Raw genomic sequence first — 57,671 nt, 5'->3', positions numbered from 1 at the left:
GCTGCCACTGACCAGGGCGGCTCCCGGGCCGCTTGCAAAAATCGCCACGTCCTCGCCGCCATGGGTCTCTGATGAGAGGGGGACCAGGGACTGTTGGTGATAGTTCTTGTCTGTTGTATCGTGTTCGCTAAGGTCCTGGCGGTCTTGGGATTGGTGTCCAGGCCCGTTGGCGTACCCCAGCGTGGTATAGGGCTTGCCATCATTGGCTTGGGCAGCATCGCTTTCTCCCACACCCACTACCTTGCCGAGAATCGGATTCCCCCGTTTGGGGTAGCCTGCCATAGTGAAAACGTGGCTGTGATCGGCGGTCACCAGAATAAGCGTGTCATCCGTATTGGTCAGTGATGTCGCGACGGCAACGGCATCGGAAAGCGCAACGGTTTCACTCAGCGCCCGGTAAGCGTTGCCAGCGTGATGAGCGTGGTCAATTCGCCCGGCTTCGACCATGAGAAAAAAACCGTTCTCATGTTGGCGTAAGCGCCGAATGGCGATGTCGGTCATCTCACTGAGAGAGGGCTCGCCGAGGCTGCCGGCAACCCGATCCACTTCAAAGCTCATGTGCGAAGGGTTGAATAGCCCCAGTAGCGGGGCGCCGTCCGGTTTGGATAGCGTCAGTAGCGCGTCCCGGTCGGTAACATAGTGCCCCTGGGGATGTTGTTGCTGCCAGCGCGCTGTCAGGTTGTGGCCATCCTGACGCAAACCTTCGATACCGGTATGGCTGCGGTCGCTATTGAACTCGGCCTGGGCGGGAAGAAAATTGGCGCGTCCACCACCCAGTACAACTTCAATGCCGTTACTTTGGTGCCCGGCAAACCGCTGCGCGAAGCGAGTTTCAAAGTGAACAAGCTGCTGGGCGATATCTTCGCACCCGGCTGCCTGGGCTTCAGCGGAAAGGGCAGCATCATTTTCCCAGTCTCGCTCAACCGATTTGGCATAGGTCGCGGCGGGGGTGGCATGGGTGATTCGGGCGGTACTGACAATGCCGGTGGCTTTGCCGGCAAGCTCTGCGATCTCCAAAATACTGGGTAGGGCTGCGCCGTTTTGGGTGTGGCAATCACCCCGGTTGGCGGAGGCGTCAACGGCAAGCACACCCGCGCGTGTTTTGGCGCCGGTGACTATTGCGCTCATGGTGCCGGCGGAATCTGGCACCTGGGCATCGACATTGTAGGTTTTGATCAATCCAGCGAAGGGGAACTGCTCAAAGCTCAGGCTGTTTTCTTCACCGGAGAGACCTTGTTGCTGGCCCTGAAAAATTCGTGCGGCGGTTAATGTGGAAATACCCATGCCGTCGCCGACAAATAGAATAATGTTCTTTGCTCGGCCTTGCTGCCCTGGCGCCCTCGCGGCATCTTTGGTCACCGCCTTGCTGGCATCCTGAAACCAGGTATTGTTGAGGCTGCGCTCGATGAATTCCAGCTGCTTGACCGGCGCTGGTGTCACGGAGGTTGACGGACTATCACAGGCAGCCAGGCAAAGGGACGTTACGGCAAAAAGGAAAAATCGCATTAGCACTCCGAAGCTGAGCAGACGGTAACGCCGACAATGATGTCAGCCAGACACACCTCGCGGCCGGCTGATTATAGTGGCTGTTTATGACAAGTGCTTGTCAGGCGCTGAGCTTCAGGCCCGCGGCGCCGATAATAATTAGACTGATGCAGGCCATCCTGACTAAAGTGAGTGCCTCACCAAACCAGATAACACCGCAAATGGTGACCCCAACGGCACCAAGTCCGGTCCAAATGGCATAAGCGGTCCCCATGGGGATTCCGCGCAGGGCAAAACTCAACAAGCTGATGATGGCAAAGGCCAGCAGCAGCACCACCAGGCCCGGCATGAGACCAGGTTGTTTACTGAACCATTTCATCGACATGGCCCAGGCAATTTCAAAGACCACGGCCAACAATAGATATAGCCAATAACTCATACCCATTCCATAAGCTCGTTAGAAAACTGATTAGGGCCTAGTTCAAATAGAAATCCGTGCCGTTCGCTGCAAGCCGCAACGACCTCAACTGTGCATTTATCCCGTAAGGGGGGCGTTTTGCAATCTCTGCGTAATACCGATTGGTAGTGGGGCAAACCTAAGGTTGCCTGGTCAATGTTGTCAACATGTGTCGTTGCGAAGGCAAAAACGGCCGAATGAGAATTGAGTAGGGGTTATTACGTATGCCGGTAGGTGATCTCAGTAGGCAGAATGCGCTCGTTCAAAATATTGAAATGCAGATCAATACGAGTGGCGGCCTGTGTCAGCGATTTCTATTTTGGCGAAGCTGCACACGACACCCTGATAACTGGCCGATAAAGAACAGTTTTAGATTTATAACAACGGGAGGTTTAGGTGAATGAGAAAGATTCTTGCGCTTGAGGTGGTTGCAGTTCTGTTTCCGGTTGCGCTTAATGCGGCTCAGCTTGAAGAGGTTGTGGTAACTGCCCAGAAGCGGTCACAGTCGATCAATGATGTAGGTCTCTCCGTTTCGGCGGCGACATCGGAGCAGATTGCCGATGCGGGTATTTCCGATACAGGCGATTTGATCAAGGTATCGCCCGGGCTGGTTTTCACCGCCAGTCAAAATGGTACCCCGCTGTTTTCCCTACGTGGTGTCGGCTTCAATGATTACACTCTGGGAGCGAGCCCCGCAGTTAGCGTATATGTGGATGAAGTGCCTCTGGCCTATGGTGCGTTCACCAAAGGCGCCACCCTGGATCTGGAGCGGGTTGAAGTGCTCAAAGGGCCTCAGGGTTTGTTGTTTGGCCAAAACTCTACCGGCGGCGCAATTAACTATATCGCGGCAAAACCTACTCGCGAATTTGAGGCTGGTGGTCGTCTGAGTGTTGGGCGCTTCAACCGTGTTGAGGCCGACGCCTATGCCAGTGGCCCGCTGGGTGACGTGGTCGCCGGACGAGTGGCATTGGCCACAACCCAAGCCGATGAATGGCAGGAGAGTATTTCTTCTAATCGTGAACTTGGCGCAGAAGACACCTTTAAAGGACGGGCGCAGCTGCAAATTGATGCGACTGACAGGACCTCGGTATTAGTGGGTATTAACGGTTGGACCGACCAATCCGACACACAAGCCGCGCAACTGCAGGGTTTGCAGTTGCAATATGCCTCGCCGGCCGATGCCCCCGTTGCCGATGTGGCGGCTACCCAGCAGCGCATTGACGCCTTTTTTACCCAACCCAACGCCGGCAATAATGCGCGCAGCGCGGAGTGGGATGAGGGGCGTGACCTCTCCCGAGATGACAGCTTTACCCAGGTCACTCTACGGATCGATCACGAGCTGGGCGATAACCTGATGTTCACCTCGATTACCGCTGCGTCGGAGTATGAGGAAGACTATGCGATGGATCGCGATGGCACGACCCTGCAAAATATGGGGATCGATTCCGTGGGCAGCGTGGATAGCTTTACCCAAGAGTTGCGCATTTCTGGTAGCTCAGACAGCAACCAGTGGCTGGTGGGGGTGAACTACGCGACCAATGACGTGGAGAGCGATGAGACGGTGTTGGTCGCAGACTCGACAAACGTTGCACTCCAGCCCGGCGGTCCCTTCATTCAGAACGCCACCACCAGCATTACTCAGGACATTGAGGATATTGGTGTCTTTGCTAACCTTGAGCAAGACCTGAGCGAACAGCTCACCCTGTTGGTGGGGGCGCGCTATACCGAAAGCACCAATGATTTTACGGCTTGTAGTCGCAGCACCGACCCAGGGCTGAACTCCACTTTCGCGTTTTTCTCTGATGTATTGCGGGGGCAGTTGCCGGGTACAACCGTGTTAGCACCAGGGGATTGTGTCAGTCTTGATCCACTCACGGCAGAAAACAGCCGCACACCTTATGAGGATTCATTGGAAGAGGACAACGTCTCCTGGCGCGTGGGTTTGAACTACCGGGTGAATGAGGATTTGCTGCTCTATACGTTGGCCTCTAAAGGCTATAAAACCGGCAGCTATCCGATTCTGCCGGCTTCAACCACGGCCCAGTTTGAACCGGTTACCCAAGAGTCTGTGCAGGCCCTGGAGGCGGGCTTCAAATGGAGTCTGGCCGACCGTCGTGCCCAGTTGAACTCTGCGGTGTTCTACTACGAGTATGACGACAAGCAGGTCCGTGGCAGCGTTAAAGATCCGGTCTATAACCAGTTGGATCGCTTGGTGAATATTCCCGAGTCCACCATTCAGGGTTTTGAACTGGAGTTGACCTTCACTCCCATTGAAGGGCTGATGCTGCGGGCCTCCGGAACCTATGTCGAGACCGAGGTAAAAGAGTGGTACACCTTCGTCAATCCGGCCACCGGCATGGAAGAGGATGGCCTGAACGGTGTGCGTGAGCAGGGCGATTTCTCTGGATCTGATCTGCCTTTTACGCCTGAACTGCATTTTGTGGCGGATGTGGACTACCGCTGGCCGCTGAATGACACCCTGGGAGCCTTCATCGGTGCCAACCTGCTGTACAACAGTGAGGCCAACTCCACCTTTGGTGACCCCAAAGCGACCCGTATCGATGGTTTTACCACGCTGGATATTCGCCTGGGGCTTGAGTCCCTCGACGGCACTTGGACCGCGACCCTGTGGGGCCGCAATGTGACCGACGAGTACTATTGGAGCAACCAGTTTGTCACCCAGGACGTGGTGGTGCGCTATGCGGCCAAGCCGGTAACCTACGGTTTGACCTTCGCCTACCATTTTATGTAATCCCCGAATAGCCAATGATCAGCAGAGCCCGCGTTGTCGCGGGCTTTTCTATTTTGTGGCAGCGGGTCTTGTGGTTGCTTGTGGTGCGCCGCGCCACTTTTTAGGGCCAAAAGGCGGGCTGATTGGCTGCGAACCTAACTTATTCGTCCAGCTACGCTGCACAGGAGACCGGATGACGGGGGGTGGCAGTGTTGGCACAAAATCTGTATAACTTAATGCGTCCGCACTCATGGTGAATCAGGACGTACACGACAATTTGGCAATGGAAAGCTAGGGTTCCGATTGCAATAGCGCGCAAGCGCGCCGCAATGACTGGTCCGAGAGCTTTCGACCTTCGCTCACTTAGGGGTTACGCCCCGACAAAAAGTGGCAGGCTTCGGCCCTCAGCAAGGTTACACGGCGGGATAAAAGCCCGGGAGACGATCGGCGATTTCGCCAGGAGTGCTCTGTTAACCGCGTAACAAACCGCTGGAGGTTCGCGATGAAGCGTTTAGCCGCTTTACTACTCACACTGACTTTCTCTTCCTTTTCCATGGCGGCAGACAGCTTCAAGGTTTGCTGGTCGATCTATGTTGGTTGGATGCCCTGGGGTTATGGCGACGAGCAAAAAATTGTCGACAAGTGGGCCAAGAAGTACGGCATTGAAATCGATGTCGTGCAAATCAACGATTACGTTGAGTCCATCAATCAATACACCGCCGGCGCCTTCGACGCGTGCACTATGACCAATATGGATGCACTGACTATCCCTGCAGCGGGTGGTGTGGACAGCACCGCATTGATCGTGGGTGACTTCTCTAACGGTAATGATGGTGTGGTGTTGAAAGGCACCGACAAGCTCGCTGATATCAAAGGCCAGCAGGTTAATCTGGTCGAACTCAGCGTGTCTCATTACCTGCTGGCCCGGGGGCTTGAAAGTGTGGGCATGAGCGAAGCGGACGTGACGGTGGTCAACACCTCAGATGCTGACATGGTTGCGGTATTTCCGACCGCCGGGGTGACCTCTGTGGTGACCTGGAACCCCCTATTGAGCGAAATCCTGGACATGCCTGGCGCCAACAAGGTATTCGACTCCTCGCAAATTCCTGGTGAAATCATCGACCTGTTGGTGATCAATACCGAAACCCTCAAGGCCAATCCCAAACTGGGTAAAGCCCTCACCGGCGCCTGGTATGAAATCATGGCAACCATGAGTGGCGAGAGTAAAGCGGCAATGGCAGCTCGCACGGCAATGGGTGTGGCCTCGGGCACTGATCTGGCGGGCTTTGACGCTCAATTGGCCAGCACCGAGATGTTTTACGAGCCAGCGGCCGCGGTTAAATTCACCGAGAGTGCCGCGCTGATGGAGACCATGAAAAACGTTGCCGAATTCTCCTTTGACCACGGCTTGTTGGGTGAGGGTGCACCGGATGCGGGCTTCATTGGCATCGAGACACCTGCGGGGGTTTACGGTAATAAATCCAACGTTAAATTCCGCTTTGATCCCAGCTACATGCAGATGGCGGCTGACGGTAAGTTGTAAGGGCGCGGGAGACGCTGGACGGGAGAAGGGGGACGCTAAGATTTGCAGATTTGCTGCTGTCGTAGCCTCACACGGCAAAGCCGCGCTTGCTGTTGCGTCTTCCGCTTTCCGTATTGCATCTCCCATCCAAAAAGCACGCCCCAACCACGGGAACGAGAATGAAACGACTCATCAATCAAAACCCCAGCCGGGTTTGGCGAATCGGCCTTGCGCTACTGCCTTTTGCAATTATCTTGTTGCTGTACATTTCAGCCTCAGAGGCACGGCTGGCGGAGAATGCCCAGGACAAGTTGTTACCCAGCTTCGGGCAGATGGCCGATGCGGTGCAGCGTCTTGCCTTTGAGCCCAGCAAGCGCACCGGTGAGTATTTGTTTTGGGAGGATACCGGCAGCAGCCTGCGGCGGCTGGGTCTGGGCATGCTGATTGCGGCATCGCTGGGCATGTTTTTTGGTTTGATGACCGGTGCCATTCCCCTGGTGAATGCCTCGCTGGCACCACTGATCACCATTATCTCGCTGGTGCCGCCAATGGCGCTGTTGCCGATTCTGTTTATCGTGTTTGGTTTGGGCGAGCTGTCCAAGGTGGCGCTGATCGCTATTGGTGTTACCCCCTTTATTGCCCGGGATATTCAAAAGCGCGCGCTGGAGATTCCCCGGGAGCAATTGGTAAAGGCACAGACCCTCGGTGCCAATACCGGACAAATTATGCTGCGGGTGCTCATTCCCCAGTTAATGCCTCGGCTGATTGATGCCGTGCGACTGTCGCTCGGCAGTGCCTGGTTGTTTCTCATTGCGGCAGAAGCCATTGCCTCCACCGATGGACTGGGCTATCGGGTTTTCCTGGTACGCCGCTATTTGTCGATGGATGTGATACTGCCCTATGTCGCCTGGATCACCTTTCTGGCCTTCATCATTGACTACCTGCTGGTCAGGGCCAGCCGTTTTGCCTTTCCCTGGCATGCGCAGCAGGAGGGCAAGTAATGATAGAGGTCAAAAATATCTGGAAGCGTTACGGCAGTAACGTGATTCTCGAAAATATTTCGGCGTCGGTTGCCGAGGGGGAATTTATTACCCTGGTCGGGGCATCGGGCTGCGGTAAATCGACCTTTCTCAAAATGCTGCTGGGCACCGAAACACCGAGCCAGGGCAGCATCCTGCTCGACGGCCAACCCATCGCGACCGAGCCCGACGCCGAGCGGGGGGTGGTGTTTCAGCAGTATTCCGTTTTCCCCCACATGACGGTTTTGCAGAACGTCGCGATCGGCCGGGCCTTTGAACAAACCCGCCTGGGTTATTTGTTTGGCGCCCGCAAAAAAGCGGCGTTGGCAGAAGCGGCGGACCTGCTGAACATTGTGGGCTTGTCCCATATGCAAGACCGGTATCCCGATGAATTGTCTGGTGGTATGCGCCAGCGGCTGGCCATCGCCCAGGCGCTGATCCTCAAGCCGCGTATTTTGTTGCTCGATGAGCCCTTTGGTGCACTGGACCCCGGGATTCGCGCCGACATGCACGAGCTTGTGCTGAATTTATGGCGTAAGCACAAGCTCACCATTTTTATGGTGACCCACGATTTGAAGGAGGGCTTCCATCTTGGCACCCGCCTGTGGGTCTTTGACAAACTCCGGGTAGATCCCCAAAGCCCGAATGCCTACGGCGCCGGTATTACCTATGACCTGCCGGTAGGGGTATGTGGCGACGATCTGCTGGAAGAAATTGACGAAAGCCTGTCGAGCAATATCGCAGGCGAATTGGAAGTGGAATGATGCAAGGCTACAACACTGAAATTTCCCCCGGCGGCCACTGGTCACTGGAGTTGCGCCGGGGTACCCAGCTCACGCTGACCGATATTGCCGGTGGCGGCAATTGCGGCATGCTGTTTTACAACCCCCGTAATTTACTCGAGCGCTACAACGCCCCGGATACGCTGAAATGTCAGCACACCTTTAAGCTGACCGCCGGCCACTGCCTGTATTCGGATATGGGGCGCATCTTTGCGTCGGTCACCGCGGATACCTTCGGTTGGCACGACACCGTATGTGGCAATGCAAACGCCCAACACGTGGCCAGTAAATGGGGGGCGCGTGACTACCAACACCATCGCAATGACTGGCATCAGAATGGCTATGACGCCTTTCTGGTCGAGTTGGCCAAGTACGGTCTGGGTGCGGCGGATATGGCGGCCAACATCAATTGGTTCAGTAAAGTCGCGACCGATGCCGAGGGCAATCTGTGCCTGACATCACCGAGTCCGGCGGGCAGCAGTGTGACCCTGCGCGTTGAGATGGACACCCTGGTCTTGCTGCATGCTTGTCCCCACCCCTTGAGTGATGCCACGACCTATCCGCGCAAGGCCATTGGATTGGGCCTGGCCACGGCGGCGCCAGTCGGCGAGGATGACCTTTGTCTCAATCACTGTGATGAAAATCGCCGGGGCTTTGCCAACAACGCCCTCTACCATTTGGGGGCATAAGAGAAGCGTCATGATTAAAGAGAGCCAACGACACGTTGACGACGCCGTATTCAAACAGGTGGTGGATGCCGGCGATTACTACCTGGGCAAAGTCAACGCGGGACAGACCTTCCGGATTCTGGATTTGGAGGGCAACCAGGCCGCCGATACCTTGTTTTTCAGTGCTGCGAATCCGGCAGAGCGCTACAGCGCCACCGACACCATCCGCGAGCAGGGCAATGTTTACCTGACCGCAGGCAGTGTGCTGCGCAGCAATGAAAATCATCCGATGTTGGAGATTGTCGCCGACACCTGTGGTCGCCACGACACCCTCGGTGGTGCCTGCGCGAGCGAGAGCAACACCGTGCGCTACGACCTAGAGAAGCGCTGCATGCATGCCTGCCGTGACAGCTGGATGCTGGCCATTGCCGAAAGGCCCGAGTTTGGGCTGAGCAAACGGGACATCACCCACAACATCAATTTTTTCATGAACGTACCGATCACCGAGGAGGGTGGGCTGACCTTTGCCGATGGGATTTCCGGGGCGGGGAAATATGTTGAGCTGACGGCGCTGATGGATGTGCTGGTGCTGATTTCCAACTGCCCGCAGTTGAATAATCCTTGTAATGCATACAATCCAACACCGATTGAGTTTTTGGTTTGGGATGCCCCAAACGGGGTTTGATGGAGTGCTGTTTTACGGCGCATTATCGAGTGGATAGACGATTCGTGGGGTCGACGGAATTTGGGTTCTCGCTGTATTGGCACGCTATCGGGTTTTGTTTCTGGCGGAAGGCAGCTGTTTCGCCCCGCAGGGCGACTTACTTCTTTTTATGTGAAAAAGAAGTAAGCAAGAAAAGCACACCCCGGCTGCGCTGCCGATGGCGAAAAGATGCCATCGGTTCCCTGCGCTCCTCATCCATCGCGGCGCAAAACAAACTCGCTACGCTCAAACAGTGTTTTGCTTATTTCCGCGATGGACTCCGGTGCTCGGCAGCTCCACAAGGGGGAGGTCGCAGCATCGATTATGGGAGGATGTAAATCGGCAAGCACTTGCCGAAAGCGCTAAACTTTAAGGTCTTAAGAAACCTGATGATCTTGAATCGAAGTACGGCGTAATTACCCCCTTTGAGCTCGGTGAGCATCGCAGAAATTCAATGGGAGTCTTTTAGCGAGGACTGTTTGAGCCGCAGGCGAGTTCCGCAGCGTTCCCATTGGATTTTGAGAAGCGCAACGCACCCGAAGGGCGAGCGATTGGGGCGCCCTTTTTCTTGCTTACTTCTTTTTTGGCGCAAAAAAGAAGTAAGTCGCCCAGCGGGGCGAAATAGGGCTAGCAAAGCCCCTTACAAACTCGACAGGGTGCTCGAAGGGTGAATATTAAAAGACTTAAGTGAAACAACTGCTATCTGCAGGGAAAAGCAACCCGACAGCATTCCTGTCGACAATGAACAACTGAAAACCGCTGCATCAGCAGCAAAAAACGCAGAACCACCCCAGTGGACGACCACTGGCAAAGAACCACCCTGTGGGACGACTCACAGACAGGAGCTCATGTTTACCAAAATACTGATCGCCAACCGCGGTGCCATCGCAACCCGCATCCAGCGAACACTGAAAGAACTCGGCGTCACCTCAGTGGCCGTTTACGCCGAGGCCGATGCCCGCAGCTTACATGTACGCAATGCAGATGAGGCGTACTCCCTGGGCGAAGGTGGTGCGGCGGAGACCTATCTCGATGCCGCAAAAATCCTGAAAATTGCGAAGGACTCCGGCGCCGAGGCAATCCACCCCGGCTATGGCTTTCTCAGCGAAAACAGCAAATTTGTTGAGGCGTGTGAGGCGGCGGGTATCGCCTTTATCGGCCCCACCCCGGAGCAGATGCTGGCCTTTGGCTTAAAACACCGGGCCAGAGAAGTGGCCGAGTCGGTGGGTGTGCCGCTGCCGCCGGGCACGGGGCTGTTGATTGACAAGGCGGCGGCGCTGGCTGACGCAGAGAAAATTGGGTATCCCGTCATGCTGAAAAGCACCGCCGGGGGCGGTGGTATTGGCATGCAGGTGTGTCACGGCAGTGATGAGCTGGCCAGCGGCTTCGATAAAGTGAAGAAATTGGGCCAAAGCAACTTTGCCGATGACGGTGTATTTCTGGAAAAGTTTATTGCCCGGGCCCGGCATATTGAAGTTCAGGTATTTGGTGATGGTGCCGGCCAGGTCATTGCCCTCGGTGAGCGGGACTGCTCCGCCCAGCGCCGAAACCAGAAAGTGGTCGAAGAATCGCCAGCACCCAATCTACCAGATGAGGTCAGGGGTAAATTGCACCAGTGCGCGGAAGCGTTATTGGCGGCAGTAAATTACCGCAACGCGGGCACGGTTGAGTTTATTTATGACCAGGATAGCCAGCAGTTTTACTTCCTCGAGGTGAATACCCGCCTGCAGGTGGAGCATGGTGTCACTGAAATGGTCTGGGGCGTTGACCTGGTCAAGTGGATGTTGCAATTGGCTGCCGGCGATTTGGGCGATCTGTCTCAGTTAAAGGCGGGCCTTGTTGCTACTGGGCATGCGGTGCAGGTGCGGGTCTATGCAGAAGATCCTTTTCGTCAGTTCCAGCCCTGCGCCGGGCTGCTCAGTAAGGTTGCTTTTCCTGCGGCTGTGGAGCAGGGCACCTTGCGGGTGGACCATTGGCTGGACAGCGGCATCGAAGTCTCGCCCTTCTTTGATCCGATGCTCGCCAAGGTCATTGTCCATGCTGACTCCCGGGAGACGGCGCTGGCGGGGGTGGCTCAGGCCCTGCGCCAAAGTGAGCTGTACGGCATTGTCACCAATGTGAATTACCTCGGTGCCTTGCTGCAAGATCCGCTGCTCCAGCAAGGCCTGGTCACCACTCGGTACCTGAATGATTTTGCCTGGCAGCCGCGGCGGATTGATGTGCTGCAGGCAGGTACCCAAACCACGGTACAAGACTACCCGGCGAGGACGGGTTACTGGGATGTTGGCGTACCGCCGTCGGGTCCCTTTGATAACTACAGTTTCCGTCTGGCCAACAGATTATTGGGTAATGACCCTTCGGCGGCAGGCCTGGAGATTACCCTGCAAGGTCCCGTGCTGCAGTTTAGCTGCGACACCATGATCGCGCTGGCGGGTGCCGATATTCCCGCGACCCTGGATGACATGGCAGTGCCGCTGTGGCAAGCCGTGCCGGTCAAGGCTGGTCAGAGCTTGAGCCTCGGGCGGATCAGCAGCGGTGCCCGCGCTTATCTGGCCGTACTGGGCGGCATTCAGTGCCCCGAATACCTCGGCTCCCGTTCCACCTTTACGCTGGGGCAATTTGGCGGCCACAGCGGTCGCGCGCTGCGAGTGGGGGACGCACTGAATTTATCCATGGCGCCCATTGCGGCCTGTCCTGCAGCCTTGCCAGAAAGTCTCAAACCGGACATCGGCGAGCATTATCAATTGCGGGTGATCTATGGCCCCCACGGTGCGCCAGATTTCTTCACCGATGACGATATCGATACCTTCTTCAATACCGACTGGGAAGTGCATTACAACTCGAGCCGCACTGGTGTGCGTCTGATTGGCCCCAAGCCGACGTGGGCCAGAGACAGCGGCGGTGAGGCGGGCATGCATCCCAGTAATATTCATGACAATGCCTACGCCTTTGGCACCGTCGATTTTACCGGGGATATGCCGGTTATCCTGGGGCCGGATGGGCCCTCTTTGGGCGGGTTTGTTTGTCCGGCAACGGTCATCACGGCGGATCTGTGGAAGCTGGGTCAGCTGCGCGCTGGCGACAAGGTTCGCTTCGTGGCAATGACCATTGATCAGGCGGTGATTGCGGAACAACATCAGCGTCAGCGCATTGCGGATCTCGCACCGAACCCGCCGGCAGCGAACGACATTATCAGCTCAGGGGAATTGCCTTCACCTATCGTGCAACGACTGCCCGCGGCTGAATTTGGTGACGACATCGTCTATCGGGTCGCGGGCGATCATTTTCTGCTGGTGGAATACGGCCCCCTCGAACTGGATATCCGCCTGCGCTTTCGCGCCCACGCCCTGATGCAGCATTTGCAACAGAAGCCGATTGCCGGTGTGCTGGAAATGACGCCCGGTATTCGCTCACTGCAGCTGCACTACGATTCCCAGCAAATTTCACTGACGTCACTGCTGGGCGCGTTGAAGGACGCTGAAACCGCGTTGGCGGGGCAGCTGGAGAGCCTGAGTGTGCCGTCGCGGACAGTCTATCTGCCACTGAGTTGGGATGATCAGGCCTGTCAGCTCGCCATTAAGAAGTACCAGCAATCGGTGCGGCAAAATGCGCCCTGGTGCCCGAGTAATCTGGAGTTTATTCGCAGGATTAACGGCCTGGAAAGTATCGATGAGGTTAAGCAGATTGTGTTTGACGCGGCCTATCTGGTGATGGGCTTGGGGGATGTGTATCTGGGTGCGCCAGTGGCGACTCCGGTAGACCCCCGTCACCGCTTGGTGACCACCAAATACAATCCGGCCCGGACCTGGACGGCGGAAAACTCCGTCGGTATTGGCGGATCCTATATGTGTGTTTACGGAATGGAAGGGCCGGGGGGGTATCAGTTTGTGGGCCGGACCATACAAATGTGGAACCGTTACCGGAAGACGGCCGCCTTCACCGAACCCTACCTGCTACGGTTTTTCGATCAGATTCGGTTTTTCGAAGTGAGCGAGGAGGCGTTGTTGCGATTCCGCGATGATTTTCCTTTGGGGAAATACGATCTGCGCATTGAGGAAGGCGAATTTTCCCTCGCGGACTATGAGGCCATGTTGGCAGAAAACGCCAGCGAGATCAGCGCGCATACCCGCCGACGCGAGCAGGCCTTTGAGGAAGAGCTGGCCCGCTGGCACCGGGACGGTCAATTCCATTATGAAGCGCCAGAAATTGATGCTGCGGTGCCGGAGGTGGCCCTGGCCGAGGGCGAGGTGCCAGTGGATAGCGCGGTGGCGGGCAGTGTATGGCAATGGCTAGTGAAGGAGGGAGATTCCGTTCAGGCGGGCCAAGCGCTGCTGTTGTTGGAGTCGATGAAAATGGAAATCTCGGTATTCGCGCCGCAGGCGGGGCGGGTGAAAAAATGCCTGTTGAATGAAGGGGCCCGAGTGGCGGCGGGGCAAAGTGTGGTGATTCTGGAGGAGCAGTAATGTCGAGTTTACCGAATTTGAGTCTGTCGTCGTTGCGTCAGGCTTATGCCTCCGGCGCGCTGACACCACGGCAGGTAATGGAAAAGATCAGCGAACAATGTGAGGTCTATGCGGGGCACAATATCTGGATAACCCGCCTGACAGCGGACCAGCTTGAGCCCTATCTGGCGCGCCTGGATGCCACCTCACCTGAGCAGCTGCCGTTGTTCGGTGTGCCCTTCGCCGTAAAGGATAATATTGATCTTGCTGGTGTGCCGACCACGGCGGCCTGTGAGGCCTTTGCGTACGTCCCGGAAAAATCGGCCTTTGTGGTGCAGCGTCTGATTGATGCGGGCGCGATACCGCTGGGGAAAACCAACCTAGACCAATTTGCCACGGGCCTGGTGGGTACGCGTTCGCCTTATGGCGCCTGTAAAAACAGCTTCGATGAGCAGATGATCAGCGGCGGTTCCAGCTCGGGCTCGGCGGTGGCCGTGGCGCTGGGGCTGGCCAGTTTTTCTTTGGGCACCGATACGGCGGGCTCGGGGCGTGTGCCAGCCTGTTTTAATAATCTGGTCGGCGTAAAGCCCAGCATCGGACTGCTGTCTGCCGGCGGCATGCTGCCCGCTTGCCGCTCACTGGATTGCATGACGATCTTCGCCCTCAATACCGATGATGCCGCCACGCTACTTAATGTCGCTGAGGGTGAAGATAGGGAAGACGCCTACAGCCGCGCCAACCCCTTTAGCAACAGCCATCGTTATTATGGTCAGCACACAGGGCCTCTTCGCTTGGGTGTGATGAAGGCATCTCAACTGGCTTTTTTCGGCAACAAGGATTACGAGCACTGTTATCGTAACTCCCTCGCCACGTTGGTGGACAGTGGGATAGAACTGGTTGAGGTTGATATGTCGGCCTTTCTTGAGGCTGCCCGACTGTTGTATGAAGGCCCCTGGGTGGCTGAACGCTATCTGGCAACTCAACCCTTAATTGACCAACAGCCCGAAGCCATGCTCCCAGTGACGCGTAATATCATTGGCGGCGGCGCCAAGGTGAGTGCTGCGGATACCTTCCGGGCCCAGTACAAGCTCAAATCGCTACGTAAGCAGGCCCAGGCTGTACTCGAGAGTGTGGATGCCCTGCTAACCCCAACGGCGGGGCGCCCTTATTCGATTGCGGAGTTGCAGGCTGATCCGGTCGTGCTCAACACCAATCTGGGTTACTACACCAATTACATGAACCTGTTTGATCTCGCTGGCGTGGCGCTGCCAACGACTTTCACCGGGTCCGGGTTCCCCTTCGGTGTCACTCTGATTGCTGAGGCATTTTCTGATCGCAAGCTGCTGTCGATCAGCAATCGTCTACAGCAACTTTTCAAATTACCTCTGGGCTCCGGGCAGGGAGAATATCAACCGCTGGCCGACAACCCGGTGCAAGGGGCTTCATGTATTCCGGTGGTGGTGTGTGGTGCCCACTTGGATGGAATGCCCTTGAATTGGCAGTTGCGGGAGCGAGGTGGGCAGTTAGTTGAGAAAACCCGCTCCGCTCCCGAGTACAAGCTCTACGCGCTGGCAGGCGGACCGCCTTATCGTCCTGGGATGGTGGTGGCTGAGCAAGGCGGCGCCGCAATAGAGGTTGAGGTGTGGTCGGTACCCAGCGAGGCGTTTGGCAGCTTTGTGGCGGGGATTCCTGCGCCTTTGGGAATTGGCAAAGTAAAGCTGGCGGATGGTCGTATGCTGAGCGGCTTTATCTGTGAGGCATCAGGCCTGGTCGGCGCAGAAGATATTACCCATTTAGGGGGATGGCGAGCTTATATGGCGCGTCATTGAATGTCCTCCTTTGCGCGCTCCTCGAGCCGCACAGAGAGCGTCGTGGGCGTGCTTCGGATGCACTGAGAAGAGCAACCGACGTCGTTCCCTGACCACAAGGGAAGGGCCCATCGGCACTGGCACAGATCTCGCGCGCCTGCTTTTCCTAAGAAACTCTTTGTAGACAGGGCGAAAGTAAGATGCGTTTCAGCAGGTGTCCATTTCGGATTGATTTGGCGGGCTAGAAATATTGCCTTCTAAGAAAGGCTTTATTATCGTCAAGGTAAGGTTGAATCAATATCTGTGTAACGTAGTGTCTGTCGCGGGGGCTTCTGCGGAGGTTTGGCAGGCGTGATTAATGCCGCTCCGGGAGGCAAGGATGGCTGGATTTTGTTTTTTAAAGAGATATCGACAAACTAAGTTCAGGGGCGGGATACGCCGCTCAAGCCTGTTGTCGCTGGGGGTGACTTGCGGCCTTCTCGGCTTTGTCCCATCCAGTGCCGCGGTATCATTTCTGTCCTTCGATCCTCGCTCCATGGCGATGGGCGGGGCGGGGGTGGCCAGTGCGCGATCCTACAATGCGACGATCTTTAACCCGGCGTTGTTGGTTTCATCTCAAAGCAGCGACGACTGGAAATTCTATTTTCGTCCCTATCTTGGTGCTCGTCTTCTCGATCGGGATAACTTTCTCGACGCCTTAGATGAGTATCAGGATAGTAACTCGGAAGATGAATTTGATCGCTTGCTTGAGATTGCCAAGCGGGACTTCGCTGCCGGGTTAATCACCGCCGACGACTTGCGCGCGCTGGCGGCTGCGGCAGAGGACTGGCAGGGCGACATTGACAAGCTATCCGACAAGCCACTTCGCGCTTCCCTTTCCTATGGCTTCACTATCGGCTCCACAGCTAAACGCCGCGCTTGGGGCGCGCACTATCGGCGCTATTTTGTGTTGGGCGCTCGAGTCAATTTCGCCGAGGTCGATCGCATTCGGGTATCGCAAGCCATAGAAACCACCGAGTTGCTGGCCGATATTTCCGATCAAACCGAGGAGATTTCTGCACTCGAGGAGGCGCTTGGTCTTGATGAACTGGGCGATTTGATTGAGCAAGCAGTGATTGATGGTGTGCCCAGCGAGGAGTTACTGTCTTACTACGATTTGCCCTCTGTACAGGAGCTGGTCGAACGATCAATAGAGACAGGTAGGCTGGTTCAGGAAGTCGCCGACTATTTTCAATTGGAAGACCTGGAAGCAGAGCTGAGAGACCCTGGCAGTGTGGACAACCCACCGGAGTTAAAAAATTATCTGCGCTACCAGATTCCGGAAAATTTTGAATCCACTATTGAGGTGCAGGGTGCCTACGTGGACGAAGTCAGTGTGGGCTATGCCTTCACACCGGATGACCGAGATCGCTTGAAGCTCGGATTAAATATCAAACACCTCACGGTCACGACGGTGGATTTTGAACAGTCGGTGGAGGACATCGATCTGGACAATGCGGAGAACTCCCGTAATCAGACTCGCCATCAGACACTGAATCTGGATGTGGGCGTTTTGTATCAATTGGACGATCAGTGGGCGTTGGGAGCGGTAGTTAAAAATCTGATCCCCCATGATTTCAAGACGGTGCGCGGTAATGACCTCGAGTTTCGGCCATTGGCCAGGGCGGGTGTCTCCTACCGCTATACCCCTAAATTGCGCTTTGCGGCGGATTTGGATTTAACCCGCAATGATCCCCTTGGCTTTGATCCCGATAAGCAATATCTCAGCTTGGGTGCCGAGTGGTATTTGTGGCGCTCGACCGCCATTCGCGGAGGGCTTCGTTACAACATGGCCACTGGAAAATACCTTCCCTCTATCGGCTTCGGTTTGGGGACCTTTTCCTCACATTTGGATATCGCGGTGACGAAATCGGCGGATAATGACGAGGTTGGTCTCTCGCTTCAGGCGGGTTTTCGTTTTTAATCCGCCCTGCTAATTTAGCGTTTGTTGCCGGAGTTACACTGTGGCTTGTCGGACGTGGCCAATCATCTCAGGGCGGGACAGTTGATCCTTCGCTATTTCTCTCAATTACGTTTAGGCAAAGCAGTGTTGTGGTGTTATCTGCTTTGGTATGTGGTCGTGCTGTTTTTCTATTTTGATCCGGCGCCGCGAATCTGGCTGAACTCTGCTGGTATTAGTGTGGTGATCGGCATTGCGCTGGTACTCAGCGTCACCGGGCCGGGGGCCTCGCGCCCAGAGCCTTGGCAGATCGCCCGGTTGTTTCTAATGCCGTTCTGTGTCTCCAGTTTTTCCTCGTTGATCAAGGGGCAGGGGTTTGTGTTGATTTTTCCGCCCCGCGTGAATGAGTTGATAGCTTGCGTTGGCGTTTGCCTGTGTTTTGTCTTGGTAGTGAGTTTGCTAAAAGTACGCCGTGCGGGCAGTTTATAGATTGCTGTTGTCAGGCGGCGAAGTGCCATAGATGAACTATGCTTTCTGCACCAGATTTGCCGGAGCGCAGCGATGAATGCACTCGAAACCATTGAACAGTATTGTCCCTATTGTGGTGAGCCCATTCAGTTGTTGGTGGACTGCTCTGAGGGTGATCAGGAGTACACCGAGGATTGTCAGGTTTGTTGCCAGCCGATGGTGGTCAGGGTGTTTCTGGTGGGTGAGGACGTGACCCTCACCGTGCACAGTGAGGGCGAGGCGTATTAAGTCGATGACTGATCGGGTGCTATATGGCAGACAATAAAAAACGGCCCCATTGGAGGCCGGTTTCGGTTCAGGCGTCTGTTACTGCCGGATTAGACCCGGCAGTAACTTCTTATCTCGCTGGGTTGTGATCACCTAGGGAAGCGGCACCAGGGCGAGAAAATCCACTGGGATGACATCTAAGCCCGGCAGCATGCCGGCATCAAACAGGGCATCCAGACCAAATCCCGTATCGAGGCTTGCTAATCCGCCCAAGTCGGGCAGGCCTGGTAGGCCACCGCCACTGCCAGTGGTCAGCCCCTCAAGCACGTCGTTGCCCATAATCGCACCTGAGCCTAATGCAGAGAGCACATCGTTAATCGGCAAGGCAGAGCTGATAAAGCTCACGTCAATCACGCTCAGGCCATCAATGGGCAGCTGAGAGGTCAGCGAAGTGCCCGTTGCCGCCAGACCAGAAATGCCACCCAACGGGTCGGCCAAGGAGGTAATCCCGCTTACGCCGCCCAGAGGCGCCGCCAAGGAAAATACCGTCCCCAGGCCCGGCACGACCGCAAAACTGTTGCTGGTCAGGGTTGCTAATAAGAGTGTTCCGCAAAGCTGTTTTTTCATAATGACTACACCGTTATTTTTAGATTTGGTCGCATTTTCACAGTTACCGCGCCATAGCGCGACGGCGAAGAGCGGCAGAGTGATATAACGATATCACTCTGCCGTCTTGTTTTTGTGGACTTAGTTCAAAAACACATCAAAATCCCACTTGAGCTTCAGGCCGTACAAGCGAGGCGGCGCCAAAGTCACCGAGCGACCAAAGTCCTGCTGCAGAATCGAGGAGAAGTATTCCTTGTCCTTGACGTTATCCACAAAGGCGGTCAGCTGCAGACCCCAGGGGTCAAAGAAGTAGCTGCCCCGCAGTGACCACAGTTCGTATTGATCCTGCACGAAGAAGGGCGAGTTTTGGGGGGTGGTGAAGTATTCACTCTTGTAGGAGTAATCCACCGCCACTTCGAAGGCACCGATATCCCCCGCATCAATGAACTGGTTCACCGATACCGCAGAGGTCAGCTCGGGTGCCCGGGGGACCTTGTTGCCCGTGAAGTCACGGGGTCCGTTGGCAAAGTCCGCCAGGGAGATGGGCAGTTCCAGACCGAGCAGGTCGGTCGCAATGTCTTCCAGACCACCGGGACCGAAATACAGGCCGGTGTCATCATCAAAGCCTTCGCCGTTCTTGTAGTCGGTAAACTCGGAGTTCACGTAGGTGGCACCACCGGTGATCGCCAGGCCGGGATTCATGTCCGGCATTGGCTGCCACTGGAAGTCAAACTCCACGCCCTTGGCTTCGGCGCTGCCGGCGTTGGCGTAGCGCACGATCGCACCGGAGGTAAAGGACACAATCCCGGTCAGCAGCTTGTCGGTCTTGGAGGCAAACAGGGCACCGTTCAACTGCAGGGCGCCGTCCAGCCACTCGGACTTGAAGCCCAGCTCCGCGGCAACCGCTTCTTCACCTTCGACCGGATCGGGGCTGCCGAAGAAGTTAACAATGTTGTAGGTCGGGCTCTTGTAGCCTTTCTGAATAGACGCGTAGATCTGAGCCGTTTCGGTGGGGAACCACTGCACGTTGATCTTGGGCGAGAAGGTGGTCTCTTCCAGCGGTGGTCCACCAAAGTCGAGCAGGCGGGAGTTACAGGACTTGTCGCTGCCCTGATAGTAGCTCACGTCGGTGCCGTAGCTGCCGTCACCGCCAGCACACCCGGTGTCCACCAGGTCCAGCGCGGTATTGCCGATTTCCCGGGTCTCTTCCTGGTAACGGGCGCCCAGGGTCATGGCCCACTCTTCGTTAAAGCGCCAGGTGCCCTGGAAGTACAGCGCGTCAGACTCGGTGGTCAGCAGACCGCCGGATTCAAGCACCGCACGGCTGCCAGAGTCACCCAACAGGCCGGTAATGCTGCCAGGCAGCAGGCCGGTGGCCAACCCGTTGTTGAGGAAGAAGAACAGGCGGCCGAAACCGCCTTCGGCTTCCAGGCGGTAGTAACCGGCCACCCACTCCAGGTTCTCAGACAGGGGGGTGTCGGCGTTGGACAGGATCTGCAGCTCGTAGGTCTGCTGATCGTTGTACTGGTCGTAGGTGAAGAAGCCGGAGCGGTCTTCATCGGTGGAGTCGTAGTCGTACTGACCCCAGTCCACGTCAGCCAGCTGGTCGGAGTAGATGAACTTCACGTCCACCGGGCCGGGGCGCCATTCAAAGATGGTGCCGTACATGGTGTTGATGGTGGCGTTACCGCCTTCGTAGTTGGTGTCGGTATCCCGGTCGGCGGTATCGGTTTCACAGCCGGCACACAGAATGGGTGAGGGCCGGGTGTTTTCCTGCACCAGGGAGTTGCCGTTGAACTGGTTCACGTAGGAGCCAATCAGGGTCAGGCTGAAGTCTTCCAGGAAGTCCCACTTGAATTTGACCCGGCCCCCTTCGGAGAAGTCTTCCCGCCAGGGACGGGGCTCGCCGTTGCTGAAGTTGGTGCCGTAGTTCTCGTGGGTGTCACTGAAGGCGGCCAGGGTGATGCCGGCGCCATCAAACAGGGGCAGACCGAGGTAGGCCTGGTATTCCTGGCTGTCGTAGTTGCCGCGAGTGGCTTTGATGTTACCGACGATTTCATCGATCGGCGGATCTTCGGTGACGATGCTGATGGCACCGGCGGTGGCGTTACGGCCAAACAGGGTGCCCTGGGGGCCCTTGAGGACCTCAACCCGCTTAACGGGGCCGAGGGCGTCTTGCTTGCCTTGGCTGGCGGGGATGTTGATACCGTCGATATAGGTGGCCACCGAGGGGTCGGCGTTGGGCAGGAAGGCGTCACTGCCCACTCCCCGCAGGTAGATCAGGGTGTAGCCGTAGGTGTAAGTGAAGGTCAGTCCGGGGGTAATCTTTTGCAGGTCGGCGGTGTCTTCAATATTGAATGCATCCAGCTTCTCGCCAGAGAAGGCCTGGATGGCAATCGGCACGTCCTGGGAGTCTTCCTCCCGCTTTTGGGCCGTTACCGTGACTTCCTCGAGGAGTCGGTTAGAGCGCTTTTCTTGGGCAACCACGGGCCCGGAGCATAGCGGCACTGACATAACAGCCAGCGCGATAAGCTTCTTCTTCATTGTTGTTCGCCTCTAGGTTTTTTTAAAGATCTAGATTTATCGTTTTGTCGTGATGCGCTGCCCCAACTCAGCGCTGTTGTTATTGTCGTTGGTCACGGACGCTGCGACGACGCAAATACATCATTTTGTATGCTAGTTAAAAGTATTCTTGGGTATCTTTTGTAGGCGAACGAGAAGGCGCACCTACAGAGATAACCAAGACCCACTAAGATACGATTTATCTTGTAGTGAGATATTGGGATATTAAAACAGTCTATTCAGACTGTAAAGTGACTAATTGCAGCTAATAGCCAATTATTACGGGGCAAATGGCCTTTGGAAATGTGCGATGTGTCACATTTTGACGGGCCTGATTGATCAGGCGATGCGCTCTGTCTCTTCGCCGAGTTCCAGCAGCCGTTGCCGCATCGGTATTAATTCGCTGGCGAAGGGTTGCCACTGCCCAACCCTCTGCGGGTTGAGGGGAGAGCGTACTTGGCTGGCCGAGGTTGTGCGCACGCTGCGGGTGTTGCGATAGAAATGCAGGCACTCTTCCGCCCAGGGAAGTCCGACATAATCGAGCAGTTTTCGGGTCGTACCGGCTTGGTCGGCCAGCAGTGTCTCGTAATCCAGTAAAAACAGCTCATTTCCTAGCTGAGACTGCCAATGTTTGAGCAGGGTCATGGCGCCGTGGTAATGGTCTGCGAGCTCCTCTTGGGAATAAGTAAAGCGCAAGCCGTTGGCAAAGTACTGCCGGTAGCAGCCCCATAAATTGTCCATGGGTTGGCGCCGACAGAAGATGATTTTGGCGCCGGGGATCGCTCGTCTAATCAGGCCAATTGCTTTGTAGTTTTGCAGGTTTTTGTCGGTAAAGAACGGCGTGGTGTGCAACGCTTTGGTCATGTCCAGGTAGCGAGCGCCGATCGCTAGCCATTGCTCTTCACCCATGTCATCGACCCATTCTGGGAAAGGTTGATTGATGCCCTGTTGTCGCAGCTGTTCGGCGGTGGCTCTGGGCAGGGCATTTAGCTCATCACCCGCGGTCACCAGCGGATGACTGGAAAGAATCTGCTCGGCCAGGGTTGTGCCCGAGCGCGGTAGGCCGCAAATGAAAACAGGGCAATGTGTTGGTGTCGTGCCGCTGGCGCGCTGGTCGAGGGTGAAGCGCGCGACAATCTCATTGATCTGGCCTATTTCCGCCGCATGATCATATTCGTCATTTTCCCGAATACGCTGGCGCTTTATTTCTGCGCCTCGCTGGACATGGCGGAATTCTGCTTCGTACTGACGGCGTGTGGCGTAGGCCCGGGACAGCGCGTAGTGAATGCGAATTTGATTATCGGGGCTCAGGGCTTGTTTCAGCAGCGACTCCATTGTCGCAATTTCTTCATCGCTATATTCCGCAATCAAATCTGCCCGATTCCAATAGGCCTGCCCCGACTTTGGGGCGAGCTTGATACTACGATTGAAACTCGTCAGCGCCTGCTCAGTGTCGCCAGTTTCTTTGAGGATGACCCCTCGGTGGTTATGGGCGCTGGCGTCGGCCGGCGCCAATTTGATCGCCTTGTCGATGGCTGTTAACGCGTCGTCATGCTTTAGCTGTACCCGCAGAGCGAAGGACAGAGCGAGCAGAGCAGGCACACTTCGTGGTTTTTGCTCCAGACAAAGGCGGGCGGCTCTTTCCATTTCCGGGTAGTCACCGGCTTCGCGCAGACCGTCAAACAGCAGATGCCAGGCGTCATCGAGCTGGGCTTGCTGCTGCAGGACCTGGCGCAGCAGGACGATAACGGCGGGCCATTGGTTTTGGCTGGCAAGTTGACGAGCAAAGGCGATGGCTTGTGCGCCGGTTAACCGGTTTTGCCCAGGCCTTCCCGGCAGACTGACAGAGACAACTTTGTTTGCGTGTTTATCGGCTTTACTGGGTTTACGTTTTGACATCGGGCGGTTCAGGTTGCGTTCGCAGTATTACCCCCGGCAGAGCGGGGGTAGTCGACAGGTACGCCGGCCAAGACCGGCATAAGGTTCAGTGGTGGGCGATAGCGCTGTTTAATAGCGACAGGACATTGTCCAGATGCTGCACGGCTTCCTGGCCGCGCAGCGTGAGGTAACCGCCATCGGGTTGACTGACCAGGCCTTTGGCAAACAGGCGCTCGGCGGCCTCAATCAAACTCTCTTCTGCGGTGTGGTGGACCTTGATTCCCTCCAGAGTGGAGGCGGGGTTGAATTGAGCCAGTAAGCGCAGCTCTTCCAACATATCATTCTGTAGGCGCATTTCATTATCTCGTTACTGCCGCGTTGCGCGGGGAATAGTGTTTACTTTAGCGCCTTTGGCGGCCAGTGCCAGTAAAAAGCAAACTAATTTCCCTCCCGGGGGTCAGTTTTATTACTTGATTCTTCAGGGAGGAAGCGCGATGTCGCTATGCCGTATTTTGCCGGCCATTACCGTCAGGTTGCTGTTCCAGATGACTGCGCCCCTGTTGCTCGGCCTTAGCATGAGCGCCTGCGCGGGGAGTGTAGAGCGCGCCGATGCTGCGGGCGCTTTCGACTATGCCGGGCTGAAGGGGCGGGCCAAGGCACTGGCCGAGAGGCCTTATACCGAGCCCAATCTCACCCTCCCCGGCCCCCTGCAGGACCTAAGCTGGGATGATTACCAGCAGCTCGCCTTTGATGCCGATCAGGCCCTGTGGCAGCAGACCGGAAGCAATTTGCGGGCAGAGTTATTCCACCTGGGCCTGTATTTTAAGCAAGCCATTCGGATTTACGCCCTGGAAGAGGGCGTCGCCCGGGAGATCGCCTATCGCCCCGAATTGTTTGAGTATGGCAAGTCCGGTATTGATGGTGACAACTTACCGAGCGATTTGGGCTTTGCTGGTTTTCGCTTTAAATTTCACCGGGACTGGCAGCGCGACATGGTGGCTTTTCTCGGCGCGAGTTACTTCCGGGCCGTGGGTGCCGATATGCAGTACGGGTTATCCGCCAGAGGGCTGGCGATCGATACGGCGCTAAACCGTCCCGAAGAATTTCCGGTGTTTACTCACTTCTGGCTGGAGAAGCCCGCACCGGGCAGTGATACGGCGGTGGTGTATGCGCTGCTGGATTCGCCTAGTGCCACCGGTGCCTATCGCTTTGCCATTACGCCCGGTACTCACACTGTCATGGATGTCGATGTTGCTATTTATCCGCGCAAAGCCATTGAACGTTTGGGCGTTGCGCCGCTTACCAGCATGTACATGATTGGCGAAAACCACCGCCGTGCGGGCTGGGATTGGCGCCCGGAGATTCACGACAGCGATGGTTTGGCCATGCAAACCGGGCAAGGTAACTGGCTCTGGCGTCCTTTGGTTAATCCCCAGGCGTTACGTTTCAGCGCATTCAGTGATGACAATCCCAAGGGCTTTGGTCTACTGCAACGCGATCGCAATTTTGACCACTACCAGGACGACGGCGTGTTTTACGACAAGCGTCCCGGGGTTTGGGTCGCCCCGAAAGGGCCGTGGGGTCGCGGCGAAGTTCAGTTGGTGGAAATCCCGACCTTAGATGAAACTTTCGATAATATCGTGGCGTTCTGGCGTCCGGCGAAACCGATTGAGGCAGGCCAGGAGTGGCTCTTTTCCTACCGCCTGACCTGGGGCGCAGCCCCCACGCCTGAGCATCACTATGCTCGCGTGCAGAACACGTTCACTGGTTTGGGTGGCGTGGTGGGCAAAAAGCGGGAGTACTTCAGCAAGCGTTTTGTGGTGGATTTTGCGGGTGGCTCGTTGGCAAAAATAACCGCCGATGCCAAATCAGCGAGTGAGTCGGCTGCCAAGGTGGAAGCGAAAATCATCCATTCCAGTGGTCGGGTTGAGCTGGTGTCGGTGCGCCCCCAGCGTGCCATTTCCGGGTATCGCGCCATGTTTGATCTGGTGCCGCCCAAGGGAACTGAACCGATTGATCTCAGTTTGCAGTTGCTGGTGGCTGGTCAGCCGATTAGTGAAACCTGGGTGTATCAATGGACACCGCCGCCTGCGGCTGAGCGGGAGCTGCATAACCCGGGGCATTTATAGGTCGGGCCTGCTCATTGCTTGTATCGCAAACCACAGCTGAGCATGTTGTCGCTGGATTAAGCGGTTTGGCAGATAAAAAATGGCGGCCCCTTGGGCCGCCGATAGCACGCGATTATTGTTATTTTGCGTTATTCACCCACAGCGCCGCCGTCGTTCTTGGTGATCACCACAGTGGTTGCCCGCGGGCGGACACTGCCTACCGTCACTTCAGTAGCGTCTGTGGTGTAGGGCCAGTTGCCGGGGTGTTGAATATTGGCGAAGAAGTTTTTCTGGTCTGGGGTAAAGGCCAGGCCGGTGACCTCGCAATCATTGGGGCCAACAAAGAAGCGACGCAATTCCATCTGGTTGTCGCTGTTAACCACGTCCAGGTTGTTGTTTTCGTCAACAAGCTTGGAGGGGATAACGGCCAGCATCTGATCGTTGGTGTAAGAGGTCAGCTCTTGGGCGCCGTTATCGGTTTGCACCCACAGAATGCCGCGGGGGTCAAAGACCAGGCCATCGGGGCTGGCAAACTGGTTCAGCTCGGTCAGACCTGACAGGTTGACGCTGGCATCGCTGTCGTCGGCGCTGCCGAAAACGAAGATATCCCAGTCGAAGCTTTCAACATCAGCGCCATCCATCCAGCGGATGATATGGCCAAAGGCGTTGTTGAGGCGGGGGTTGGCCGGGTTGGTTTCTGTGGTGCGCGCGGTGTTGTTGGTCAGGGTCAGGTAAACTGCGCCATTTTTCGGGTCAACCGCGATCCACTCGGGGCGATCCATCGGTGTCGCACCGACCATGTCGGCAGCGCGAATGGTGTCCAGAATGACCTCGGCTTGGGTGGCGAAGGTATCGCCCAGGGTGCCGCCACCAGTGACCGCAGTGGTAGTTTCCAGCGGAATCCAGCTTCCCACGCCGCCTTCGCTGAATTTGGCAACGTAGAGGGTGCCGTCATTCAGGTACTTGTCACCGGTTGCCAGGCGGTCGCTTGGGTTGGCATCGTCGTTATCCCACACGGCGGTAGAGACGAATTTGTAGAGGTACTCAAAGCGGCCGTCGTGACCGGAGTAGAAGGTTACCGGCTGGCCTTCGACCAGTTTGCCGTAGACCACACACTCGTGGCGGAAGCGGCCCAGCGCGGTGCGCTTCACTGCGCGAGATTCGGCGGTGTAGGGGTCAATTTCGACCACATAGCCGTGACCGTGGGTTTCGTTGCGGTAGTCGCCAGCGGCGGTTTCTGCAAAGGGCGTCGCGTCGAAGCGGGTGAATTCGTCGTCAATTTCAGCGGCGTTGCCAGCCAGCGTTTCCCAAGCGTAGCGAGTGCCTTCGTCTTCGATACCAATGCGGTCGTCACCGGCGCTACGGCCGCTGGATTTGGTGAAGTAGCCGGGCCAGTTTTCTTCACACGTCAGGAAGGTGCCCCAGGGTGACTCGCCACTGCCACAGTTGTTCAGGGTGCCGCGGGCGACTTCGCCGTTGGGCGCGTATTTCGTTACCAACAGTTCAGAACCTGCCAACGGACCGGCGATGTCCATTTCGCTAGCGCCAGTGTAACGGCGGTTCAGCGGATCATTTTCGACCACGCTCCACTCGCCATTGCTGCGTTTTACACGCACTACGCTCACGCCGTGGGCGTTAATTTCCTTGCGAACTTCGTCAACGATCGTCCGCACACTGCCAGCAAAGGTCTGGCCGTTCGGGTGAAGCGCGTCTTCGTCGATGTATTCGTGGTTGATGCACAGCAGGCCGTCGTCGGAGCTACCGTTGATGGGGAAGAAGCTCATCCCATCGTGGTGCATGCCCACGGCGTTGGCTTGATCCTCTGCGGTGTTGCTGCCGTCGTTCTTCCAGGCGTTGGCGCTGCTGTTCAACGGCGTACCCCAGGGTGCCAGAACCTGCGCAGAGTAACCCTCGGGCACGACCACAGCATCTGTTTTTGAGCCGGCAATGGATTGAAAGCCCAGGCTGGTTTCCTGGCTGCCGCTGCCGCCATTGTTATCGTCATCATCATCGGAGCAGCCAAACAGGCCAACACCACTGAACATGGTGAGGGCGCTCATGCCGGCGCCTGTTTTCAAAACTCGGCGGCGAGAGATTTCCTTATCAAGAACGCTGGAGAATGGTTCATTTTTGCTGTTGTTGTAGCGGGTAGGGTCGAATGTTGCTTCACTCATGGGGCTGATCTCTCCGAAGAATCGAGTTATATAAATCGTCGACGCCAGAGGTTAGCTTGGTCATGTAATGGTTTGGTGACAGGTGTATTGCGCTTATATGAAACCACCGGGTGTTGTCAGCGCATTGACGATCACTCTTGCAATCAAAGTGTCATTTAGGCCGCGAATTGGGCGGAACCGTTTTCGGTATCAACCCGCCATTGCGCTTGGGAGGGCGCGCAAAAACAGGCATGATAGAAAAAATCGTATTAAAAGAATTGAGAAGGAGCGAAGTTCATGAAAAAGGGTATGGCGTTGTTGTTAAGCCTGTGGCTGGTGGGGTGCGCGAACCAGGAGAACCTGGTCTACTCCCCAGGATTTAGCTTCGCGGATTATCAATTTATTGTCCTTGAGAAAGGCAAATCCAGCGGGGTGTTTGGTTTTGATTTGCAACTGGCCAACACCTTTACTGAAAACCAGTTCCAAGTACTGGGTGATAAGGAAGTGGCCAATCTTCCCTACGAGGACAAAAAGCAAACCCTGGGCGCGTTGCTCACTGTCGATGGCGACGATGACAGTATCCTGCTGGGTATCTCCCTGCAGAACTTTATCAGTGGCCGCACGGTCGCGACGATCGGTTTGGCCGAAGATGGCAAACTGACCAAAAAGAAGGAGCGCGATCGCGCCTATCAACAGCTCGCTGAAGCGCTGAGTGAGGCAATTCGCAAGGACCGGGCGACGGTCGTTACGGGCAAGCCCCGGCCTGCGCCCACACAGCGCGCCAGTGCGCCTGAGCCCTATCGTGCTCCGGCGCAACCGGCGCCCGAAGATCGGCCCTATATTCTGGAGCCGGATTTCTCGGAATAAAAAAATCGCAACATGGCCTGACACTTTTGCCTGCCCCTTCGTCTATCCGGAAAGCCCCCACAAACCGGAGAAACATGATGCAAAAGTCGATATTGGCAGTGGCGCTCGCCGCTTGGCTGGCGGGTCTTTCCGCCTGTCACCAACCGCCGGCTTCAGAAGCCCGCCTCGAATCGCAGTCCAGCACAAGGGCAGATAGCGCAGGCAGTGAAGCAGATGCTCTTGCGCCCTCGCCGCGGACGAAGGTCGTGCATCACGCTGCCGTCGCCGAACAGGCGGCTGCACCCGCGACCTACAGCGCGATGGCTTCGAGTGGTGAAGCTCGTATGGCCCAAGCGTTTGCGCCTGTTGGGCCGCTAGGCCCTCAACGAGTGTCCGTTCCAGTGAGCGGGGATCGCTACGAAACCCTGCTCGAAAGCGGCTACCGGGATCCTATTTTGTCGCCGCTGTCGACCTTTGCGCTCGACGTAGATACGGCGTCATACAGTCTTCTGCGGCGGTTTCTTAACGATGGAAACCTGCCACCCAGCGAGGCGGTGCGAATTGAAGAGTTGCTGAACTACTTTGATTATCCGGCCACGCTAGCGACTGGAGGTGAGCAACTCAGCATTACCACCGAGGTGATCGCCGCACCCTGGAACCCGACAAACAAATTGGCCATGGTGCAGTTGCGCGCGGCCATGCGCGAGACTGAGCGCCCAAATCGTTTTGTTTTTCTGATCGATACGTCTGGGTCAATGCAGGGTGGTGATCGACTGCCGCTGTTGAAAAAGGCGTTTATGGGACTCGTCGAGCAAATGTCGGCCGCTGACCGCATCGCCATTGTCACCTATGCCGGCAGTGCGGGGGTGGCCTTGGCCAGTACCAGCGGCGGCGACAAGAATACCATTCTTCGCTCCCTGCAATCGCTGCGTTCCGGCGGCTCGACGGCCGGTGGAGCGGGAATTGAGCAGGCCTACCAACTCGCCCGACAGCAGTTCAGCCCGGATGCGAACAATCGGGTGATATTAGCCACCGACGGCGATTTCAACGTGGGCCCGCGCAGCAGCGACGCCCTGATCAAACTGATTGAATCCCAGCGGGATGGGGGAATTTTTCTCACGGTGCTGGGCTTTGGCCAGGGCAATTTGGGTGACGGACCGATGAACCGTCTGGCCCAACATGGCGATGGCAATTACTTCTACATCGACAGTGAGCTTGAGGCCCGACGGGTGCTGGTGGAAAAGCTTCAGCAGAGCCTGATGACCGTGGCCAAAGATGTTAAGTTGCAAGTCGAATTCAACCCCGGCACCGTTGGCCAGTATCGCTTGCTTGGCTATGAGACCCGGCGCATGGCGGCGGAAGATTTTCGCGATGACACCAAGGATGCTGGCGACGTTGGCGCTGGTCAGGTGGTGACGGCCCTTTATGAAATTGTCAGCAAGGCAGGTGAGCAGCAAACTGGCTCAGACCTGCGCTACCAGCAGCGCGCGCTCGTTGACCCATCAAGGAATGAATTGATGGCAGTCCATTTACGCTACCGTGCACCTCAGGGTGGGCCGGCAAAGGAACTCTCGACCATCGTGGATGACCGCCTGTCAGAGAGGCCTTCTGCCAATGTTCAGTGGGCCGCCGCGGTGGCTGAATTTGGTCTGTTGTTAAGCGATTCGAAATATCGGGCTGAGGCAGCTTATGCCAGCGTCATCGAGCGGGCTGCGCAGCTTGCGGCCCAAAGCACCGGCGCCGCGGGCGAGCGCAAGCGGGAGTTTGTTTCGCTGGCTCGCCTGGCATCCCTGTTGAAAGCCCCGGGTGGCAGTCCAAGGCATTCTGATCTGGCCGTCGGCGAACGTGCCGCTACTCACAAGATTGGTGGAGGTTAAGGGATGGCGGATGCCATCGACCAATGGCTGGATGAGTTGGCCGGACGGCGGCAAGACGATCCGATGATTGCGGCCCTTCGTCAGGCACTGCTGGCCGGGCAGCATGATGCGGCGGGGCAGCTCAATGACTTGGCGTTCCAGCGTTTGTTGCGGCGGCTCGAGGGCGAGGGGCTTTTAAATACATCGCCCCAGGTCCGCCGCCAATCTCAAAATGAACCCTCCGGTGACTCGGCCGATTCCGTGACCGCTCGGTCGGTGGCTGAGCAGCAGCGGGTGACTCGGCCACCCATCCCGTCCCGCTGGCCTCGCTTGGTGGGGATTGCCGCAACCGTAGTCGCGGCCATATTGCTGGTGCGACCCCAGTGGCCTGTGGAGCGCAGCCTGCAATTTGCCAGCGCCCCGGCTGAGCGCGCTAGCGAGTTGCTGGTGAGCGAGGAGGCAGACGGCGAGCTGGTGGTCGCGCCAGCCGCCCCCAGCGCTGCGATGTCAAAATCGTCGCCTGATCGCGGGCTGACCATGGATAGACAAGAGCGCAGGGCATTTTCGTCAGCGGGGGCGGCGAGTGATTCGGCAGCGGAGCGCGCCGATGCCGTGGCGTCGGTACCACCAATGTCAGCGTTGCAGCAAGGTAAGGGCCCAGCTGCGCCGCCGGCCTGCCAGCGGAAACGGGGTGAACGGCTGCAGGTTGAATTGGCAAACTTGAACCTGGCGCAGACCCGGCGCTTTTATGCCGCGCTGGCACAGATTGAGGCGCTGGAATTTACCTATTCTCGGCCAGCGGGCCCCAGCGATATTATGCTTCACTCGGCGGCTGCGCGGGCTGCGCTGGCAAGTTTGCTGGCTGAGTTTGGGTGGCAGGGTTGTGATTTGCGTGGCGTGACGCGGCTGTCGGTGGCGGTGTTGCCGGGGGCGAGCAGCCCATGAACGATGCATCTCTGAATGACACTTCCCAGCACAGCTGCGCTCCTGATGACGGGGCATTATTGGCCGAGCTGACGGTCGGAGGAGGGCGGAGCCAGCAGGCGCTGCGCCTGCTTTATGCGTATTATGCGCCGCGCTTTATCGGGTATTTTCGGCGCCGGGGCGCGTCAGATGCCGATGCCGACGACCTATGTCAGGAAGCTTTCGTTAAAATTATGCGCTCGGTCGGCCCCGCGTTGGCGAGTCCGCGGGGGATAACGGCGCCGCGGGCCTGGCTTTGGCTTGTTGCCCGTTCTGTGCATCTGGATCATCTTGGCAAACAGCAGCGCACTGCGCATGATGATTTGGCCCTCGATGGCGCCGCGGCAGGGCAAGCGTGGAGCGACTTTCAGACCGCTGACGAGGTATCGACAGATCAGGAAGGCTTGGGCGACTGCGTGCGGCGCCAGTTTGCCCGATTTGCCGACGCTAGCCCGGAAGCGGCCCAGGCTATTTCCTGGGCGGTGGTGGAAGGGTTTACCGCGCCGGAGATTGCCTCACTGCTCGGACGCAGCCCGGGTGCGACCCGGGAGTTCTTGTCTCAGGTCAGAAAGAAGCTGCGAGATGTGCTATCGCTGTGCCGAGATTACTTGAACTGAGCCAGCCAGCATTCGTCTTAGCCGTCCCAAAAAGCGGAAAACGGAAAACGCCACATCAAGGGAGCGATACCAGCGTCAATGGAAAATGTGGACCAACAAGCCAGCAGTGAGATCCCTGCCCCAGAGCACAATGCTAAGCCGCCTCACCGGCGCAGGCGCATGCACCCCTTTATACGTCAGGGGTTCGCCTGGGTGTTGTGTCTGGCCCTGCTGCCGATCATTGGCATTGCCGCCGTGTGGCTCGCTGCCTGGTTGGGCTATCTGTTTGGTTGGTGGACCCAGTCAGTAGCCGCAGTGGTTGTGCCGCTGGTGGTGTTGCCCTCGACGTATTTTCTCGCGCCGCGATTTCGGCACACGGCCAGTGTCATCGCCGCCGCAATTTTGTTTGCGCTGGCCCTGCAGTGGCTTTGGCCAAGCTACTATCCCGCCTGGCACCCACGGGCATACCAGCCAACCTACCTGCCCATGCGTCTGTTTTGTGTGACCAATATTGTGTTGCTGATGCCGCTGGCGTGGCCGGCCAATGTGTGGATGTTTTACCAGGCTGTGCGCGTTATTCGTTGGGGCAAGGGCTTGGCCGGGCGACTCCTGCAAACCTTACTGCGGCAGCGGCGGTCATAACCGGCAGTTGATTTCAGCCAGGCGGCTGTAGCTGTCGAGCCGGGCTTGATGGTCGTAAATCTGGGAAGTCACGATCAACTCGTCTGCCTGGGTTCGCGCCAGAATTTCTCGCAGTGCTTTTTCTACGGTGTCTTCGCTCCCTATGGCCGCGCAGGCCATAACGCCATCCAGCATCATCCGGTCGGCAGGGTGAAGGCTGTCCCGATAACCCGGTACTGGCGGTTTCAGGGGGCCGGGATTCCCCCGGCGCAGGGCGACGAAGGTTTGCTGCATGGAGCTGGCCAGCAGTTCACCGGCTTCATCGCTGTCTGCCGCGAAGACGCTCACCGCCACCATGACTTTGGGTTTGTCCAGGTAGGATGAGGGCCGGAATCGGGAGCGGTAAATCTGCAGCGCCTCATCGAGTTGTGCCGGTGCAAAGTGGGAGGCAAACGCGTACGGGAGTCCGAGCGCGGCGGCGAGCTGCGCGCCGAACAGGCTTGAGCCGAGAATCCACACGGGGACGTTTAGTCCGACGCCGGGAATGGCCCGCACCAACTGTCCCTCGCCCGGGCCGAAGTAATTTAGCAGCTCGACTACATCGTTAGGGAATTGATTCGGATCGCTGTCCAGGTTGCGGCGCAGGGCCTGGGCTGTTGCCTGATCGGTGCCGGGAGCACGGCCCAGGCCTAAATCAATGCGGCCTGGATAGAGGCTTTCGAGCGTACCGAACTGTTCAGCAATGAGCAGTGGTGCGTGATTGGGTAGCATCACGCCTCCGGCCCCTACCCGAATGGACTGAGTGCCCGCCGCTATAAAACCAATGGCAACGGCGGTGGCTGCACTGGCGATACCTGCCATATTGTGGTGTTCAGCCAGCCAGTAGCGCTGAAACCCCAGGGCTTCACAGTGCTGGGCCAGTGACAATGAGCATTGCAAAGACTGCCTTGCATTACTGCCCTCGGTGATCGGTGAAAGGTCGAGAACGGAAAGTGCGGTCATGGCGAATTGTGATCCTGCGAATCGGTGGACGTGTCAATGTGGTGGTGTTCAATCGCCGTGTTTTCAAGCGCGATGGTCTGGGGCTTGACCACCTCACGACCTAACAGCATTTGCCAGAGCGTGCGGGATTTGGCCCGGGCATCGTTGCGGTGATTGGCGAACGTCACATGTTGATCGGGCGCTTGGGGGGCAAGTTCAATGCTCCACAACGCTTCAATTTCATTGGGCAGCAGGGAGTAGCGAATGTCCACGACGCGCAGCGGGTTTGTCGGGTCCAGCGCGATATACCCCTTGGAAAACCAGCGAAATCGCTCCAGGTCGATTGCCTGTTGGGAGTTGGCCTGGAGGAAGGGTAAATCCCGGGCAATATCCAGTCGGGGAATACTGCTGCCGGGATAAACGCGGAGCTCCCGACCAGCGCGAATACCGTCCACAAAGAAGGTTTCTCCGCTTCGGTAAATGGTCTTCCACAGTAACAGGTTGGCAAACGCCGGCTTTGCCTCCAGTTGATCCACCCGGTGGCCCCGGCTGAGCGCGAGCTGGAGGCCGGCCGCTTCGGCCCGGTCGCGTTGTATCCAACCGATACCGGGGTAAATCAGCGCCCAGGCCAATGCCGTTCTGGCTGCCCAGCGGCGTCCGGGTTTGAGCGCCAATACGCACAGTGCGAGCAGCGGCAGTGTGTACAGCGGGTCGATAATTGACAGAGTATTCCAGGCGATGCGCGTACTGCTGAAGGGCCAGAGCAACTGCGTACCGTAGGTTGTGCAGGCGTCGAGCAAGCCGTGGGTGGCATAGCCAGCGCAGGCCAGCACGATACACTGCCAGAGCGGCAGTTTTTTGCGGGCAAACAGGGTGTACAGCAGGGTGCCGAGTAAGGCCCCTGCGAGGGGAATAAAAACCAGTGAGTGGGTGAACTGGCGATGGAATTCGAGAAACAGCAGCGGATCAGCTGGCGAGCGAATCAGCACGTCCAGGTCCGCGGCCATTCCCGCGAGAAAACCGATGCCCGCTACCCGGCGTTGATAGGCGCTGCGGCTGGCCAGATTCTGGCTGGCGGTGACACCGAGCAGGCCCTGAGTCAGTGGATCCATCTTATCCTTTGCGTCAGCGAAAAAACGCCCATTGTAGCGCCTTCGCCACCGGCTTACTCAGGATGGTCTTCAATCTCATCCCGCGGGTTGGGAACCTCCTTGGGTTTGGATTTCTCCGCAGGCTTGTCAGCGCCAGGGTTGTCGGCATTGTCGGAGGACTTGGGCTCGGCGGTCAGGCCATCCGCCTTCTCTTCAACAATTTTCGGGGCGCCCTTGGCGGCCGCTTTCACCGCTTCCCTCACTGCGGCATTGACCGCTTCAGGATCGTTGCTTTGCTGGGCAGCGGACTGGGCGGCCTCCCGGGCGGCTTCCTTCAATTCCTCTGCCACGGGTTCAAGGGCTTCGGCGACCACGGAGTCGGCGACCTTTTCGGCGGCGACTTTACGTTCGTCGGTTTCGATTCCCACGTGATAGGCGGCAAAACCCGGCATGACCATCTGGTTAACGGCAATACCGATAATTTGGCCGTCCACGTGGCTGCGAATCAGCGAGCTGCGATTGGTAATGGGATCGGTGACCGAGCCGAGGATGTCACCCTTTTTGACCCGTTGTCCGAGCTTGGCCTCGGTCAGGAAGACCCCGCTCTGGTCGGCTCGCAACCAGGTGGATTTGTAGAAGATCGCCTGCTTGGGGGCCCGGTTGGGTTTTTCGGCGATCATGCCCATGTGATATAGCACCGCGCGAATGCCCTTAACACTTTCGGACACTTCACGGGATTGCAGGCGCAGGGGCTCGCCGGCCTCCAGGGTCACAGCGGGAATGCCGGCATCCACCGCGGCGCGGCGCAGGGTGCCGGAGGCGCCGGCGCCATCGAGCACGGTGATGTCATGAAACATTTTGCTGAATTCTTTCACGCTCTCTTTGCCGAGATCCGAACGCAGCTGGGTGATATTGGTGCGATGGAACGACCCGGTGTGGATATCAATCAGCCGGTCACAGTGGGCGATGATTTCATTGAAGAAGCTGTGGGCAATGCGGCCCGCTGAGCTTCCTTTGGGGTCGCCGGGAAAATAGCGGTTCAGGTCCCGACGGTCGGGCAGGTAACGGGAGCTGCGGCGAAAGCCGTGCATATTGACGATGGGCACGCCAATCACAATGCCCTGGAGCTTGTCGCTTTCCAGGCTGAACATGACCCGGCGAATGGTTTCCACGCCGTTAAGTTCGTCGCCATGTACCGCCGCGGTCAGGCACAGCGTAGGGCCGGGGTTGGCACCGGCGGCAACCAGTACCGGCGTGGGCATGGCCAAGCCGGCAATGGCTTGGCCTGCCGTCCAGTACAGACGCTCAAAGCGGCCGCGCAGAATATCCTCGCCAAGCAGCGTGATGGCCACCGTATCTGTCTCGGTGTCGCTGCCTTCCTCGGTCTGGTTGAAGTCACTGTTGACGTTAACCGACTTCTTTCGGGTCGGGGTGAACAGGTCGTCACTTTCTTCGATAGCCGGAAGCTGGTTGCTGCCCTGGGTCTCATCGAGAGACTTGGGCGTTTGCTCGTCTGCGTAAACGCTGGCAGACCAGGTCAAGCCCAAGCTGGTCAGCAGAATTAGTAGGCCTCGCATAATACGGGCGATCACTCCATGTTGATGGTATCCGGCCCGAGGCCGATTGCCGCAAATCATACGCTTCATTGTGCATGCCTGTATCTGGGATGCCAGTGGCAATTTTGCCTAAGCGGCGTCGTGCCGGGCGCAGATTTGATGTTATCACCCGCTTTGATCCGTCCGTTGCGGCGAGTTCCAGCACGAAAATGTGAATAGTAAGTGGGTCGCGCCAATTGGGCTGGCTTCGGGCATAATGGCGGCTTTACTAGAGCTACGCCAATGCTGGGGAGCCGTCTTTTACCTCGCCCAAATTGGCTGATGCCGATTTTATCTTCGCGGAGCAGGCTGAAAGGACACGCGTTAATGCTAGAACCACGTCGCCAGAGTTTTCTCGATGCTATGGGGGTCATCAGCTACGTGCCGCGCTTTGTCCTGCCCAATGCGCGACCTTCCGCCCGCTGTGAAATGCCTGTGCCGCGGCCTGGCGATGTTCGGAGTGAAGCGCCCGCGCGGGCAGCGCCGCCAGTTGGCGGGACTGCTGGTGTTGGCCCTGAGGCGCCTGCTGTCAGGCCCGCAGGTGAAGCCCGCCAGCGTGTGGAAATGCCGTCGATTCAGGCGCCCTCGGCGCCGACCAAGCCGGCCGCTGCTCCGCCTGCCGAGGCGGTTCGGTTTGCAGCGGATCTGGTAACCACTCAACTGGGGCTGATGTTCCTCTGCGAGGGCAGCCTCCGCCCGGAGCAAAAACGGCTAGTGGCCAACATTGCAGCAGCCTTCTCCCGCCATTTCCTGCCGGATCAGGAAGCGGGGCTTCAGGCGAGTCGGTTTTCCTGGCCTGTGCTGCAATCGGCTGGCCTTGCCCAGGGAGCCGATGCTGCCCGGGATGCCCTCAGTGCAAATGTGCTGGCGCAGGCCGAGCGCCTTCGCATGAAGTGGGTGGTGGTATTTGGCGACGGTCTGCTGCCTTACCTGGATTCTCAACTGCTTGCCCAGGAAGGGGTGCTATTGGTGCCCGCGGCGGAGCTGGCGGAACTCCTCCAGAGTGCTGCGGCCAAAGCCGCCCTGTGGCGAGCCTTGCAAGACGCCGTTAAGGGCGGAACAGAAAGCCCGTGAACATCGATTTGCTTAGCCATCGCCATTTGGCGCGCTGTATGGCAATTGACGAAGCGGCGCCCTTTCCCTGGGGGAAAACCCATTGGTCCCGCAGCCTGCGCGATGATCATTGTCTGGGGCTGTGGCGGGGTGCGGATTTGGTTGCCATTAGTGCCTTCACGCTGGTGTTCGATGAACTGAGTCTGATGAACCTGGTGGTTGCCTCGGGTGAGGGCGGCAGAGGGTATGGTCGCGCATTGTTGCTGGGCGGTCTGGAGTGGATGCAACAGCTCGGACCCAGCCGTTGTATTTTGGAAGTGAGGGAGTCCAACGTGGTGGCCCGGGGCTTGTATCGCAGTGTGGGCTTTGGCGAAGATGGAATCCGAAAAAATTATTACCCCCTGGGGGCGGGAAGGGAGGATGCTGTGCTAATGTCAGCGCCCCTGCCCTTGGACGAATGGAAGTGAGACCCAATGCGCGAAATTGAATCTGATTGGTGGTTTCTCTTATTGCCGGATGAATGGCAAAGCGAGCAGGATGAAGACAGCATCTTGGTGTTTGATGAGGATGAACTGGGTTGTATCAGCCTTTCTACCCTGGCTTCCGATACCGGCAAGCCAGCGGATGAAAATGCGCTGAAGGCACTGCTGAATGATCTCGGCTACGACCCGGCTGCTGGAAAGGCCTGCACGATTGCCGAGGAGTGGCGCGGGTGGCAGTTTGAAACCATAGAGGAAGGCGATTATATTCGAGAATGGTTTTTGTTTGGCGGCGGGTTGATTTTGCTGGTGAGTTATTCCTGCGCTGAGGAAGATCGCGCTATGGACGTGGCGGTGGTCGATGAAATTCTCGATAGTCTGCGCTTGAAGGCGGCGGGCTAATTTGTCGGTTGCAGACGGAAAGACAGCAATTGAATAGAAAGACAGCAGTTTAATAGGCAGTTATACAAAGTATAAGACAGCCTGGGCACTTCGACATTTGAAGTAAATTTGGCATTTTGTTGGTGACTGAGGGTCATCTTGCAGGGTCAATAATGAAGAATATAGTTTCGGCGTTTTTGTTGTTAGTCGCGTTGGTGGGGTGGTCCGCACCCGTGCTCAGCGCTGAGCAAAAATTCAATCCGGCCAACCTTGTTCTGGCGTCGGTGAGCGCCCTGGCGGTGGACGCCAAGTCAGGTGAGGTGCTCCTGGATCGCAATGCCAATATCGTGATGCCCATCGCGTCTTTGACCAAAGTGATGACGGCGATGGTTGTGCTTGATGGCAAACAATCGCTGAAAGAAAACATTCAGTTCAGTCAGCAGGATCGCAAAGCGATCAATAACTACTTCTCCCGGATTCGGGTAGGGTCTGAAATATCCAGGGGTGAAGCCCTGCGGTTGGCGCTGATGTCTTCGGAAAATCTCGCTGCAGCGACCCTGGGGCGTCATTATCCCGGTGGCACAACGGCCTTTGTGGCGGCGATGAATGCCAAGGCGCGGGCGTTGGGTATGAAAAATACCCAGTTTGTCGATGCCAGTGGCTTATCTCACAAAAATGTGTCCACCGCCTCCGATCTGGCATTGATGGTTGCGGCCGCATCCAACTACCCCGAAATTCGTAAATACAGCACCACTGCGGTCCACACCGCCAATTTTTCCAAACCCAATTATGCGCTGGCGTACGTGAACACCAATGTACTGGTTCGGTACGAGCGCTGGGATGTGCATGTCAGTAAAACCGGTTATTTAAATGAGGCGGGCCGCTGTCTGGTAATGAACACCAAGGTTAATGGCCGGGACGTGCTGATGGTGATGCTCGATTCCTTTGGCAAGCGCAGCCCGGTAGGTGATGCAGGTCGAATTAAGTCCTGGCTGGAAACCGGCAAAGGCGGTTCGGTTGCGGGCTCGGCATTGGCTTACCAAAAGCGTAAGACGAAGGAATTGTTGTCTCGGCAGGTGGCGGCTAGCGCGCAGTAAGGGATGTTCAACCGGGCTAGTGCCCAGCGGGCGACTCGCCGGCGAAAGCGAACAAATGTAAAAAGGTGGCCAAGGGGCCACCTTTTTTTCGGGCAGTGGCTTTTTGGACAGTGACAACCGGCATAAACTACCGGCTTAGTTTCTCTACAGACAGCATAACCATAGGGGCTTGCAGGTTGTATCAACGGGTAGAAAAAAAGCCCTGACCGCAAGGTCAGGGCTTTTCCGTTTGGGACGGTGGCTTTGTAATTTTGGTTTGGGCTTAGCAGGCCTCGAACAGACCGGCAGCGCCCATGCCTTTACCGACACACATAGACACGATGCCGTACTTTTTGTTCCGGCGCTGCAGCTCGCGGATCACCACACCCGTCATGCGAGAGCCGGTCATGCCGTAGGGGTGACCGATGGCAATGGCGCCGCCGTTCACGTTGTAGATGTCGTTGTCGATTTCCAGGGCATCGCGGCAGTACAGGCACTGGGAGGCAAAGGCTTCGTTCAGCTCAACCAGGTCGATATCTGCCATGGTCAGGCCGTTCATCTTCAACAGCTTGGGAATGGCGAACACGGGTCCGATACCCATTTCATCGGGCTCGCAGCCGGCCACGGTGAAACCGCGGAAGTAGGCTTTTGGTGTCAGGCCCAGCTCGATGGCTTTTTTCTCAGACATCAACAGGGTCATTGAGGCGCCATCGGAAAGCTGGGAGGCATTGCCGGCGGTGATGGTGCCGGTTTCCTCATTGAACACGGGCTTCAGGCCAGCCAGGCCTTCGAGAGTCGTTTGTGGCCGGTTGCACTCGTCTTTGCTGACGGTGCCTTCCAGAATTTCTTTGGTGCCGGCCTTCTTGTCTTCCTTGAGCCAGTTCACGGTCATCGGCGCGATTTCGTCGGCAATCAGGCCAGCCTCGGCGGCAGCGGCGTAGCGTTGCTGGCTTTGCAGCGCGTATTCGTCCTGCTGCTCACGGCTCACATTGTAGCGCTCGGCGACGATTTCAGCGGTGAGGCCCATGGGCATCAGGAACTGGGGCAGTTCATTGACCAGGCGGGGGTTTTCTTCAAACTCGGACTTGCCGCGCTCCAGACCGGTGATGGACTCAACACCCCCGGCGATGCAAATGTCACCGGCACCACTGGCGATATGCTGGGCGGCAATGGCGATGGCATTGAGGCCGGAAGAACAGGCGCGGCTGATGGTCAGACCGGATGCGCTGATCGGCAGTTTGGACAGGGCTACGGCGTAGCGGGCAATGTTGGCTGATTGCTCGCCAGTCTGGCGGGCCGCGCCGACAACAACGTCGTCAACCAGGGCGGGATCAAAGTTGGGGTTGCGCGCCAGCAGCGCATCAATGCAGTGGGCAACAAGGTCGTCAGCCCGGGTCAGGTTGAAGGTGCCACGGAAGGATTTGGCAAGTCCCGTTCTAATATTGTCGACGATTACGACCTGGTTCATTGCTGGTGCTCTCCACATTGGGGGTAATTGGTAACCAAGCTAATTATATGGTGGCGAACAGGATATGGCAAATATGCCTGCGGGGGCAAATTGCCGGGTCAGCTGACGTTGCCTGTGACCCGAACCCGGCGGCTTTCTTTGGTCTGGGGCGCGCTGGCGGCGGCCTGTCGCTTAGCGATTTGCGCGTCGATGATATTTTTCAGGGCAATGATCAAGCCGGTAAAAATAAAGGCGCCGGGGGGTAAAACGGCGACCAATACCGAGGTGTAATCTTCCACCAGCACGATTTTCCAATGTTTGGCGCCCTCACCAAAGAGCAGGTCCATATTGGCAAAGATGGCGCCGGTGCCGACGATTTCGCGCATGGCGCCCAGCACCACCAGCACCGCGGCAAAGCCAAGTCCCATCACCAGGCCGTCAACGGCGGCGGGCAGCAATCTGTTTTTGCAGGCGAAGGCATCGGCCCGGCCGAGGATGGCGCAGTTGGTGGTAATCAGCGGCAGAAAGATGCCGAGGATGGTGAACAGCTCGTAGGCAAAAGCCTGCATCAATAGTTCGATGCAGGTGACCGCTGCGGCAATAATCATCACAAAGGCGGGCAGGCGGATGGCGTCGCTGGCAAAGTGGCGGATCATTGATACGCAGCTGTTGGAAATCACCAGCACCATCAGGGTGGCCAGTCCCATGCCAAGGGCATTGATGACAGAACCGGTTACCGCCAGCAGGGGGCACAGGCCCAGCAGCTGAACAATGGCGGGGTTGTTTTTCCACAGGCCGTTGAGAGAAATTTCCCGGTAGCTCACGTCGCTCATGGCGCTGCCTCTTGTAAGAGAATCTCTGAGTTATCACTCTGCTGGCCCGCTGCCGCTGGGTGTGCGGCCTCGCTGCTAGGGTGCAGCAGTGCATCCCGGTGGGCGCTGAAGTACTCCAGGCTGCGGCGAACCGCCGCGGTTACGGCTCTGGGGGTAATGGTCGCGCCGGTAAATTGGTCAAACACGCCGCCATCTTTTTTCACTGTCCAGCGGGCCGGCTCGGGCTGCGCCAGTGACTTGCCGATAAATCCGTCGACCCAGCGGCTTTTCTTGTAGTCTACCTGGTCGCCCAGGCCAGGAGTTTCCCGGTGGGACAGCACCCTCACCCCAGCGATGCTGCCGTCGGCGTTGATGCCAACGATAAGATCGATATCGCCGGTATAACCATCCCGGGCGGTGGCGGGCAAAATGACGGCCACAGCTTGGCCTTGCTGGCGGGCCAGATAATACTGCTTCGTCTCACGCAGGCCGAGCAGCGACTCGTCGTCAATGGGGTAGGCATCATCGAGCATGTCATTGTCATGGCGGTTTGCCGGAATAATTTCCAGCAGGGCCTTCGCCTCAGCCTGGCGAATATTGTCGCGAATACTGTCCCTGGTGCCCAGATAGGTGGAGGCAATCACTGCGGTGGTGACCACGGCAAACAGCCCCAACAAGACGCCATTCTTGGTAATCGATTGCCCCAGCATCAGCCCGGTCCTCCCTTGGGTTGGTGACCGTAGGTGCGCGGCTGGGTGTAGTGGTCAATAAACGGTGCAGCAAAATTCATTAGCAGCACGGCAAAAGCCACCGCGTCGGGATAATTTCCCCAGTGCCGGATGAGGTAGACCAGTACGCCGATCAATGCGCCGTAAATCACCCGGCCGCGATTGGAAACTGCCGAGGTGACAGGGTCAGTGATGATGAAGAAGGCGCCGAACATGGTGGCGCCGCTCAGCAGCTGGAACAGTGGCGATCCACCCGATGCGGAGCTACCGCCGTCGTAAAACAGGGCTGACATCAGGAAGAGGGCCGCCAACATGGACAGCGGCGCGTGCCATGTGAATACCCGTCGGTAGAGCAAGTAAATACCGCCGAGCAAAAAGGCGACGTTAGCGGCCTCCCAGCCAATTCCGGCGAACTGTCCCATTTGTGGTGACTGGGCCCATAGCTCGCTGAGTTCCAGGCTGTTGTTCTGTTTGAGCACGTCCAGCGGTGTGGCGGCGGTGAGGCCGTCGACGGCGGATAGCTGGCCAAGGCTCATAAGCAGGGCGTCGATGGGGCCCAGCCAGTCTGTGGTTACGCCTTTGGGTGCCAGCCAGGTGGTCATTGCCACTGGGAACGAAATCAGCAGAAAAACATAGGCCGCCATCGCCGGGTTGAAGGGGTTGTAACCCATGCCGCCGTAGAGGTGTTTGGCGATGAGAATGGCAAAGCCGCAACCGACAATGATCAGCCATAGCGGTGCCGCCGGCGGCAGCGCGATACCGAGCAGGAAGGCGGTAACCAGGGCGCTGGCATCGTTCAAATAAAAGCGGATCGGGCGACCGCGCAGTTTCAGGGCCAGCGCTTCAAACATCAGCGCACTCAGGCTTGCCCAGAGCACATTGATCAGCGTGCCAAAACCAAAGAACCAGGTGAGTGTCAGCAGCCCCGGTACCGTTGCCAGCAGCACCAGACGCATGACTTTGGCGGTGGTCATGGGGCCGTGGGCGTGGGGGGAGCTGATCTTCATAAATGCCATATCAGAGTGCCCCTTACGCGCTGTGCTCGGCCAGCTGCTGCTGGGCCTGGGCTAATTTGTCTTCGAGCTTGGCCACGGTGTCGGCCAGCAAATCGGCAGTGTCATCGCCGTTTTCCTTTGCCGCACTGAGCTTTTCACGGGTTTTGGCCAATCGCTTTTCCAGGGAGGCGACATTGGCTTTGAGCTTGTCGGCATCAGTCATTGACGCGGCCGCTTCTCTGGCGGCCTGGGCGCGCTTGATGGCGGCTTGGGCCGGATCATCGTCGGTCGATGGCTCTGTGGTCGCCGGCGCCTCGCCTTCCAGCTCGCTGAGTGCCTGCTTGGTTTCGGCCAGCTTGGCGCTGAGTTTGTCGACGGCGGTTTCAAAGGCCGCGACCTTGCTGTCGCCCGTGCTGCGGGCCTGATCCAGTTTTTCCTGGGCGGCCAGGAGCTTTTTCTCGCTGGCGGCAACGGCTTGCTGCAGGCGCGCTGTTTTCTGCTCGTTCGTCTCTTCGACTTCACCACCGGCGCGCTTGGCCTGGGCTCGGGCAATGGCTGCCGCTGCGGGGTCTGCTTCAGCCGTGGGTGGTGGCGAGGGTGGTGCGCTCTGGGCTTGATGGGCGGCCAGTTCTTGGCGGGCGCTCTCGAGTTTCTGCTCGGTATTACTCACCGCTTTGGCAAAGGCGTCGGCGTTGGCATCGCCCTGGGTCAGGGCCTGTTGGTGTTTCTCTTGTGCTGCACTCAGGCGCTTTTCTGCGCTGGCAATTTGTTTTTCCAGTCGGGCCGTTTTCTCTGCCGGGCTTTCTGTCGGGGTTGATCCAGAGCGTGCGGCCTGGGCTCTGGCAATGGCGGCTTGAGCCGGGTCCTGGCTGGTTGTCTGGGCGTCAGCCTTTTTGGCCTTACTGCGCTCGATGGCCGCTTGAATGGGGTCCACCTCACTGCTGGCAGCACTTTTCTGTTTGGCGGCCTCAAGGCGCGCTTTGCGGCGGGCTTCTTTTTCCGCCTCTTCTTTTTCGAGCCGCGCCTGACGGGCTTCAAAGCGCTCTTTACTGCGCTCGGCTTTGATTTTGTCTTGCTGGGCTTGGCGAATTTCACCTTTGGCTGCTCGGTAGTACTGCACCAGGGGAATGCTGCTGGGGCAAACATAGGAGCAAGCGCCGCACTCAATGCAGTCGAACAGATTGTGCGCCTCCAGCTTGTCGTGCTCCTGGGCCCGGGCAAACCAGTACATTTGCTGGGGCAACAGGGAAACCGGGCAGGCTTCGCTGCACATGCCGCAGCGGATGCACGCCTGTGCCGGCGGTGGCGGCGGCAATTCCCGGGCGGTGGGGGCCAGCACGCAGTTGGCGGTTTTTACCACAGGGACGGCGGTATCGTTGAGGGTATAGCCCATCATCGGGCCGCCCATAATTAAGCGGATGCACTTGCTCTGGTCGAAGCCGCTGAGCTCGAGCAGAAATTGTACCGGCGTGCCAAGCAGGGTTTCGAAATTGCCGGGTTGTTGGCAGGCGTCGCCGGTCACGGTGGTAATGCGTGAAATCAGCGGCTCGCCAAAATGAATCGCTTTGTGGATGGCCACCGCGGTGCCGACGTTCTGGCAGACAATGCCGATGTCTGCGGGCAGGCCGCCGTTGGGCACCTCTTTGCCAGTGAGAATTTCGATCAGCTGTTTTTCGCCGCCCGACGGGTATTTTGTGGGGAAGACGACAATCTCAATGCCGGTGCCGGCTGCGGCCTTTTGCAGGGCGGCGATCCCTTCGGGTTTGTTGTCTTCGACACCAATCAGGGTTTCTTTGGTTGGCTCCACCAAATAGCGCAGAATTTCGGCGCCGGCGATGATTTGATCTGCGCGCTCGCGCATCAGGGCATCGTCGGCGGTGATATAGGGCTCGCACTCGGTGCCGTTGAGAATCAATGTCTCGATGGGCTTGCCATCGCGTTTGCCGAGTTTGACGGCAGACGGGAAGCCCGCCCCGCCCATGCCAGCAATGCCGGCGGCGCGAATTCGTTCGAGGAGTTTGCTCCGCTCCAGACTGCGGAAGTCATCCACCCCGCTGCGACCAATCCACTCATCGCGACCGTCAGTGTCAATGACAATGCAGGGGGCGCTCATCCCGGAGGGGTGAGGAATCAGCCGGGATTCAATGGCGACGACCACCCCGGAGGTGGGGGCGTGGACCGGTGCGCTGACAAAGCCCTTGGCTTCGGCAATCATCTGACCCTTGAGTACACGCTGCCCAACCGCGACTACCGGGTTGGCCGGGGCGCCGATATGTTGCGCCAGTGGCAGCACCAGTTGTGGCGGAATGCCGGCCTGGCGAATCGGCCCTTGCATGGACTGGTGTTTGTTTTCCGGCGGGTGAATGCCGCCGTGGATATCCCAGATTTTTCTCATGCCCCGGCCCCCACGCTTGGATTCGGGTGACGATCAGAGGCGATCACATCTTCAGCGGCAGGCGGCTTTTGCCAATGCCAGCTCTGCAGGGTGGTTTCGATGGGGCGCATTTCTATGCAGTCGACAGGGCAGGGTTCAACGCAAAGGTCGCAGCCGGTGCACTCGCTGGCGATGACCGTGTGCATGTGCTTGGCCGCGCCAAGGATGGCATCTACCGGGCAGGCCTGGATGCATTTGGTGCAGCCGATACATTCTTCTTCGCGGATATAGGCCACCGAGGGCACGGATTCTTCGGCGGCGTCCAGGGGCTTGGCTTCTACCCCAAGCAAGTCGGCCAGGGCGGCAATTGTGGCTTCGCCGCCGGGGGGGCACTTGTTGATGTCATCGCCCCCGGCAATGGCTTCGGCGTAGGGCCGGCAGCCGGGATAACCGCATTGGCCACATTGGGTTTGCGGCAGCAGTTCCTCGACCTGATCGGCAATCGGGTCGCCCTCGGTTTTGAATTTGACCGAGGCGTAACCAAGCAGTGCGCCAAAAATCAGGCCCATGCTGACCAAGGCAATAAGCGAGGCAATCAGGGGTTGTTGGGCAATCAATTCCAGCATCGCGTTACACCAATCCGGCAAAGCCCATAAAGGCCAGCGACATTAAGCCGGCGGTGATCATACCGATGGCAGCGCCTTTGAAGGGGGTGGGCACGTCGGCCACATTTAAGCGCTCCCGCATGGCGGCAAACAGCACCAGCACTAAAGAGAAGCCAGCGGCAGCGCCAAAGCCATAGAGGGCGGCTTCGGCAAAGCTGTGATCTTTGTTGATGTTGAGCAATGCCACACCCAGCACGGCGCAGTTGGTGGTAATCAAGGGCAGGAAGACGCCCAGCACCTTGTAGAGTAGCGGGCTGGTCTTACGCACTACCATCTCAGTAAATTGGACCACCACGGCGATTACCAAAATAAAGCTGATGGTGCGCAGATACTCCAGGCCCAGCGGTACCAGTAGCCACTCGTAAGTAATCCAGCTGCAGATGGACGCGAGGGTGAGTACGAAGGTGGTCGCGCTGGACATGCCGATGGCCGTTTCCAGCTTGCTCGATACGCCCATAAAAGGACACAGCCCCAAGAACTGGACCAACACGAAGTTGTTCACCAAAATGGCGCTGATTAGCAAAATGGAATAGTCGGCTAACACCTTTTAGTCTCCCCCTGTCGCCAACCGCCCCGGTACCCCCTCGGTCCCAAGGCGAAGTGCGAGCGCGGATAATCCGCGCGGCGCCTATTTTATGGGCACCGGCCGAATAAATAAAAACAGCTTAATCAACAAAGCTTTATCGGTAGAGCCGATAACAGCCTGAGATGATCTGACTACTGAATTTTCATGCCCGCTTGGGCGCCGCTGTCGGGGCTCAGTATCCAAATGTCTTTACCGCCGGGCCCGGCGGCCAGCACCATGCCCTCGGATACGCCGAAACGCATTTTTCGCGGTGCCAGATTCGCGACCATTACGGTGAGTTTGCCCACCAATTGCTCCGCCGTGTACGCGGATTTGATCCCGGCAAACACGTTGCGCGTGCCCAGCTCGCCCAGGCTCAAGGTCAACTGTAACAGTTTGTCCGCGCCTTCGACGGGGGCGGCGGCAATGATCTCGGCGACCCGCAAATCGACTTTGGCAAAATCCGGAAACTCAATGGTGTCAGCGATGGTTCCCGGGTCCTGACTCGGCTTTTTGGTTTTGCCTTTGTCGGGGCTGGCCGTGGGGGCCGGTGTGCTGTCGGCACTGTCGGCAACCATGGCGGCGACCTTGTCGGGGTCGACCCGGGCCATCATGGCTTTGAAGGGCTTCACGGGGTGGTTGAGCAGAGGGGAAAACTCGCCCTGCCAGGTGATATCACAATTCAGGAAGTCAGCGGCCTGTTGGCTGAGTTCAGGCAGCACGGCGGACAGGTACGTCACCAGCACCCGGAACACGTTGAGACACTGGGATGCCACCGCGGCGGCTTCCATGGCGCCGTCCTCGGTCTTGGCCAGCTTCCAGGGTTCGCGCTGGTCAAAGTATTCGTTGCAGGCGTCGGCTAGAGCCATAATTTCCCGCACTGCTTTGCTGTATTCCCGGTCCTCAAAAAGTTGGGCAATGGTGTCGCTGAGGCCAATGGTGCGCTGCCACAGTTCGGGGTTGTCGAGGGAGCCGGTGGTATTCCCGTCATTGCCTTTCTGGACAAATTTGGCAGAGCGACTGGCGATATTGACCAGCTTGCCCACCAGATCAGAATTTACCCGCTTGGTGAAATCTTCCAGGTTGAGGTCGATATCATCCACCGCTCCAGACAGTTTGGCGGCAAAGTAGTAGCGCAGATACTCCGGGGGCAGGTGCTTCAGGTAAGTCTCCGCTTTGATAAAGGTGCCCCGGGATTTGGACATCTTCTTGCCATTCACGGTGAGAAAGCCGTGGGAATAAATTGCCGTGGGCTGGCGGAAGCCGGCGCTGTCGAGCATGGCCGGCCAGAACAGGCCGTGAAAATTAATAATGTCTTTGCCGATGAAGTGGTATACCTCGGCGCTGGAGTCTTTGCTCCAGAATTCGTCAAAGTCGCGGTCATTGTGGCTGCACCAATTGGCGCAGCTGGCCATGTAGCCGATGGGGGCATCCAGCCAGACATAAAAGTACTTGCCAGGCGCGCCGGGGATTTCAAAACCAAAGTAGGGCGCGTCCCGGGAAATGTCCCAGCTTTGCAGGCCCGCATCGAGCCATTCATTGAGCTTGTTGGCAATCTGGGGTTGGAGGCTGTCGCTGCGAGTCCAGCTGCGCAGCATGTCGGCGAACTCGCCGAGTTTAAAAAAGTAGTGGGTGGATTCTTTTTCCACCGGCGTGGCCCCGGAGATAGCCGACCGCGGGTTGATCAGCTCGGCAGGGGTGTAGGTGGCCCCGCAGGCCTCGCAATTGTCGCCGTATTGGTCTTCGGTCTTGCACTTGGGGCAGGTACCCTTGATGTAGCGGTCGGCCAGAAACAGTTGCTTTTCGGGGTCGAACAGCTGGGTGATGTCCCGCCGCTCGATATGGCCGTTTTCGTCCAGACGCTTGTATATCAGCTCGGATAGCTCGCGGTTCTCGGGTGAGTGAGTGGAGTAGTAGTTATCAAAGCGAATCAGGAAACCGGCAAGATCCCGCTCGTGCTGGGCCTTGACCTGGGCGATTTGCTCTTCTGGGGTAATGCCGAGTTTCTCGGCGGTGAGCATGATCGCGGTGCCGTGGGCGTCATCGGCACAGAAATACAGGCAGTCGTTGCCGCGCAAATTCTGAAAGCGTACCCAGATGTCCGTCTGGATGGATTCCAACAGATGACCCAGGTGCAGTGGACCATTGGCATAGGGCAGGGCGCTGGTGACGAGGATCTTGCGCGTCATGGGATTCCTTGTGCGATTTGGCCATCAATCAGGGGCCGAGTATTCAATATCGTGGGTGCCGCCAAGCGAGGCGCTGCGCCACTTTCGAGGCGCGCTACTATAGCGTTTTTGCCCGCGGCCTGCACCTGTCTGCGCGTTGTTTGCCCCGGCATCGGCGCGTATACTCGCGGGTTTGTTTGCCATTGGAGTCTCCATGTCTGCTGAGCTGGAAATCGCGGTCCGTCAATGTCTGGAGGCCCTGCCCTTGCCGGGTGTTTCCCAGCCCCTGGGCCGGGTCGCCGAAATCGCCCAGGTGGTGTGCGCAGAAGATGGTCAAGTTGCGGTGTCGGTGGTATTGGGGTTTCCCGCCAAAAATCTGCAGCAGGACTATCAACACGCCCTGAGCGAGGCGTTGAGGGCGCTGCCGGGTGTGACGGGTGCATCGGTTCAGGTCAGCTGGCAGGTAGCGGCCTTTGCTCCCCAGCAAAACCTGCAGAACATGGAAAATGTGCGCAACATTATTGCCGTTGCCTCGGGCAAGGGCGGAGTCGGTAAATCGACGACCTCCGTTAATCTGGCCCTGGCATTGGCCGCAGAGGGTGCTCGGGTAGGCTTACTGGACGCCGATATATACGGCCCCAGTCAGCAGATGCTGCTGGGTGTCGCCGAAGGGGTGCGACCAAAGCAATACGGCACGCACTACCTGCTGCCGATTGAAGCCCATGGGATTCAGTCGATGTCGATGGGCTATTTGGTAACTGAGAAAACGCCGATGGTCTGGCGTGGCCCGATGGCAACCGGCGCCTTGCAACAATTGCTGTACCAGACTTACTGGCAGGACCTGGACTATCTGATCATTGACCTGCCGCCGGGCACCGGGGATATCCATTTGACCCTCTCCCAGAAAGTACCTGTGTCGGGATCGGTGGTGGTCACCACGCCCCAGGATATTGCCCTGCTCGACGCCCGCAAGGGGGTGGAGATGTTTCAGAAAGTGTCGGTGCCGGTGCTGGGGGTGATTGAGAATATGGCGGTGCATGTCTGCAGTCAGTGTGGCCATCACGAACATATTTTTGGTGAGGGTGGTGGCCAGACTCTGGCCGCCGATTACGGTGTCACCGTGCTCGGCTCGCTACCTTTGTCGCTGCAAATTCGCCAGCAGGGTGATGCTGGTCAACCGATTATGGTATCCGACCCGGGCGGTGAGGCCGCTGCCTGCTATCGGCGTGCCGCAGTGGCGATGGCGGCGGCCCTGGCCGAGCGTCAGCGCAGTGCTGGCCCGGCGTTTCCCAACATAAAAATCAGTGATGACTAACGATTCTGCGGAATTTTTGAGGACCAGCGATGAGCATTAAGTCAGACAAGTGGATTCGCCGAATGGCGGAAAACGAGGGCATGATCGAGCCCTTTGAGCCCGGCCAGGTTCGCGAAAATAATGGTGGGAAAATCATCTCCTACGGCACCTCGAGCTATGGCTACGATGTGCGCTGTGCCAATGAATTTCGGGTATTTACCAACACCTACTCGGCCACGGTTGATCCCAAAGCCTTTGATGACAAGAGCTTTGTCAGTATCACCGGTGATTACTGTATTATTCCGCCTAACTCCTTTGCGCTGGCGCGAACGGTGGAATACTTTCGGATTCCGCGCAGTGTGTTGACCATTTGCCTGGGTAAGTCGACCTACGCTCGCTGCGGCATTATTGTGAATGTCACACCGCTGGAGCCCGAGTGGGAAGGGCATGTGACCCTGGAATTTTCCAACACCACAACCTTGCCGGCGAAGATATACGCCAATGAAGGCGTGGCTCAGATGCTGTTCTTTGAGTCCGATGAAATATGCGACGTGAGCTACAAGGACCGTGGCGGCAAGTATCAGGGGCAAACCGGGGTGACCCTACCCAAGACCTGAGGGTCCGGCGCGAGTGGTGCGCTCAGTAGGGTGAGCGCGGCTCGCTGACCTCGAATCAGTTTAGGGCAGGCGCAAGGGGCCCAGCCCTAGCGCTCGGTCAGGCGCTTGAGGGCTTGGCCGTCGAGACTGCCGCTGATCAGTTCTAGCGACAAACTGTCGTCGTCCTCAAGTTGTTCGAGCTTGGCGATCAAGTAGTTCCAGTCCTTGGCGAGCCACACCAGGGTTTCCGCCGAGCTGCCTTTGCGGGTCCGGCGCAATTTCACGGTGTTGACCTTGCCTAGTTCCGTGGACAATACCTCTTCTCCCAGCAGCTCAATGCGGTAGGTTTTTACCTTGCCGTTTTTGACGATGGTCTGCTGCCATCGGGCCGGAGCGCGGCCGCTGAGCAGTCGCTGACGCAGTTGTAACTGGGCACTGAGCTGATCCGAATAGTCGTCTTCTATCGGCAGCGAATAGGGTTTGCGATATTCGTTGTCAGTCGCACGCCTGGCTTGCCAATCAAACTCAATACGCTGGTTTTTCTTGCTGCTGATGCTGTTATCGTAGCGATAGCGCAGGGGGCGAATCTCTCCCTCTTCGGTCACTTCGACCAGGCTTTCCTCGGCGATGGTGATAAACCATTTGCTTGCTTGCTGGGTCAGCCGCCAATAATCGCCCGCTTTGCTAAGGCGCCGGTTGGCTTCCGCGCTCATGCCGCCTTGGGTGATGCGGTACACGGCGTTGTAGGGCTGTAACGGGACGGGCGCTGAGCTCGTCACCGTAGAGGATGATTTTGTGCTCGCTGGTGCCGCTTCTGACCTGGCAGGCGCAGCGCTGGAAGCAGTTGCTGGGGCTGTTTCATTTCGCTGGCTCGGCTGCGCAGCGGGCGCAGGCGCTTCCTCCCGAGGTTTGTCGTGCTGAGGTTTTTCGGCCGCCACGGCTTTTCTGATCTCAGCTTCCTTGAAGCTTTCTTTACTTGGTGGCGCCTTTTCCGCTTCCTCGCTGGCAGCTGGATCGACGGTTGTGCGCTGTGTTGCTGGCTGGGTGGCAGGGGTATCTGCGGGCGGCGCTGCTGCGATATTAGGTTGTTGGGTGTCGCCAGAGGGCTCTGTCTCATCGCAGGCGCCGAGCAGCGACACCAGCAGAATAGCGCACAGCAAGGTTGATAAGCGGCAGTGATTACGCTTGGTTGTAGGCCAGGCCGCTTTCGGGAAGTACTTGCTCATCTAACACCGCCTTTTTTCCGTCCAGTCGCAACCTTCCTTCGGCAAACCAGCGGGCTGCCAGAGGATAGATTGTATGTTCCTCGGACAGTACCCGTTGGGCTAGGGTTTCGGCACTATCGCCGGGGATTATTGGTATTTTTGCCTGAACAATGGGCGGGCCGCCATCGAGTTCCTCGGTGACAAAGTGCACGGTCGCGCCGGCCTCCTTGTCGCCTGCATCCAGTGCGCGCTGGTGCGTGTGCAAGCCCGGGTATTTGGGAAGCAGGGAAGGGTGAATGTTGAGTAAGCGGCCGCGAAAATGGCGGACAAAGCCGGGGGTCAGTATGCGCATGAAGCCCGCGAGGATAATGAGGTCGGCACCGAATTGATCGATGCGTTGGGCTAGGGCGGTGTCGAAGTCTTCCCGATTGGTGAAATCGCGGTGATCGATGCAGTCGGTGGCGATGCCCGCTTGTCGGGCCCGCTCGAGTCCGTAGGCGTCGGCTTTATTGCTGATGACGGCGCGGATGGTGCACTCCGGCAAAGCGCCGGAGGCGGCGCCGTCAATAAATGCCTGCAAATTCGAGCCGCTGCCCGAAATCAGCACGACAATGTTACAGCCCATGGGTTTACAGGCCTTCTAGTTGGACTTTGCTGTCCTCGTCGGTAGCGCTGGCGATATGGCCGATCACCACGGCCTCTTCGCCCTGCTGGCGCAGCATGTCGACAATGTCGGAAGCCTCGCTCTCGGGCACGGCGACAACCATCCCGATGCCGCAGTTAAAGGTGCGGAACATCTCGATATCTTCAATGTTGCCCTGTTGTTGGAGCCAATCGAAAATCGCCGGGCGCTGCCAGCTGGTCACGTCGATAACGGCTTTGGTATTGCGGGGCAACACGCGGGGAATGTTTTCGATCAGGCCACCACCAGTGATATGGGCCAGGGCGTTGATCTGGTATTGCTTGATCAGCCGGAGAATCTGTTTGACGTAAATCCGGGTCGGGGCCAGCAGGGTTTCGCCCAGGGTGCTGTCACCGAAGGGCTCACTGAGGCTGGCGCCACAATGGTCGATGACCTTGCGAATCAGGGAGTAACCATTGGAGTGGGGGCCGGAGGAGCCAATGCCGATCAGCTTGTCGCCGATGCGCACGGAATTGCCATCGATGATTTCGGACTTTTCCACCACCCCGACGCAGAATCCGGCCAGATCGTAATCTTCGCCTTCATACATGCCGGGCATTTCTGCCGTCTCGCCGCCCACCAGGGCGCAGCCAGCCTGCTCGCAGCCAGCGCCAATGCCGGTAACGACCCGGGCCGCGATGTCGACATTCAGCGAGCCGGTGGCGTAGTAATCCAGAAAGAACAGCGGCTCCGCGCCAGTGACGAGCAAGTCGTTGACACACATGGCAACCAGGTCGATGCCGATAGTGTCGTGGAGGCCGGTTTCGATTGCCAGTTTCAGCTTGGTGCCCACGCCGTCAGTACCAGACACCAGTACCGGTTCTTTGTAGCCAGTGGGCAGTTGGCAGAGGGCGCCGAAGCCACCCAGGCCAGACATCACTTCAGGCCGACGGGTCCGTTTGGCAACATCTTTAATGCGATCGACCAAGGCCTCGCCCGCATCGATATCGACACCGGCATCTTTGTAACTCAGGCGGGGTTTACTGCTGTCTGTCATAGTTTTTGGCTGTCCTTGTTGAGGGCAATATTTTAGCTTGATTGGCTGGGGAATTCAGCAGCAATATGGTGACTTATTTCCGCGATCGGCGGCGAGGTGCCAACAGGCTTGCTACAATGCGGGCCCTTGGAAAGTGTGGGAGCGAGACTTTGAGCAGGCGATGGATTCACTGGCTGGCGCTGTTTTGGACGGCCTGGTTGAGCAGCGGTGCCGTTGATGCCGCGGTATTGCGTAACCTTTATGACGAGCGCCTGACCGTTGAAGAGCAGTCCGCCCAGTCATTGCGCCGGGGTGCGGGTGAAGCGTTGGAGCGGGTGTTGATCAAGGTCTCTGGCCAGCGTCAGGTTCGCGGCAATCCTCAGATCGATCAGGCACTGTCTAATGCTGAGCCGTTGCTGACCCAGTACCGCTACCTTAATAAGGACAATGCCGATGGCGAGGCTGAACTGCAGTTGGAGTTGAGCTTTTCGCCGCGTCAGGTGAATGCCTTGCTGCAATCGGCGGGCTATCCCGTTTGGTCCAACAACCGGCCATCGGTTTTGGTGTGGTTGGTGGAAGACACCATCAATGGCCGTGAATTTGTCAGTGGGGACAGTCCCGGCGCACTTTATGATGAGCTGCTCAAGCAGGCGGATCGGCGGGGTGTTGCGTTGCAATTCCCGCTGATGGACATCACCGATGCCGCCAACCTGGATGTCGATGATGTCTGGCAAATGCAGTTGGCTGCGGTAAGAGCGGCGTCTGCACGGTACGATGCGCCCTACATTCTGGTGGGGCGGGCCTCGGAGTTTTCCAGCGGTCGCTGGGTAGCAAGTTGGACGCTGGTGCAGCGGGACGACGAAACCCGGCTTGACTCTGACGGCGCAACGGCCGAAGACATGCTGACGCCAATAATCGATAGTCTCGCTGACACCCAGGCGCGGAGTTTTGGCGTGGTGGCGGGGGGCGATAGCGAAAGCACGCTGGTCTACATCGATGACATTCGTGATTTTCATGCTTATGCGGGTCTGGTGACCTATCTGGAGAACTTGGCGGTGGTGGAGCATGCCAACCCGGTCTGGGTGTCGGATAACGCGCTGGTCATTGAGTTGCTGCTCAAGGGGAATATGGAAATGGTCGAGCGGTTTTTGGCCCTTGATGGACAGTTGAAAAACCTGGCTACCCGGCCTGCATTGCAGGCAGAAGCCGCGGCGCTGCCCATCCGCAATTACTATCGCTGGCAGGACAAGTGATGGTGCGCGCCGCGTCGCCCTGGTGGTGGTTGATCGCTGCGCTTGCCCTAGCGCTGCTGTTGCACTTGTTGGCGCCGGTGCTAATGCCCTTTGTACTAAGCGCGGTGCTGGCCTATATGGGCGACCCCCTTGCTGACCGACTGGAGGCGCGGGGAATGGGCCGGGGTGCGGCGGTTACCCTGGTGTTTTGTATTTTCACCTTGGTGGGTTTGGGCTTGGTCCTGATGACCTTGCCGCTGCTCTTTGAGCAGTTGCAATTGCTGAGTGCGCGTTTGCGGGAGCTGTTTGTCTGGCTGTTGGAAACGGGGCTGCCAGAAGCGCGCCGCTACCTTGGTTTGCCCGCCCAGGAAAGCACCGTGGATTCCGCGAAAAAGGTCCTCAGTGAAAACTGGGGTACTGCGGGCGGGCTGCTGATGATGGTTTGGCAGAAGGTGTCCAGTTCGGGCATGGCCATGCTGGCTTGGCTGGCCAACATCACCCTGGTGCCGGTCGTTACTTTTTATCTCCTGCGCGATTGGGACGTGATGATGGCTCGCTTGCGCGGTTTGCTGCCCCGGCGTATTGAGGCACGGACCGTGACGATTGTTGAGGAGTGCGATGACATTCTTGGCGCTTTCGCCTTGGGCCAGCTCATGGTGATGAGTTGCCTTGGTGTGGTCTACTCGATCGGGTTGTGGCTGGTTGGCCTGGAGTTGGCGTTGGTGCTGGGGTTGGCAGCGGGGCTTGCGAGCATCGTGCCTTATTTGGGCTTTATTTTCGGCATATCTGCCGCCGGCCTGGCGGCATTTTTTCAGTTTGATGGCTGGTTGCCACTGCTGGGGGTTGCGGCAGTTTTTGGTGTGGGGCAGTTGCTTGAGAGCCTTTACCTTACTCCGACCCTGGTCGGCGACAAGATCGGGCTGCATCCGGTTCTGGTCATCTTCGCAATCATGGCTGGCGGTCAGTTATTCGGCTTTCTCGGGGTACTGCTGGCGCTGCCTGCAGCGGCGGTAATCAAGGTGATGATTTCTCATTTGCATGAATTTTATCGTCGCAGTGATTTGTATGGCGGCACCAGCAGTGATGATGGCAACGCGGGTTTGGCTGCGCCAGAGAGCAACGAATAGCGCGACATGAGTGAGCAGCAAATTCCCTTTGCTTTTCGTTTGGACACGGAAAGCAGCTTCGATAATTTTTACTGTGACGCCGAGCGCGCCTTGGTGGTGGACGCTTTGCGGCACCAGGCCGACGGCGACGGCGAAAAATTTATCTTTCTGCACGCGCTGTCAGGTCGCAGTCACTTGCTTAATGCGACAGCTGCACGGGCCGAGGCCCTGGGGCGACGTGCGTGCTATTTGCCCATGCGGGAGGTGTCCGCGTTCCCACCAGAGGCCGTGCTCGACAATCTCGAGGCCCTTGATGTGGTGTGCCTCGACGACCTCGATCATGTGGCGGGGGACGATCAGTGGGAGCGCGGGCTGTTTAACCTTTATAACCGGTGCCTGTCGACTTCGGCGGTTTTGCTGGCTTCCTCGAGTAAATCCATTCAGCAACTGACGGTGCAGCTTCCCGATTTGCATTCGCGCCTGCAGAGTTTCGCTGTGTTTCAGGTGCCGCCGATGAGCGATGAGGCCCGTCACCACGCCTTTAAGCTTCGTGCGCAGCGTCGCGGCATTGAACTGTCAGACGTGGTCGCCGACTTTATCATGGCGCGATGTCAGCGTGACTTCCCCAGTTTATTGATAGTTCTCGATCGCCTCGACGATGTCAGCCTGGCCGAGAAGCGCAGGCTGACCATCCCCTTTGTTAAATCGGTGATGGGCTGGTAGTGCGGCGGTAGCGCCAAGGTTCTATTACGGCGTTTGGTGCGGAGTAGATTTTCATTTCTCAAGTGCACTGTGAACATCGCTTTGTCATCGGCAACACGCCACCGTTCATTCCCCTCTGGGCAGACAAAATCACGAAAAAAACCGGGCGCAAGTTATTGACGCCATGCTATTCTCCGCTTGCTCATTCTGCGTAATGGCGCTTTGCCTCACGCAAGAATTGTAAAAATCAAAAGGGGGAGTCCTATGAAGAAAGTCCTATTGGGAGCAGCCGTTGCTATCGCAGTCGCGCCAGGGTTGGCTACTGCGGATGAAGGCAAGTGGTATTTGAATCCGGCGATTGGTTACCAGGTTTTTGATGGCGATCGCGATTTGGATCCAGAGGCGACTGCACTTTTCGGTGTTGAGAAAGAAGTCGGTGCCGGCTGGGGTATTGAGCTGCGTGCTACCTTTGCCGATGCGGATCATTACCGTGGCAACCCTGCCCGCGATGCCGAAGTTGCCGGAATCAACCTGGACGTACTGCGTTACTACAAAATGGAAGGCAGTAAGTGGACGCCTTATTCAGCCTTCGGTATTGGTCATGCTCAGGCAGACTACGAAGGTTTGGCTAACGATGTTTATACCCAGCTGAACGTGGGCGGTGGTTTGCGCTACGCGCTGAGCGAAGCATGGTCACTGCGCGGTGATGCCCGTTACTTCTACGGCACTGATAACGAAACTGGTGACGGTATCGTGTCTCTGGGTCTTAGCTACGCCTTCGGTGGGGCTGCTCCAGCCCCGGCCCCTGCGCCGGCTGCACCTGCTGATTCGGATGCTGACGGTGTGCCCGACTCGGTTGACCAGTGTCCTGCAACGCCAGCCGGTGTTGCGGTTGATGCACGTGGTTGCGCGTTGGACAAGGACGGCGACGGTGTACCTAACTACCGCGACAAGTGCCCCAACACGCCAGCAGGCCGCAAGGTGGATC

At 57.6% G+C, this 57,671-nt stretch carries 48 protein-coding genes and 1 riboswitch (2 of these 49 running past the window's edge); of the genes, 27 read left to right on the top strand and 21 right to left on the bottom strand.

Annotated features, from left to right (window positions below; genetic code table 11):
- On the bottom strand, positions 1–1,506 hold the 5' portion of the coding sequence (locus NCG89_RS04085; protein ID WP_251088502.1) for an alkaline phosphatase family protein. The gene continues 81 nt to the left of window position 1, outside the view; the window shows 1,506 of its 1,587 coding nt (coding positions 1–1,506); its start codon is at positions 1,504–1,506; its stop codon lies off the left edge, out of view.
- Between the two features lie 100 nt (positions 1,507–1,606).
- The gene (locus NCG89_RS04080) at positions 1,607–1,924 is read right to left on the bottom strand and encodes a DMT family transporter (RefSeq protein ID WP_251088501.1); all 318 of its coding nucleotides are present in this window, start codon (positions 1,922–1,924) and stop codon (positions 1,607–1,609) included.
- 418 nt (positions 1,925–2,342) lie between these two features.
- Here NCG89_RS04080 and NCG89_RS04075 point away from each other — a divergent pair, with 418 nt between their 5' ends.
- From NCG89_RS04075 to NCG89_RS04025, 11 genes are all read left to right on the top strand, one after another.
- Entirely contained in the window at positions 2,343–4,694 is a 2,352-nt protein-coding gene (locus NCG89_RS04075; RefSeq protein ID WP_251088500.1) for a TonB-dependent receptor, read from the top strand.
- Between the two features lie 259 nt (positions 4,695–4,953).
- Positions 4,954–5,115: riboswitch (guanidine-I (ykkC/yxkD leader) on the top strand.
- 60 nt (positions 5,116–5,175) lie between these two features.
- Positions 5,176–6,216, top strand: coding sequence for a putative urea ABC transporter substrate-binding protein (locus tag NCG89_RS04070; RefSeq protein ID WP_251088499.1), 1,041 nt, complete (start codon positions 5,176–5,178; stop codon positions 6,214–6,216).
- Between the two features lie 158 nt (positions 6,217–6,374).
- Complete coding sequence (locus tag NCG89_RS04065) at positions 6,375–7,196, top strand: ABC transporter permease (RefSeq protein ID WP_251088498.1); 822 nt, start codon at positions 6,375–6,377, stop codon at positions 7,194–7,196.
- Positions 7,196–7,978 carry an ABC transporter ATP-binding protein gene (locus tag NCG89_RS04060; RefSeq protein WP_251088497.1) on the top strand — a complete coding sequence of 261 codons (783 nt, stop codon included), beginning with the start codon at positions 7,196–7,198 and terminating at the stop codon, positions 7,976–7,978. The genes NCG89_RS04065 and NCG89_RS04060 overlap by 1 nt, the downstream gene beginning before the upstream one ends.
- Positions 7,978–8,685, top strand: coding sequence for an urea amidolyase associated protein UAAP1 (locus NCG89_RS04055; RefSeq protein ID WP_251089333.1), 708 nt, complete (start codon positions 7,978–7,980; stop codon positions 8,683–8,685). The genes NCG89_RS04060 and NCG89_RS04055 overlap by 1 nt, the downstream gene beginning before the upstream one ends.
- A gap of 10 nt (positions 8,686–8,695) precedes the next feature.
- The gene (locus NCG89_RS04050) at positions 8,696–9,349 is read left to right on the top strand and encodes an urea amidolyase associated protein UAAP2 (RefSeq protein WP_251088496.1); all 654 of its coding nucleotides are present in this window, start codon (positions 8,696–8,698) and stop codon (positions 9,347–9,349) included.
- 866 nt (positions 9,350–10,215) lie between these two features.
- Positions 10,216–13,830, top strand: a complete 3,615-nt coding sequence (uca, locus tag NCG89_RS04045; protein WP_251088495.1) for an urea carboxylase — start codon at positions 10,216–10,218, stop codon at positions 13,828–13,830.
- A complete protein-coding gene (atzF, locus tag NCG89_RS04040) occupies positions 13,830–15,638 on the top strand; it encodes an allophanate hydrolase (protein ID WP_251088494.1) in 1,809 nt (602 codons plus the stop codon). Before uca ends, atzF begins: the two co-directional genes overlap by 1 nt.
- Before the next feature lie 442 nt (positions 15,639–16,080).
- Positions 16,081–17,580 carry a conjugal transfer protein TraF gene (traF, locus tag NCG89_RS04035; RefSeq protein ID WP_251088493.1) on the top strand — a complete coding sequence of 500 codons (1,500 nt, stop codon included), beginning with the start codon at positions 16,081–16,083 and terminating at the stop codon, positions 17,578–17,580.
- 123 nt (positions 17,581–17,703) lie between these two features.
- Positions 17,704–18,045 (top strand): hypothetical protein, encoded by a 342-nt coding sequence (locus NCG89_RS04030; RefSeq protein WP_251088492.1) that lies wholly within the window; start codon positions 17,704–17,706, stop codon positions 18,043–18,045.
- Positions 18,046–18,117: 72 nt separating this feature from the next.
- The gene (locus NCG89_RS04025; protein WP_251088491.1) at positions 18,118–18,312 is read left to right on the top strand and encodes a CPXCG motif-containing cysteine-rich protein; all 195 of its coding nucleotides are present in this window, start codon (positions 18,118–18,120) and stop codon (positions 18,310–18,312) included.
- Positions 18,313–18,444: 132 nt separating this feature from the next.
- On the opposite strand, the gene NCG89_RS04020 is transcribed toward NCG89_RS04025, so the two are convergent.
- From NCG89_RS04020 to NCG89_RS04005, 4 genes are all read right to left on the bottom strand, one after another.
- The gene (locus tag NCG89_RS04020) at positions 18,445–18,918 is read right to left on the bottom strand and encodes a hypothetical protein (RefSeq protein ID WP_251088490.1); all 474 of its coding nucleotides are present in this window, start codon (positions 18,916–18,918) and stop codon (positions 18,445–18,447) included.
- A gap of 120 nt (positions 18,919–19,038) precedes the next feature.
- The gene (locus NCG89_RS04015) at positions 19,039–21,441 is read right to left on the bottom strand and encodes a TonB-dependent receptor (RefSeq protein ID WP_251088489.1); all 2,403 of its coding nucleotides are present in this window, start codon (positions 21,439–21,441) and stop codon (positions 19,039–19,041) included.
- 357 nt (positions 21,442–21,798) lie between these two features.
- Positions 21,799–23,358, bottom strand: coding sequence for a tetratricopeptide repeat-containing sulfotransferase family protein (locus NCG89_RS04010; protein WP_251088488.1), 1,560 nt, complete (start codon positions 23,356–23,358; stop codon positions 21,799–21,801).
- An 85-nt stretch (positions 23,359–23,443) separates the two neighbouring features.
- The gene (locus NCG89_RS04005; protein ID WP_251088487.1) at positions 23,444–23,692 is read right to left on the bottom strand and encodes a TIGR02647 family protein; all 249 of its coding nucleotides are present in this window, start codon (positions 23,690–23,692) and stop codon (positions 23,444–23,446) included.
- A 139-nt stretch (positions 23,693–23,831) separates the two neighbouring features.
- Between NCG89_RS04005 and NCG89_RS04000 the strand changes: the two genes are divergently transcribed.
- On the top strand, positions 23,832–25,466 hold the full coding sequence (locus NCG89_RS04000) for an OpgD/OpgG family glucan biosynthesis protein (RefSeq protein WP_251088486.1): 1,635 nt from the start codon (positions 23,832–23,834) through the stop codon (positions 25,464–25,466).
- A 128-nt stretch (positions 25,467–25,594) separates the two neighbouring features.
- Here NCG89_RS04000 and NCG89_RS03995 read toward each other — a convergent pair whose 3' ends face one another.
- Entirely contained in the window at positions 25,595–27,619 is a 2,025-nt protein-coding gene (locus NCG89_RS03995) for a PhoX family protein (protein WP_251088485.1), read from the bottom strand.
- Positions 27,620–27,895: 276 nt separating this feature from the next.
- Between NCG89_RS03995 and NCG89_RS03990 the strand changes: the two genes are divergently transcribed.
- The 5 genes from NCG89_RS03990 to NCG89_RS03970 all read left to right on the top strand — a co-directional run bounded on the left by NCG89_RS03990 (position 27,896) and on the right by NCG89_RS03970 (position 32,501).
- A complete protein-coding gene (locus NCG89_RS03990) occupies positions 27,896–28,465 on the top strand; it encodes a hypothetical protein (protein WP_251088484.1) in 570 nt (189 codons plus the stop codon).
- A gap of 368 nt (positions 28,466–28,833) precedes the next feature.
- Positions 28,834–30,321: a vWA domain-containing protein gene (locus NCG89_RS03985; RefSeq protein ID WP_251088483.1), complete on the top strand. Its 1,488-nt coding sequence runs from the start codon at positions 28,834–28,836 to the stop codon at positions 30,319–30,321.
- 3 nt (positions 30,322–30,324) lie between these two features.
- Entirely contained in the window at positions 30,325–31,245 is a 921-nt protein-coding gene (locus tag NCG89_RS03980; RefSeq protein WP_251088482.1) for a hypothetical protein, read from the top strand.
- A complete protein-coding gene (locus NCG89_RS03975; RefSeq protein ID WP_251088481.1) occupies positions 31,242–31,880 on the top strand; it encodes an RNA polymerase sigma factor in 639 nt (212 codons plus the stop codon). Before NCG89_RS03980 ends, NCG89_RS03975 begins: the two co-directional genes overlap by 4 nt.
- A gap of 159 nt (positions 31,881–32,039) precedes the next feature.
- A complete protein-coding gene (locus tag NCG89_RS03970; RefSeq protein WP_251088480.1) occupies positions 32,040–32,501 on the top strand; it encodes a hypothetical protein in 462 nt (153 codons plus the stop codon).
- Here the strand turns inward: NCG89_RS03970 and NCG89_RS03965 are convergent.
- Genes NCG89_RS03965 through NCG89_RS03955 form a run of 3 tightly spaced genes read right to left on the bottom strand, consistent with a single transcriptional unit; the run spans position 32,496 to position 36,129 of the window.
- Complete coding sequence (locus NCG89_RS03965; protein WP_251088479.1) at positions 32,496–33,482, bottom strand: LLM class flavin-dependent oxidoreductase; 987 nt, start codon at positions 33,480–33,482, stop codon at positions 32,496–32,498. The two genes, NCG89_RS03970 and NCG89_RS03965, sit on opposite strands and share 6 nt — an antisense overlap.
- Positions 33,479–34,573 carry a metal-dependent hydrolase gene (locus NCG89_RS03960; RefSeq protein ID WP_251088478.1) on the bottom strand — a complete coding sequence of 365 codons (1,095 nt, stop codon included), beginning with the start codon at positions 34,571–34,573 and terminating at the stop codon, positions 33,479–33,481. The genes NCG89_RS03965 and NCG89_RS03960 overlap by 4 nt, the downstream gene beginning before the upstream one ends.
- A 53-nt stretch (positions 34,574–34,626) precedes the next feature.
- Complete coding sequence (locus NCG89_RS03955) at positions 34,627–36,129, bottom strand: succinylglutamate desuccinylase/aspartoacylase family protein (RefSeq protein WP_251088477.1); 1,503 nt, start codon at positions 36,127–36,129, stop codon at positions 34,627–34,629.
- Between the two features lie 345 nt (positions 36,130–36,474).
- Here NCG89_RS03955 and NCG89_RS03950 point away from each other — a divergent pair, with 345 nt between their 5' ends.
- The 4 genes from NCG89_RS03950 to pbpG all read left to right on the top strand — a co-directional run bounded on the left by NCG89_RS03950 (position 36,475) and on the right by pbpG (position 39,157).
- Positions 36,475–37,221 (top strand): hypothetical protein, encoded by a 747-nt coding sequence (locus NCG89_RS03950; RefSeq protein WP_251088476.1) that lies wholly within the window; start codon positions 36,475–36,477, stop codon positions 37,219–37,221.
- The gene (locus tag NCG89_RS03945) at positions 37,218–37,667 is read left to right on the top strand and encodes a GNAT family N-acetyltransferase (RefSeq protein ID WP_251088475.1); all 450 of its coding nucleotides are present in this window, start codon (positions 37,218–37,220) and stop codon (positions 37,665–37,667) included. The genes NCG89_RS03950 and NCG89_RS03945 overlap by 4 nt, the downstream gene beginning before the upstream one ends.
- Before the next feature lie 6 nt (positions 37,668–37,673).
- Entirely contained in the window at positions 37,674–38,081 is a 408-nt protein-coding gene (locus tag NCG89_RS03940; RefSeq protein WP_251088474.1) for a hypothetical protein, read from the top strand.
- A 152-nt stretch (positions 38,082–38,233) separates the two neighbouring features.
- Positions 38,234–39,157, top strand: coding sequence for a D-alanyl-D-alanine endopeptidase (pbpG, locus tag NCG89_RS03935; RefSeq protein WP_251088473.1), 924 nt, complete (start codon positions 38,234–38,236; stop codon positions 39,155–39,157).
- Between the two features lie 262 nt (positions 39,158–39,419).
- On the opposite strand, the gene NCG89_RS03930 is transcribed toward pbpG, so the two are convergent.
- The 8 genes from NCG89_RS03930 to metG all read right to left on the bottom strand — a co-directional run bounded on the left by NCG89_RS03930 (position 39,420) and on the right by metG (position 48,911).
- A complete protein-coding gene (locus NCG89_RS03930; protein ID WP_251088472.1) occupies positions 39,420–40,604 on the bottom strand; it encodes a thiolase family protein in 1,185 nt (394 codons plus the stop codon).
- Positions 40,605–40,702: 98 nt separating this feature from the next.
- Positions 40,703–41,416, bottom strand: a complete 714-nt coding sequence (locus tag NCG89_RS03925; RefSeq protein ID WP_251088471.1) for an electron transport complex subunit E — start codon at positions 41,414–41,416, stop codon at positions 40,703–40,705.
- On the bottom strand, positions 41,413–42,105 hold the full coding sequence (gene rsxG / locus NCG89_RS03920; RefSeq protein WP_251088470.1) for an electron transport complex subunit RsxG: 693 nt from the start codon (positions 42,103–42,105) through the stop codon (positions 41,413–41,415). The genes NCG89_RS03925 and rsxG overlap by 4 nt, the downstream gene beginning before the upstream one ends.
- Positions 42,105–43,139: an electron transport complex subunit RsxD gene (gene rsxD / locus NCG89_RS03915; RefSeq protein ID WP_251088469.1), complete on the bottom strand. Its 1,035-nt coding sequence runs from the start codon at positions 43,137–43,139 to the stop codon at positions 42,105–42,107. The genes rsxG and rsxD overlap by 1 nt, the downstream gene beginning before the upstream one ends.
- 13 nt (positions 43,140–43,152) lie before the next feature.
- Entirely contained in the window at positions 43,153–45,513 is a 2,361-nt protein-coding gene (gene rsxC / locus NCG89_RS03910; protein ID WP_251088468.1) for an electron transport complex subunit RsxC, read from the bottom strand.
- Positions 45,510–46,118 (bottom strand): electron transport complex subunit RsxB, encoded by a 609-nt coding sequence (rsxB, locus tag NCG89_RS03905; protein ID WP_251088467.1) that lies wholly within the window; start codon positions 46,116–46,118, stop codon positions 45,510–45,512. The genes rsxC and rsxB overlap by 4 nt, the downstream gene beginning before the upstream one ends.
- Positions 46,119–46,122: 4 nt before the next feature.
- Positions 46,123–46,701, bottom strand: a complete 579-nt coding sequence (rsxA, locus tag NCG89_RS03900) for an electron transport complex subunit RsxA (RefSeq protein ID WP_251088466.1) — start codon at positions 46,699–46,701, stop codon at positions 46,123–46,125.
- 173 nt (positions 46,702–46,874) lie between these two features.
- Positions 46,875–48,911 carry a methionine--tRNA ligase gene (metG, locus tag NCG89_RS03895; protein ID WP_251088465.1) on the bottom strand — a complete coding sequence of 679 codons (2,037 nt, stop codon included), beginning with the start codon at positions 48,909–48,911 and terminating at the stop codon, positions 46,875–46,877.
- Between the two features lie 193 nt (positions 48,912–49,104).
- Here metG and apbC point away from each other — a divergent pair, with 193 nt between their 5' ends.
- Positions 49,105–50,205: an iron-sulfur cluster carrier protein ApbC gene (gene apbC, locus NCG89_RS03890; RefSeq protein WP_251088464.1), complete on the top strand. Its 1,101-nt coding sequence runs from the start codon at positions 49,105–49,107 to the stop codon at positions 50,203–50,205.
- A 29-nt stretch (positions 50,206–50,234) separates the two neighbouring features.
- Positions 50,235–50,801, top strand: a complete 567-nt coding sequence (gene dcd, locus NCG89_RS03885; RefSeq protein WP_251088463.1) for a dCTP deaminase — start codon at positions 50,235–50,237, stop codon at positions 50,799–50,801.
- Between the two features lie 86 nt (positions 50,802–50,887).
- On the opposite strand, the gene NCG89_RS03880 is transcribed toward dcd, so the two are convergent.
- Genes NCG89_RS03880 through purM form a run of 3 tightly spaced genes read right to left on the bottom strand, consistent with a single transcriptional unit; the run spans position 50,888 to position 53,664 of the window.
- The gene (locus NCG89_RS03880) at positions 50,888–52,006 is read right to left on the bottom strand and encodes a DUF3108 domain-containing protein (RefSeq protein WP_251088462.1); all 1,119 of its coding nucleotides are present in this window, start codon (positions 52,004–52,006) and stop codon (positions 50,888–50,890) included.
- Entirely contained in the window at positions 51,960–52,610 is a 651-nt protein-coding gene (gene purN / locus NCG89_RS03875) for a phosphoribosylglycinamide formyltransferase (RefSeq protein ID WP_251088461.1), read from the bottom strand. Before purN ends, NCG89_RS03880 begins: the two co-directional genes overlap by 47 nt.
- Positions 52,611–52,614: 4 nt before the next feature.
- Complete coding sequence (gene purM, locus NCG89_RS03870; RefSeq protein ID WP_251088460.1) at positions 52,615–53,664, bottom strand: phosphoribosylformylglycinamidine cyclo-ligase; 1,050 nt, start codon at positions 53,662–53,664, stop codon at positions 52,615–52,617.
- Between the two features lie 149 nt (positions 53,665–53,813).
- Between purM and NCG89_RS03865 the strand changes: the two genes are divergently transcribed.
- The 4 genes from NCG89_RS03865 to NCG89_RS03850 form a co-directional block, all read left to right on the top strand.
- Positions 53,814–54,896 (top strand): DUF2066 domain-containing protein, encoded by a 1,083-nt coding sequence (locus NCG89_RS03865; RefSeq protein WP_251088459.1) that lies wholly within the window; start codon positions 53,814–53,816, stop codon positions 54,894–54,896.
- The gene (locus NCG89_RS03860; RefSeq protein WP_251088458.1) at positions 54,896–56,002 is read left to right on the top strand and encodes an AI-2E family transporter; all 1,107 of its coding nucleotides are present in this window, start codon (positions 54,896–54,898) and stop codon (positions 56,000–56,002) included. The genes NCG89_RS03865 and NCG89_RS03860 overlap by 1 nt, the downstream gene beginning before the upstream one ends.
- A gap of 6 nt (positions 56,003–56,008) precedes the next feature.
- Positions 56,009–56,704, top strand: a complete 696-nt coding sequence (gene hda, locus NCG89_RS03855; RefSeq protein WP_251088457.1) for a DnaA regulatory inactivator Hda — start codon at positions 56,009–56,011, stop codon at positions 56,702–56,704.
- Positions 56,705–56,947: 243 nt separating this feature from the next.
- Positions 56,948–57,671, top strand: partial view of an OmpA family protein gene (locus tag NCG89_RS03850; protein WP_251088456.1) — the 5' portion only. It continues 383 nt past the right edge of the window; 724 of the gene's 1,107 nt are visible here — the first part of the coding sequence; it begins with the start codon at positions 56,948–56,950; its stop codon lies beyond the right edge, outside the window.

This window comes from Spongiibacter taiwanensis, from assembly GCF_023702635.1.
GTDB lineage: Bacteria > Pseudomonadota > Gammaproteobacteria > Pseudomonadales > Spongiibacteraceae > Spongiibacter > Spongiibacter taiwanensis.
Note: the sequence above shows the minus strand (reverse complement) of the source record. Positions and strands in the feature narration are given on the sequence as shown.

Bases quoted from the DNA above. Each gene is read 5' to 3' on its own strand.
- NCG89_RS04005 (WP_251088487.1), bottom strand. From the start codon at position 23,692: ATGCGCCTACAGAATGATATGTTGGAAGAGCTGCGCTTACTGGCTCAA.
- NCG89_RS03965 (WP_251088479.1), bottom strand. From the start codon at position 33,482: ATGACCGCACTTTCCGTTCTCGACCTTTCACCGATCACCGAGGGCAGT.
- uca (WP_251088495.1), top strand. From the start codon at position 10,216: ATGTTTACCAAAATACTGATCGCCAACCGCGGTGCCATCGCAACCCGC.
- NCG89_RS03970 (WP_251088480.1), top strand. From the start codon at position 32,040: ATGCACCCCTTTATACGTCAGGGGTTCGCCTGGGTGTTGTGTCTGGCC.
- pbpG (WP_251088473.1), top strand. From the start codon at position 38,234: ATGAAGAATATAGTTTCGGCGTTTTTGTTGTTAGTCGCGTTGGTGGGG.
- NCG89_RS04000 (WP_251088486.1), top strand. From the start codon at position 23,832: ATGTCGCTATGCCGTATTTTGCCGGCCATTACCGTCAGGTTGCTGTTC.
- rsxB (WP_251088467.1), bottom strand. From the start codon at position 46,118: ATGCTGGAATTGATTGCCCAACAACCCCTGATTGCCTCGCTTATTGCC.
- NCG89_RS03880 (WP_251088462.1), bottom strand. From the start codon at position 52,006: ATGAGCAAGTACTTCCCGAAAGCGGCCTGGCCTACAACCAAGCGTAAT.
- NCG89_RS04060 (WP_251088497.1), top strand. From the start codon at position 7,196: ATGATAGAGGTCAAAAATATCTGGAAGCGTTACGGCAGTAACGTGATT.
- NCG89_RS03955 (WP_251088477.1), bottom strand. From the start codon at position 36,129: ATGCGAGGCCTACTAATTCTGCTGACCAGCTTGGGCTTGACCTGGTCT.
- NCG89_RS03950 (WP_251088476.1), top strand. From the start codon at position 36,475: ATGCTAGAACCACGTCGCCAGAGTTTTCTCGATGCTATGGGGGTCATC.
- NCG89_RS04020 (WP_251088490.1), bottom strand. From the start codon at position 18,918: ATGAAAAAACAGCTTTGCGGAACACTCTTATTAGCAACCCTGACCAGC.
- NCG89_RS04050 (WP_251088496.1), top strand. From the start codon at position 8,696: ATGATTAAAGAGAGCCAACGACACGTTGACGACGCCGTATTCAAACAG.
- hda (WP_251088457.1), top strand. From the start codon at position 56,009: ATGAGTGAGCAGCAAATTCCCTTTGCTTTTCGTTTGGACACGGAAAGC.
- purM (WP_251088460.1), bottom strand. From the start codon at position 53,664: ATGACAGACAGCAGTAAACCCCGCCTGAGTTACAAAGATGCCGGTGTC.
- NCG89_RS04015 (WP_251088489.1), bottom strand. From the start codon at position 21,441: ATGAAGAAGAAGCTTATCGCGCTGGCTGTTATGTCAGTGCCGCTATGC.
- metG (WP_251088465.1), bottom strand. From the start codon at position 48,911: ATGACGCGCAAGATCCTCGTCACCAGCGCCCTGCCCTATGCCAATGGT.
- NCG89_RS03930 (WP_251088472.1), bottom strand. From the start codon at position 40,604: ATGAACCAGGTCGTAATCGTCGACAATATTAGAACGGGACTTGCCAAA.
- NCG89_RS04080 (WP_251088501.1), bottom strand. From the start codon at position 1,924: ATGAGTTATTGGCTATATCTATTGTTGGCCGTGGTCTTTGAAATTGCC.
- NCG89_RS03940 (WP_251088474.1), top strand. From the start codon at position 37,674: ATGCGCGAAATTGAATCTGATTGGTGGTTTCTCTTATTGCCGGATGAA.
- dcd (WP_251088463.1), top strand. From the start codon at position 50,235: ATGAGCATTAAGTCAGACAAGTGGATTCGCCGAATGGCGGAAAACGAG.
- NCG89_RS03960 (WP_251088478.1), bottom strand. From the start codon at position 34,573: ATGGATCCACTGACTCAGGGCCTGCTCGGTGTCACCGCCAGCCAGAAT.
- rsxD (WP_251088469.1), bottom strand. From the start codon at position 43,139: ATGGCATTTATGAAGATCAGCTCCCCCCACGCCCACGGCCCCATGACC.
- apbC (WP_251088464.1), top strand. From the start codon at position 49,105: ATGTCTGCTGAGCTGGAAATCGCGGTCCGTCAATGTCTGGAGGCCCTG.
- NCG89_RS03860 (WP_251088458.1), top strand. From the start codon at position 54,896: ATGGTGCGCGCCGCGTCGCCCTGGTGGTGGTTGATCGCTGCGCTTGCC.
- NCG89_RS03995 (WP_251088485.1), bottom strand. From the start codon at position 27,619: ATGAGTGAAGCAACATTCGACCCTACCCGCTACAACAACAGCAAAAAT.
- NCG89_RS04075 (WP_251088500.1), top strand. From the start codon at position 2,343: ATGAGAAAGATTCTTGCGCTTGAGGTGGTTGCAGTTCTGTTTCCGGTT.
- NCG89_RS03975 (WP_251088481.1), top strand. From the start codon at position 31,242: ATGAACGATGCATCTCTGAATGACACTTCCCAGCACAGCTGCGCTCCT.
- rsxG (WP_251088470.1), bottom strand. From the start codon at position 42,105: ATGCTGGGGCAATCGATTACCAAGAATGGCGTCTTGTTGGGGCTGTTT.
- NCG89_RS04070 (WP_251088499.1), top strand. From the start codon at position 5,176: ATGAAGCGTTTAGCCGCTTTACTACTCACACTGACTTTCTCTTCCTTT.
- atzF (WP_251088494.1), top strand. From the start codon at position 13,830: ATGTCGAGTTTACCGAATTTGAGTCTGTCGTCGTTGCGTCAGGCTTAT.
- NCG89_RS04055 (WP_251089333.1), top strand. From the start codon at position 7,978: ATGCAAGGCTACAACACTGAAATTTCCCCCGGCGGCCACTGGTCACTG.
- purN (WP_251088461.1), bottom strand. From the start codon at position 52,610: ATGGGCTGTAACATTGTCGTGCTGATTTCGGGCAGCGGCTCGAATTTG.
- NCG89_RS03980 (WP_251088482.1), top strand. From the start codon at position 30,325: ATGGCGGATGCCATCGACCAATGGCTGGATGAGTTGGCCGGACGGCGG.
- NCG89_RS04065 (WP_251088498.1), top strand. From the start codon at position 6,375: ATGAAACGACTCATCAATCAAAACCCCAGCCGGGTTTGGCGAATCGGC.
- rsxC (WP_251088468.1), bottom strand. From the start codon at position 45,513: ATGAGAAAAATCTGGGATATCCACGGCGGCATTCACCCGCCGGAAAAC.
- NCG89_RS03925 (WP_251088471.1), bottom strand. From the start codon at position 41,416: ATGAGCGACGTGAGCTACCGGGAAATTTCTCTCAACGGCCTGTGGAAA.
- NCG89_RS03990 (WP_251088484.1), top strand. From the start codon at position 27,896: ATGAAAAAGGGTATGGCGTTGTTGTTAAGCCTGTGGCTGGTGGGGTGC.
- NCG89_RS04010 (WP_251088488.1), bottom strand. From the start codon at position 23,358: ATGTCAAAACGTAAACCCAGTAAAGCCGATAAACACGCAAACAAAGTT.
- NCG89_RS04025 (WP_251088491.1), top strand. From the start codon at position 18,118: ATGAATGCACTCGAAACCATTGAACAGTATTGTCCCTATTGTGGTGAG.